This is a genomic window from Cuspidothrix issatschenkoi CHARLIE-1 (genome assembly GCF_002934005.1).
Classification (GTDB): Bacteria; Cyanobacteriota; Cyanobacteriia; order Cyanobacteriales; family Nostocaceae; genus Cuspidothrix; species Cuspidothrix issatschenkoi.
Genome location: NZ_PGEM01000025.1, coordinates 1 through 57,671 on the forward strand (window position 1 = coordinate 1; position 57,671 = coordinate 57,671).

General features: G+C 37.9%; 48 protein-coding genes. 28 read left to right on the forward strand and 20 right to left on the reverse strand.

The genetic code is table 11. From position 1 onward, the window contains the following. The first annotated feature begins 206 nt into the window (after positions 1-206). Complete coding sequence (hemJ, locus tag CUN59_RS03655) at positions 207-791, forward strand: protoporphyrinogen oxidase HemJ (protein WP_104386562.1); 585 nt, start codon at positions 207-209, stop codon at positions 789-791. A gap of 44 nt (positions 792-835) precedes the next feature. On the opposite strand, the gene CUN59_RS03660 is transcribed toward hemJ, so the two are convergent. The 3 genes from CUN59_RS03660 to CUN59_RS03670 all read right to left on the reverse strand — a co-directional run bounded on the left by CUN59_RS03660 (position 836) and on the right by CUN59_RS03670 (position 2,855). Continuing rightward, positions 836-1,438, reverse strand: a complete 603-nt coding sequence (locus tag CUN59_RS03660; protein ID WP_243406860.1) for a hypothetical protein — start codon at positions 1,436-1,438, stop codon at positions 836-838. After that, positions 1,438-2,148, reverse strand: coding sequence for an orotidine-5'-phosphate decarboxylase (pyrF, locus tag CUN59_RS03665; protein ID WP_104386563.1), 711 nt, complete (start codon positions 2,146-2,148; stop codon positions 1,438-1,440). The genes CUN59_RS03660 and pyrF overlap by 1 nt, the downstream gene beginning before the upstream one ends. Positions 2,149-2,480: 332 nt before the next feature. Continuing rightward, the gene (locus CUN59_RS03670) at positions 2,481-2,855 is read right to left on the reverse strand and encodes a c-type cytochrome (RefSeq protein WP_104386564.1); all 375 of its coding nucleotides are present in this window, start codon (positions 2,853-2,855) and stop codon (positions 2,481-2,483) included. Between the two features lie 203 nt (positions 2,856-3,058). Between CUN59_RS03670 and petG the strand changes: the two genes are divergently transcribed. Continuing rightward, positions 3,059-3,172, forward strand: coding sequence for a cytochrome b6-f complex subunit V (gene petG, locus CUN59_RS03675; protein ID WP_013191177.1), 114 nt, complete (start codon positions 3,059-3,061; stop codon positions 3,170-3,172). Between the two features lie 6 nt (positions 3,173-3,178). Here petG and rsmD read toward each other — a convergent pair whose 3' ends face one another. Both rsmD and hisH read right to left on the reverse strand, forming a co-directional pair. Then, positions 3,179-3,787 (reverse strand): 16S rRNA (guanine(966)-N(2))-methyltransferase RsmD, encoded by a 609-nt coding sequence (rsmD, locus tag CUN59_RS03680; RefSeq protein WP_104386565.1) that lies wholly within the window; start codon positions 3,785-3,787, stop codon positions 3,179-3,181. A 172-nt stretch (positions 3,788-3,959) separates the two neighbouring features. Further along, on the reverse strand, positions 3,960-4,595 hold the full coding sequence (gene hisH, locus CUN59_RS03685; RefSeq protein WP_104386566.1) for an imidazole glycerol phosphate synthase subunit HisH: 636 nt from the start codon (positions 4,593-4,595) through the stop codon (positions 3,960-3,962). An 81-nt stretch (positions 4,596-4,676) separates the two neighbouring features. Between hisH and CUN59_RS03690 the strand changes: the two genes are divergently transcribed. The 8 genes from CUN59_RS03690 (at position 4,677) to CUN59_RS03735 (ending at position 15,714) form a co-directional block, all read left to right on the forward strand. After that, complete coding sequence (locus CUN59_RS03690; RefSeq protein ID WP_104386567.1) at positions 4,677-5,219, forward strand: pyroglutamyl-peptidase I family protein; 543 nt, start codon at positions 4,677-4,679, stop codon at positions 5,217-5,219. 38 nt (positions 5,220-5,257) lie between these two features. After that, positions 5,258-6,616, forward strand: a complete 1,359-nt coding sequence (locus CUN59_RS03695; RefSeq protein ID WP_104386568.1) for a DUF3370 domain-containing protein — start codon at positions 5,258-5,260, stop codon at positions 6,614-6,616. Positions 6,617-7,250: 634 nt separating this feature from the next. Continuing rightward, the gene (locus tag CUN59_RS03700) at positions 7,251-7,679 is read left to right on the forward strand and encodes a hypothetical protein (protein WP_243406861.1); all 429 of its coding nucleotides are present in this window, start codon (positions 7,251-7,253) and stop codon (positions 7,677-7,679) included. A gap of 141 nt (positions 7,680-7,820) precedes the next feature. Next, positions 7,821-9,185 (forward strand): ArnT family glycosyltransferase, encoded by a 1,365-nt coding sequence (locus CUN59_RS03710; protein WP_133163995.1) that lies wholly within the window; start codon positions 7,821-7,823, stop codon positions 9,183-9,185. 157 nt (positions 9,186-9,342) lie between these two features. Then, complete coding sequence (locus CUN59_RS03715) at positions 9,343-10,920, forward strand: B12-binding domain-containing radical SAM protein (RefSeq protein ID WP_104386572.1); 1,578 nt, start codon at positions 9,343-9,345, stop codon at positions 10,918-10,920. Between the two features lie 537 nt (positions 10,921-11,457). Then, positions 11,458-12,414 carry an NAD-dependent epimerase/dehydratase family protein gene (locus CUN59_RS03725; RefSeq protein ID WP_104386574.1) on the forward strand — a complete coding sequence of 319 codons (957 nt, stop codon included), beginning with the start codon at positions 11,458-11,460 and terminating at the stop codon, positions 12,412-12,414. A 181-nt stretch (positions 12,415-12,595) separates the two neighbouring features. Next, positions 12,596-13,036, forward strand: a complete 441-nt coding sequence (locus CUN59_RS03730) for a HEPN domain-containing protein (protein WP_104386575.1) — start codon at positions 12,596-12,598, stop codon at positions 13,034-13,036. Then, positions 13,033-15,714: a P-loop ATPase, Sll1717 family gene (locus tag CUN59_RS03735; protein ID WP_104386576.1), complete on the forward strand. Its 2,682-nt coding sequence runs from the start codon at positions 13,033-13,035 to the stop codon at positions 15,712-15,714. The genes CUN59_RS03730 and CUN59_RS03735 overlap by 4 nt, the downstream gene beginning before the upstream one ends. A 36-nt stretch (positions 15,715-15,750) precedes the next feature. Here CUN59_RS03735 and obgE read toward each other — a convergent pair whose 3' ends face one another. Both obgE and CUN59_RS03745 read right to left on the reverse strand, forming a co-directional pair. Further along, positions 15,751-16,779 (reverse strand): GTPase ObgE, encoded by a 1,029-nt coding sequence (gene obgE, locus CUN59_RS03740; protein ID WP_104386577.1) that lies wholly within the window; start codon positions 16,777-16,779, stop codon positions 15,751-15,753. Positions 16,780-17,069: 290 nt separating this feature from the next. Continuing rightward, positions 17,070-17,750, reverse strand: a complete 681-nt coding sequence (locus CUN59_RS03745; RefSeq protein ID WP_104386578.1) for a Mo-dependent nitrogenase C-terminal domain-containing protein — start codon at positions 17,748-17,750, stop codon at positions 17,070-17,072. A 284-nt stretch (positions 17,751-18,034) separates the two neighbouring features. Between CUN59_RS03745 and CUN59_RS03750 the strand changes: the two genes are divergently transcribed. The 7 genes from CUN59_RS03750 (at position 18,035) to CUN59_RS03780 (ending at position 25,002) form a co-directional block, all read left to right on the forward strand. Continuing rightward, positions 18,035-19,135, forward strand: coding sequence for a glutamate--cysteine ligase family protein (locus tag CUN59_RS03750; protein WP_104386579.1), 1,101 nt, complete (start codon positions 18,035-18,037; stop codon positions 19,133-19,135). 307 nt (positions 19,136-19,442) lie between these two features. Beyond that, positions 19,443-20,924, forward strand: a complete 1,482-nt coding sequence (gatB, locus tag CUN59_RS03755; RefSeq protein ID WP_104386580.1) for an Asp-tRNA(Asn)/Glu-tRNA(Gln) amidotransferase subunit GatB — start codon at positions 19,443-19,445, stop codon at positions 20,922-20,924. A 525-nt stretch (positions 20,925-21,449) separates the two neighbouring features. Continuing rightward, the gene (gene argJ / locus CUN59_RS03760) at positions 21,450-22,691 is read left to right on the forward strand and encodes a bifunctional ornithine acetyltransferase/N-acetylglutamate synthase (protein ID WP_104386690.1); all 1,242 of its coding nucleotides are present in this window, start codon (positions 21,450-21,452) and stop codon (positions 22,689-22,691) included. 304 nt (positions 22,692-22,995) lie between these two features. After that, positions 22,996-23,463, forward strand: a complete 468-nt coding sequence (locus CUN59_RS21635; RefSeq protein WP_207765360.1) for a HesA/MoeB/ThiF family protein — start codon at positions 22,996-22,998, stop codon at positions 23,461-23,463. A 117-nt stretch (positions 23,464-23,580) separates the two neighbouring features. Next, positions 23,581-23,802 (forward strand): hypothetical protein, encoded by a 222-nt coding sequence (locus tag CUN59_RS03770; protein WP_104386581.1) that lies wholly within the window; start codon positions 23,581-23,583, stop codon positions 23,800-23,802. Continuing rightward, positions 23,799-23,972, forward strand: coding sequence for a PIN domain-containing protein (locus tag CUN59_RS21305; protein WP_165790150.1), 174 nt, complete (start codon positions 23,799-23,801; stop codon positions 23,970-23,972). Before CUN59_RS03770 ends, CUN59_RS21305 begins: the two co-directional genes overlap by 4 nt. A gap of 598 nt (positions 23,973-24,570) precedes the next feature. Continuing rightward, complete coding sequence (locus CUN59_RS03780) at positions 24,571-25,002, forward strand: hypothetical protein (RefSeq protein ID WP_104386582.1); 432 nt, start codon at positions 24,571-24,573, stop codon at positions 25,000-25,002. Between the two features lie 102 nt (positions 25,003-25,104). Here the strand turns inward: CUN59_RS03780 and CUN59_RS03785 are convergent, their stop codons facing one another. The 3 genes from CUN59_RS03785 to upp form a co-directional block, all read right to left on the reverse strand. Beyond that, positions 25,105-25,383: a YggT family protein gene (locus tag CUN59_RS03785; protein WP_104386583.1), complete on the reverse strand. Its 279-nt coding sequence runs from the start codon at positions 25,381-25,383 to the stop codon at positions 25,105-25,107. Between the two features lie 112 nt (positions 25,384-25,495). Continuing rightward, positions 25,496-25,825, reverse strand: a complete 330-nt coding sequence (locus CUN59_RS03790) for a ssl2009 family thylakoid membrane protein (protein WP_104386691.1) — start codon at positions 25,823-25,825, stop codon at positions 25,496-25,498. Between the two features lie 77 nt (positions 25,826-25,902). Beyond that, positions 25,903-26,556: a uracil phosphoribosyltransferase gene (gene upp / locus CUN59_RS03795; RefSeq protein ID WP_104386584.1), complete on the reverse strand. Its 654-nt coding sequence runs from the start codon at positions 26,554-26,556 to the stop codon at positions 25,903-25,905. A gap of 313 nt (positions 26,557-26,869) precedes the next feature. Here upp and crtH point away from each other — a divergent pair, with 313 nt between their 5' ends. Further along, positions 26,870-28,378, forward strand: a complete 1,509-nt coding sequence (crtH, locus tag CUN59_RS03800; RefSeq protein ID WP_207765361.1) for a carotenoid isomerase — start codon at positions 26,870-26,872, stop codon at positions 28,376-28,378. Between the two features lie 247 nt (positions 28,379-28,625). On the opposite strand, the gene CUN59_RS03805 is transcribed toward crtH, so the two are convergent. From CUN59_RS03805 to gnd, 4 genes are all read right to left on the reverse strand, one after another. After that, complete coding sequence (locus CUN59_RS03805) at positions 28,626-29,021, reverse strand: hypothetical protein (RefSeq protein WP_104386585.1); 396 nt, start codon at positions 29,019-29,021, stop codon at positions 28,626-28,628. Between the two features lie 543 nt (positions 29,022-29,564). Continuing rightward, complete coding sequence (locus tag CUN59_RS03810) at positions 29,565-32,525, reverse strand: UPF0182 family protein (RefSeq protein ID WP_104386586.1); 2,961 nt, start codon at positions 32,523-32,525, stop codon at positions 29,565-29,567. Positions 32,526-32,600: 75 nt separating this feature from the next. Continuing rightward, positions 32,601-33,986, reverse strand: coding sequence for a cobyrinic acid a,c-diamide synthase CobB (locus CUN59_RS03815; RefSeq protein WP_104386587.1), 1,386 nt, complete (start codon positions 33,984-33,986; stop codon positions 32,601-32,603). 789 nt (positions 33,987-34,775) lie between these two features. Continuing rightward, entirely contained in the window at positions 34,776-36,206 is a 1,431-nt protein-coding gene (gene gnd, locus CUN59_RS03820) for an NADP-dependent phosphogluconate dehydrogenase (RefSeq protein ID WP_104386588.1), read from the reverse strand. A 364-nt stretch (positions 36,207-36,570) separates the two neighbouring features. Here gnd and CUN59_RS03825 point away from each other — a divergent pair, with 364 nt between their 5' ends. Beyond that, positions 36,571-37,404, forward strand: coding sequence for a Ycf66 family protein (locus CUN59_RS03825; protein ID WP_104386589.1), 834 nt, complete (start codon positions 36,571-36,573; stop codon positions 37,402-37,404). Positions 37,405-37,696: 292 nt separating this feature from the next. Here the strand turns inward: CUN59_RS03825 and CUN59_RS03830 are convergent, their stop codons facing one another. Both CUN59_RS03830 and lipB read right to left on the reverse strand, forming a co-directional pair. Further along, positions 37,697-38,791: a phosphotransacetylase family protein gene (locus CUN59_RS03830; protein WP_104386590.1), complete on the reverse strand. Its 1,095-nt coding sequence runs from the start codon at positions 38,789-38,791 to the stop codon at positions 37,697-37,699. Between the two features lie 335 nt (positions 38,792-39,126). Further along, on the reverse strand, positions 39,127-39,804 hold the full coding sequence (gene lipB / locus CUN59_RS03835) for a lipoyl(octanoyl) transferase LipB (protein ID WP_104386591.1): 678 nt from the start codon (positions 39,802-39,804) through the stop codon (positions 39,127-39,129). A gap of 946 nt (positions 39,805-40,750) precedes the next feature. On the opposite strand from lipB, the gene hpf reads away from it, so the two are divergent. Next, positions 40,751-41,389 (forward strand): ribosome hibernation-promoting factor, HPF/YfiA family, encoded by a 639-nt coding sequence (gene hpf / locus CUN59_RS03840; protein WP_104386592.1) that lies wholly within the window; start codon positions 40,751-40,753, stop codon positions 41,387-41,389. A 93-nt stretch (positions 41,390-41,482) separates the two neighbouring features. On the opposite strand, the gene CUN59_RS03845 is transcribed toward hpf, so the two are convergent. Beyond that, on the reverse strand, positions 41,483-41,944 hold the full coding sequence (locus CUN59_RS03845) for a peroxiredoxin (protein ID WP_104386593.1): 462 nt from the start codon (positions 41,942-41,944) through the stop codon (positions 41,483-41,485). A 466-nt stretch (positions 41,945-42,410) separates the two neighbouring features. Here CUN59_RS03845 and CUN59_RS03850 point away from each other — a divergent pair, with 466 nt between their 5' ends. From CUN59_RS03850 to CUN59_RS03865, 4 genes are all read left to right on the forward strand, one after another. Beyond that, positions 42,411-43,577 carry a pyridoxal phosphate-dependent aminotransferase gene (locus CUN59_RS03850; protein WP_104386594.1) on the forward strand — a complete coding sequence of 389 codons (1,167 nt, stop codon included), beginning with the start codon at positions 42,411-42,413 and terminating at the stop codon, positions 43,575-43,577. Between the two features lie 34 nt (positions 43,578-43,611). Beyond that, positions 43,612-44,259, forward strand: coding sequence for a histidine phosphatase family protein (locus CUN59_RS03855; RefSeq protein ID WP_104386595.1), 648 nt, complete (start codon positions 43,612-43,614; stop codon positions 44,257-44,259). Positions 44,260-44,334: 75 nt separating this feature from the next. Next, complete coding sequence (locus CUN59_RS03860; protein WP_104386596.1) at positions 44,335-45,360, forward strand: glucokinase; 1,026 nt, start codon at positions 44,335-44,337, stop codon at positions 45,358-45,360. Positions 45,361-45,403: 43 nt separating this feature from the next. Continuing rightward, complete coding sequence (locus CUN59_RS03865; protein WP_104386597.1) at positions 45,404-46,006, forward strand: hypothetical protein; 603 nt, start codon at positions 45,404-45,406, stop codon at positions 46,004-46,006. Positions 46,007-46,258: 252 nt separating this feature from the next. Here the strand turns inward: CUN59_RS03865 and CUN59_RS03870 are convergent, their stop codons facing one another. Further along, entirely contained in the window at positions 46,259-47,671 is a 1,413-nt protein-coding gene (locus CUN59_RS03870; RefSeq protein WP_104386598.1) for a glycosyltransferase family 2 protein, read from the reverse strand. A 277-nt stretch (positions 47,672-47,948) separates the two neighbouring features. Between CUN59_RS03870 and CUN59_RS03875 the strand changes: the two genes are divergently transcribed. Then, entirely contained in the window at positions 47,949-50,633 is a 2,685-nt protein-coding gene (locus tag CUN59_RS03875; protein WP_104386599.1) for a DEAD/DEAH box helicase, read from the forward strand. Between the two features lie 151 nt (positions 50,634-50,784). On the opposite strand, the gene CUN59_RS03880 is transcribed toward CUN59_RS03875, so the two are convergent. Continuing rightward, positions 50,785-51,384, reverse strand: coding sequence for a hypothetical protein (locus CUN59_RS03880; RefSeq protein ID WP_104386600.1), 600 nt, complete (start codon positions 51,382-51,384; stop codon positions 50,785-50,787). A gap of 290 nt (positions 51,385-51,674) precedes the next feature. After that, a complete protein-coding gene (locus CUN59_RS03885) occupies positions 51,675-52,691 on the reverse strand; it encodes a ribose-phosphate pyrophosphokinase (RefSeq protein ID WP_104386601.1) in 1,017 nt (338 codons plus the stop codon). Positions 52,692-53,628: 937 nt separating this feature from the next. Between CUN59_RS03885 and CUN59_RS03890 the strand changes: the two genes are divergently transcribed. The 3 genes from CUN59_RS03890 (at position 53,629) to CUN59_RS03900 (ending at position 57,351) form a co-directional block, all read left to right on the forward strand. Beyond that, positions 53,629-55,326 carry a serine/threonine-protein kinase gene (locus CUN59_RS03890; RefSeq protein ID WP_104386602.1) on the forward strand — a complete coding sequence of 566 codons (1,698 nt, stop codon included), beginning with the start codon at positions 53,629-53,631 and terminating at the stop codon, positions 55,324-55,326. A gap of 51 nt (positions 55,327-55,377) precedes the next feature. Next, positions 55,378-56,061: a dethiobiotin synthase gene (bioD, locus tag CUN59_RS03895; RefSeq protein WP_243406862.1), complete on the forward strand. Its 684-nt coding sequence runs from the start codon at positions 55,378-55,380 to the stop codon at positions 56,059-56,061. 72 nt (positions 56,062-56,133) lie between these two features. Beyond that, positions 56,134-57,351, forward strand: a complete 1,218-nt coding sequence (locus CUN59_RS03900) for a M20 metallopeptidase family protein (RefSeq protein ID WP_104386604.1) — start codon at positions 56,134-56,136, stop codon at positions 57,349-57,351. The last annotated feature ends 320 nt before the right edge of the window (positions 57,352-57,671 follow it).

Consider the following 57,671-nt stretch of genomic DNA (forward strand, 5'->3'; position numbering starts at 1 on the left):
AAGTCCACACTGTACCGAAGGCCAGTGTGTGGTAGTTCACAAATTCCGTTCATCAATCAAATAGGATTGCTACATAAAAAAATTTGTCTATCCAGATATAAAGTTCACACTTCTTAATTTATCCCCATCCTTGCTAGAAATCACCCTAACCTGATAATGGAAATAGATGCAATCATCTGTACATTGATTAAGGTAGGTTAGGATTCATGGCTTATTCGTGGTTTAAAGCATTTCACATTATTGGATTTGTGGTTTGGTTTGCGGGTTTATTTTACCTTGTACGTCTGTTTATCTACCATGTTGAAGCTAACCAAGAACCAGAACCAGCAAAAACGATACTGAAAAACCAGTATCAAATCATGGAAAAGCGTCTTTACGATATTATTACCACTCCAGGGATGTGTGTAACAGTAGCAATGGCTATTGGTATCTTATCTACTAACACAGACCTTTTGCAAGAACCATGGTTACATTTTAAATTAGGATTTGTAGGGATTTTAATTGGCTATCATTATTACTGCGGTAGATTAATGAAGCAGTTAGCCGCAGATGAATGTAAATGGAGTGGGCAAAGTCTACGCGCTTTAAATGAAGCTCCCACACTGCTATTAGTTGTAATTGTCATGTTGGCTATCTTCAAGAATAATTTACCCACTGACCTCACTGCTTGGTTAATTTTTGGGTTAGTCGTTTTTATGGCTGTGAGTATTCAACTTTACGCCAAAATCCGCAGACGCAATAAGGAAAAGCTGACAGCAGCGTTAAACCAAGTTCCCCAAGCACAAAATTAAGACTAGGAAATGGGACAGGTAACTGAGTAAAAATTTTTGATTTTTTAATTGCTGTGACAATCCCGTAACCATAGTTTAACACCTTGAGCGATCGCTCCATCACTACTATCTCTCGGTGGTGCAATCGGTGGTTTAACTGGATATTCACCGGTTTGGGAAAACATCATGACGACATTCCACCCGATGTTAGTTTTCGTTAAAAATAGCCTGTGGAATTCTTGTAATTCTACAGCTTTTTTATTGGTGTATTTCCGTTCTAAGGTAGTAAAGAAAACTTGTTTTACTCCTTCTACTTTATTATTATCTCCATTATCAATACCAGGATTTAATGGTAAAGATACAAACTCTGGTTTACCCGCAGCCAGAATGTAGGAAAAAGTCTCATAATTTCGACTCAACCGACGGTAACGCTGAATCACTCGGTTAGTATAGCTAGGTAAATCTAACATTAACCGAGGTATTAAAGTTTCTAGGCTTTGCTCAGAACAGGAATTACTAATCCCTAAATTTATAGATTTAGGAGTAATATTTTTAGCAAGTACAGGGAAGTGAAAATAACTACAGGTTATCAACAACGAAAGCCCTAAAGCTGTGGAGAAATATACCTTTTTTTCAATGCCTATACCCCTACTGATTTTGTTGTTCATCACACTGTATTTAACTCCTCTACAATCCGATTCCATGCTAACTCAGGTTCAGCGGCCGCAGTAATGGGACGACCGATGACGAGATAATCTGCACCGGCGGTGATAGCTTGGGAGGGAGTGAGCGATCGCTTTTGATCTCCTTTGTCAGCCCATGTTGGCCGCACCCCTGGACAAACCAGTAAAAAGTCTTTTTCACAACTTGCTCTTAATTGTTGCACCTCTTCGGGAGAACAAACGACCCCATTTAAACCTGAATTTTGGGCTAAAAGTGCCATTTCTAAAGCAAATTCTGGCAATTCTAAAGGAATTTTCAAATCAAACGCTAATTGTCGTGCTGAAATACTGGTTAACAATGTAATAGCAATTAATTTCGGTGGTTTTGTCCCGGCTTTTTCCGCCCCAATTTGCACCGCTTCCGCCGCCGCTTTGAGAGCATCTTTACCACAAGTTGCGTGAATTGTTAATAAATCTACCCCATAACCAGCAGCAGCGCGACAAGCACCGCCGACCGTGTTGGGAATATCATGAAATTTCAAATCGAGAAAAATCCGTTTTTCTTGAGATTTCAGAACTTCTAAAATCTTGGGTCCAGTGCTAGTAAACAACTCCAAACCAACTTTCCAGAAAGTGACTTGGGGAAGTTTATCAACCAGAGCGATCGCACTGTCTAAATCTGGTACATCTAAAGGAACAATGATTTTTTCATTCATATAGGAATAATATTTGATTTATGAAAAGATACCTAGGGTGCGTCAGACTGCATAAATTCTATCAATAAACAGATTTGTAATATCTGACATGGTTGGTGAGCTTGCCGAACCACACCCTACCAATGTGCCAGTTGCGTAAATTCTGTGTAAGTTAAATGTCGAATAACTCAACAATAATCATAGTCACATCTAAATATAGTTGTAAAGACTTTTATTAAATTAAAACAAAGTGTAATATAAATTTATTACTCTGTGGTGAAGATTTTTGTAGCTTGTGCTTAACAAACCACTAATCGTACTGATATAATCATGTATAAGCGATTTAGAAATATTTACAGAGTTCCTAAATAGCTTAAAAGGTCTGCCATTTCTTCGATACTAGGCTGGAATTTGGGCATGGGTGGCGTGTCACCGCTAGTTACCTGATGAATCAGTCCATAGCGGGATTTATATTTGGAGATGTCATGTAAACTCGGACCGACTAGGCCATTTCCTTGTAAACCATGACAACCAGCACAGTTAATTTGGAAAATGGCTTTTCCCTGGGCTGGGTTGCCCTGATGGGATAAAACACTTTTAACATAGGGATCAGAAGCTTTTACCATTTCGATCCCAAACAGGACTAATGGGAGGGCTATCAGCATCGCTACGATAAAGATAAGGATCTGTTGAATGAGGGTTTCAGGTTTGATTAGCTGGTTATCCAAAACAAAAGGGTGGTGCTGACAATGTGCAAATTTTCATTTCCTACACATAGCTTAAAATTTCTTGATAGTGTTCGCAAGTACAAATCATGATTTTTATTTAGTATTTAGATTTAAAAGTCAGATAGGACGCGGCATTAATGCCAAATTTGGTAAAATCAAAAACAGGAAACGAATCTTTTGCAATTGTAACGAGGAGCTTTACAGTGGTTGAACCCCTATTATCAGGTATTGTGCTTGGTTTGATTTTTGTGACTTTAAGCGGACTATTCTACGCTGCTTACAAACAATATAAGCGTCCTACTGAATTGGGCGGCTGATATTAATTAGGGAGTCAGGAGTTCAGAAGGAAGAAGAAAATTTTCCTTGTTCTCTGCTCCCTGTTCCCTGCTCCCTGTTTCCTGATAAAACGTTAAGCCCGTGTTGCCATAGGTTTTTTGACGGCAAATTTCCCAGTTGGGGATAGTTGGTGGAGTCCAATCTTGGTGATGATGTTCGACTGCTATTTCTCCCTGGGGATCTAAAAGCTGATATTGAGCGATCGCTTGTAATACCGGTTCATATAATCCACTGGCATAGGGTGGATCAAAATATATTCTGTCAAATTTTTGACCTGATAATTTTTTTAACTGTTGGGTGATGTTTCCCCGCAATATCTGGAATTTTTGTTCTGGCTTGGCTACGTGTTGCCAATTTTGTTGAATAATAGCACAGGCTTGACTAGAGTGTTCAATGCCAATCACTAGGCTGGCTTCTCTACATAATGCCTCTGCACCCATTGAACCACTACCGGCGCACAAATCCAACCAGCGACAACCATTGATTGTCCCCTGCCAAATATTAAACAATGCTTGTCTAACTCGCGCACTGGTAGGCCTGGTACTTTCACCTGGTAAAGTTTTAAGCAGACGATTCCCGTAAATTCTCAGACTCATTACTTATTGATCATCCGATTTTGGATTTTGGATTTTGGATTTCGGATTGATTCCAGAGATAAATCTGGAGGCTTGTACCATCCAGGAATTATTTATCATTGATCTTGAACTTTTAGCTAGTAGCAGATGATGGTATCAAAGTTTCACAACTGCAAAATATTGAAAACTTTTGTTAAGCAAAAACTTTTTCGTGGACTTGAGCCACAAAATTAGATAGGATTTGCAACCCGACATTTGATGATTTTTCTGGATGGAATTGGACAGCCATGAGATTATCATGGGCGATCGCTGCGGTAACAGTTTGATCACCATGAGTAACAGTTGCCGCCCGAACTTGGGGATTTGTGGGTTCAACATAGAAAGAATGGACAAAATAAACCCAAGGATCAATAGGTAAATGTTCCCATAAAGGGCTTTTTGGTTGGGTAAGTTGCAGTTGATTCCAACCCATGTGGGGAATTGTTAACCCTGGTTGGGAACGAAAACGGCAAACTTTTCCGGGGACAATTCCTAGTCCTGGTAGCGTTCCTTCGGCGCTAGATTCAAACAAAATTTGTAATCCTAAACAAATACCTAAGAAGGGTTTACCAGAAGCGATCGCATCTTTAATCGGTTGTTCCAAACCACGCGATCGCAAATGTTGTACCGCCGGATCAAATGCTCCTACTCCTGGCAAAACTATAGCATCTGCTTTTGCCAACTCTTGAGAACAATGAGTCACGTGAGGAGTTGCACCAGCTTTTTCTAATCCTTTGCAGACAGAGTGCAAATTTCCCATATCATAATCAACAACTGCAATCACTGGCATTTAGCTGCTCCTTGTAATTTTATGAGGGAGGGCATTTAATTATTCTAATTCTAAATAACATTTTCGATAATATTTCATCAAATGAAGAAAATACTATTAACTTCTTTTGACGTTTGGCTGAGTGAACAAGAGTCAAATTCATCCGATGACTTATTACTCCAACTAGCCAAAATGGCTTCAGTTCCCCATGATTTATATTTTTTGCGTCGTCTTCCTGTAGATGTGCAACTAGCAAGTTCTCAAGTCATTGCCAAAATTAATCAACTTCAACCCGACTACATCATTTGTTGTGGTATGGCTGCCAGTCGTTCCCAATTAACTGTAGAAGTCCTTGCCTGTAGTACCGCCATCTTCCCTGGAGAGTCTATAAATTGTGCCGAAAATATTTTGCAAACCACCGTTGAAATCGAAAAATTATTAGTGGGAACAGCAGCAGTTGAGATTAGCTATGACTGTGGTAAGTTTGTTTGCGAGGGAGTTTATTATTCTGTCTTAGACTATTTACACCAGTCCCAACTGTCCATTAAGTGTATTTTTGTTCATGTCCCAATTTTAAATCAAGAAAATTTGATAGCGATTGTTACTGATTTCATTTTGATGATGAATAACTTGGCACTTCTCTAAAAAATATTACGTCTGTTTGCACAAATTTATTCAGTGTTATGTTGCCACTATTACTTGCTTTCACCCTTGCCCAAGCTGTACCTGTCACACCACCAGCCGAAGAAATATTACAAACACAATCAGTGCGTCCTTTGCCGGGAACATTGGATGCAATACCGGTATTTAATAGCAATAGTCCAGAACTGGTATTAAAGGAAGGAATTTTACTTTCGACATTTCCAGCAACGGGGAAAAAAGTTACATCAGCCCATTTAGATTTTCCCTTGCGAGGCCGATTTGATATTTTTGCCCATCATATAGCTAAAGCTGACCCAGCGGAAAATTTACGTTCTCTCTATTTGGGCATCATCTTACATAATCCTGGTTCTCAACCAGTGACAGTAAATATCTTGCAAGGTGCGAGTTATTTAAGTCAACCAGATGCACCATTTAAGGAATTACCGTCTGTAGTTGCAAATGATTTAGGAATGGTTTTTTCTGGGCCCGGTAGTCGGGTGATGTCTGATATTTTGAGGGGGATAAGACAAGATATTTTTCCTCCCCAAATTGTCATTCCTCCAGGGGAAAGCCAGATGTTATTAAATTTACCAATTCCCGTTAAAGAATTAACACCCCCCTTAAATGGTCGTTCTACATATCTGCGATTGCGAAGTAATGGTAATATTTACGCCGCTAGTTTAGCGATGTTTGCACGTATAAATACTGATGGTAGTGAGCGATCGCCCAATTTAACAGAATGGCAAGATTTATTAAATAATGGTGAATTATCCACACCTAGAGATAAAATCCCCACACCCATAGAAGGAAACAATAAACCGACAATTTACGGGCGTGTCGCCGGAATATCAAGGGGTTCTCAGTGGCGAGCTTATGTAGTAGATGAACCCAAAAGCAAGTATTTAACCATTCCTCAACCTGGGGCGGCGTTTTCCTACGGTTTGAGTACCTTACATGGGGGAACTTTCGGTACAAATCAAATTCAAACCGCACCCATGTTAGTCCGCTATCCTGATACCGCTTATTATGCTCATGGTAACTATGGTATTCAATATAGTCTCCAGTTACCTTTATACAATAATACGCAAGATGAACAAACTGTCAGCGTTACATTACAAACACCTCTCAAAGAAAATCAATTAAGTAAACCTGGACTACGCTTTTTAAATTCTCCAGCGCGTCAAGTTTTCTTTCGAGGGACGGTGCGCTTGCGTTATCAAAAACAGGGAAAATGGCAAAATAAATTTATCCATTTAGTGCAAAAACGTGGTCAAACGGGAGAATCTTTAGTATCATTGAATATAAAACCAGGAGATATGTCTTTAGTCCAAGTGGACTTTCTTTATCCACCGGACGCTTCACCACCGCAGGTTTTAACCGTGTCAACTCAAAACAAATAGGATAAATAGAGATTTTGCGGAATGCTCATGAGCGTTAACTTAACTAAACACTACGAAAATTTATTAGTCCGTTTTAACGGACTTGAGCTATGAGACAGGGAATTTATTCCCTGGCGGTTGTGGCTGCTTCGTTTTGTGCCTATTTCGCCCCCTAAGTCCCCCAAACTTGGGGGACTTTCAAATTCTTCCCCAGAATTGGGGGTGAGGGCTTGATTAAATTCGATCACTTCTGTGTACACCCTAGGGCGGTTGTGGAAGGCAACAGATAAGCCATTTTTAACTTCCGTTAACACCAATGAGCAGTGCTAAACCCCTACAGCAGTAAAATTCCCTGGATTTTTGATAGCAATTTTTTACTAGATTTATCTGCAATCTGCTTTATTTTTCTTTATTATCAATTTCTGAGTTTACTCATAGAGAAAACATTATCTACTTTGTTTCACATTCAATATAGAAAAAGCTGGATTTTCTTTTCCCTGACTTGAACTCAGGATTTATACTTTTCAAGCATTAGTAAGCTTGTTCTATCAAATAAGTGCAGATCCATATTTTTTTATCTTTGCCACCTAGCACCCATAAATAGGAAAATTGTCTAAGTGACTATTCCTCAGACTAGAATTTGACTTAAGCTGTTATGAACATCAAGATCAACATGATTAATAAATTAACACAACGGTTATTGACTTTGGCTCTTATTTTTGCTGTTACCTTTTTATCTTGGGAAGTTCCTGTCGCTTCAGCAAATCACGTTTTTAATAACTCTAGCGATATTGAAGATAGTATTAGTTTATCTGAAAATGATTTAACACCTCAAGAACATCAAGCCCTGCAAGGTATACGTCAGCGTCGTAATCGAGAAATTGCCGCCATTTTAGATTTATCTCAACGTAATCAGTTAATCAATAAATTACACAATGGTAATAATCTTGACCAATCTCTAGAAACCTTAGATTTAACTTCTCAACAACGAGAACTAATCAATTCTATTACTGCATTAACTAATTTGAAGTTGAAAGGAATTTTTTCTCGACATAGTTTAATGGATCAGCATAAATCAAGTTAATAATCAATAATGTTTAATTATGCCAGTTGTGGAAAATATGATTTTTCGGCAACTGGTAATAAATATACCAAAATGCCGTGTCTATAAAATAGATCAGAATTATAATATTTATAGTCAGTATTAATAATATAACTTATACAAGTGCTAGATTCAATCTCACCATTTTTAACGAGTTTATTTACTCGTAGAGATTTGTTTTTTTGTACAATCATTACCATACTAGGTGCTGCCATTAGAATCTATAACTATGATCAAATTCCTGAACATAATTGGACTCAGGATGAATATGCTTTTGCTTGGAGTGGGATGAGTTTAATTAAAGATCATATTCCTACTAGTTGGTCTTGGTTATTAGCCTATGGAGATATTCCTACAGTAAATTGGAAAGGAGGTATTTATCAGTTAGTAACTCCCTGGTTAGATCATCCCCCTTTGTTTAGTTTAATAGTTGGTAGTGCGGCAATTTTAGGAGGAGCAAATACTTTTTATGATTGCACCTTAACATCTATGAGAATTCCATCATTAATATTGGGGATTCTGGCTATTTCCCTACTATATATATTCAGTTTAAAATTATGTAATACTCATGTTGCCATTATCGCTACTTTGATTTTTGCAACCAATCCTAATACTGTTTTCCTGTCTAGGTTAGCAGTTAGCGAAAATCTCATTCTTTTTTTAAGTTTATCCACCTTACTTTTGTTTTTAAAATATCGTGAATCTAGTAATTTAATATATCTTTATATTTCTGCTTTTGTGGCTGGGATAGCATCTTTAGCTAAAATAACTGGGTTTTTCCTTATACCTATGCTTTGTCTACTGCTAATTTATCGCCATAAATGGCGCGAAAGCTTAGTAGTGTTTATGATTGGCTTATTGATATTTTCTCTTTATTTTATTTATGGTAGTATTTATGATTTTGAACTTTTTATCAAAATAATTCAATCCCATAGTGAACGTTTTGATAATTTTCTCTTGTTTAAACAAATAATCTTGTATCCGGTATTTTTTGAAGATAGTTGGTTAACTTTTAGTTGGTTAATTTTGATTGCAGTTTTTAGAGCATATCAGGCTAGAATAAAATATCTACTTATTTATATTCCTATTATTGCATATTCATTTATGCTCTTATTTACCGGTTCACAAAGTCATTTTTATGCTTGGTATCTAATTCCCTATTTTCCTTTTTTGTTTTTAGCATTAGCCATATTTTGGCATAATTTTATCAGCAAACCAGATTTTCTTAGTGCTTGTTTAATAAATATTTTTATAGTAGCATGGGGTTTTAATTACAGTGTACAGTATGGATTAGGTAAGTTTTGGCTAGAATTAGCGATAACCAAGTATTTATTTATAGTCTTTACTTGTTTACTAATTACACCTTTTTTAGTTCATAGTTTAATTCAATCTCGACGGACAAAGTTTTTGGCCAGGTTCACGGCGGTATTTACAATCATCATTTCAATTTTGTTAAATGTTAATATTATTTACTCGAAACCCGTGTAAAAACGTTCCGGTGGAACATCTTTACACCTAAATTTATCCTTGGTTTCAGCAACGCCAAAAAATCTGTACCTCTAGAGAGATAAAACCCAGATGACGCAGCTTTTATAGTTGTAATAAATGGGTTTTGAACAGAAAACAACTCCGGGGGATATGCTTGATGAAAGCCTTATTAATCTGGCCGATAATGCCTAATTCCTTCTGGTCTTATCAGGAAACTCTTGATTTAGCTGGGTTACGTGCTACTAATCCCCCATTGGGTTTAATCACCGTTGCAGCAATGTTACCGAGTGATTGGGAATTGAGATTAAGCGATCGCAATGTCCGTTTAGAAACAGATGCAGATTGGGAATGGTGCGATATAGTCATCATCTCTGCAATGATCATCCAAAAACAGGATTTTGGTGAATTAATTAAAAAAGGTAAAAAATTAGGTAAAAAAGTGGCAGTGGGAGGACCATTTGCCACATCTGTCCCAGAATTTGCGATCGAAGCAGGAGCAGATTATTTAATTTTAGATGAAGGGGAAATCACTATTCCCATGTTTTTAGAAGCTTTAGAAAAGGGAGAAGAAAAGGGAATTTTCCGCGCTACAGAAAAACCAGATGTCACCCAAACTCCCTTACCAAGATTTGATTTATTGGATTTAAATGCTTATATAGCAATGACTGTGCAATTTTCACGAGGTTGTCCATTCCAATGTGAATTTTGCGATATTATTACTCTGTTTGGTAGAAAGCCACGCACGAAAACACCAGAACAAATATTAGCAGAATTAGAAGTATTATATCAAATGGGTTGGTGGCGTTATGTCTTTATAGTTGATGATAACTTTATTGGTAACAAACGCAATGCTAAAGTCTTTTTAAGGGAATTAATTCCTTGGATGGAAAAACGTAATTATCCCTTTGCCTTATTAACAGAAGCATCTTTGAATTTAGCAGAAGATGATGAATTGCTAGAATTGATGGTAAAAGCTGGTTTTGTCATGGTATTCATGGGAATTGAAACCCCTGATGTAGATAGTTTAGCAGGAATTAATAAAGAACAAAATACGCGGACTTCCTTAGTTGAATCCTGCCATAAAATTACTAAAGCAGGTTTACAAATAATGTCTGGTTTTATCTTAGGATTTGATGGTGAAAAACCAGGTGCTGGTAAACGGATTCAAGAATTTGTAGAAGAAACCTGTATTCCCCAAGCCCATCTTAATTTATTGCAAGCACTACCTAATACAGCCATGTGGACTCGCTTGCAAAAAGAAGGACGGTTAATAGATGGTTTGGGTGAATTTTTGGGTTCTCAAAAAGCCTTAATGAATTTTGTTCCTACCCGGCCAATTTCGGAAATTGCCGATGAATTTATTGAAACTTTTTGGAATTTATATGAACCTATGCCATACCTAAAAAGGACTTTTAAACATTTTATGATGATAGAAGGTTGGCGGGCTAAATATCAAAGAACTTTAACTAAATCAGAGATCCAGTTTTTAATGTCTATTTGTTGGCGACAGGGAGTATTGCGTTCTACACGGTTTGTATTTTGGCAGCAATTAATTACAATGGTACGGCTTAAACCTCATCTATTATATGATTATTTAATTGCTTTAGGCGTAGGCGAGCATTTCTTTAAATTCCGTCATGAAGTCAAGGTGGAAATAGAATCAGAGTTGGCAGAATTACAACAACATGAACAGAACAAAAAAGCAACAATTTTACAGTTAGAAACTGTTAGTTAAGCCGTAAAGACGTTCCGGGACTTATACCCGGATTTCTCATAGATAAAAAGAAAATAGGGGTCAAAAACTGCCAAAATCTATATTGTACAAATATTCCAGCAGTTAAAGCATGACCCCAAATAATACAGATAGTAAGTAGGTAAACCGAAAAATTTAAAGGTATGTGAAGAAAAGTAAAATCGCCCAAAACTCTCTTCGGTGTTCCCTGTTCCCTTGCCCCAAGGACAATTTTTAACCCTAACCTACTTATACCAGAACAGTTCAAAGTTAAGCAAGCAAAGTCGCGTCCAATCGTAGTTAATTTTCAGATGATTGGAATTATACAGCACTTTTAAAGTAAATTAGGTACACCAATCTTATAAGATAATTTTCAAAATTGAATTTTAATCCGTCTAATCCGTGATTCTGACTATGCTTGAAGTTTAATCTGTGACTGTAGTTCCAAATTTTGCTTACGTCGGTGATTTTACTCCCTTGTGAGAAATCCTGGTTTAAGTGTAAAATATCGTGGTGCTACTAAAATTTAAGATATAAACAATGACCAGAAAACGTATTTTAGTTACAGGTGCAAGTGGCTGTATCGGTCACTATATCAGTGAAAGTTTAATTCAAAATACTAATCACGAATTGTATCTACTAGTTAGAAATCCCAATAAACTACAGGTTGATACTACAGTCCGTCCAGGTATCACTATTCTCCAGGGTGATATGCAAGAAATTAGTAAATTTGAGAATTTACTCAAAACAATTGATATTGCAGTATTAACAGCCACCTCCTGGGGTGGTGAGGGCATTTTTGATATTAATGTCTTCAAAACTATCGAATTAATGAATTTGCTAAATTCAGAAAAATGTGAACAGGTAATTTATTTTTCTACTGCGAGTGTGTTAAATCAAGATAATCAACCACTTAAAGAAGCTGGAGAAATCGGTACAGATTATATCCGTTCTAAATATAATTGTTTACATCAAATTGAAAAATTAGCTATTTTTCCCAAAATTACCACAGTTTTTCCGACTTTAGTTTTAGGTGGTGATGACACAAAACCATATTCTCATCTCACATCAGGTATTCCTGAAGTTACTAACTATATTAATATCATTCGGTTTTTACAAGCTGACGGCAGTTTTCACTTTATTCATGGTAAAGATATTGCTACAGTTGTGCGATACTTTATTGATTATCCACCACAATCAGGAGATCCGCGCCGATTTGTATTAGGACAATCTTGCTTAACTGCTAATCAAGCTATAGATGAAGTTTGCGCTTATTTAAATAAAAAGATTTACTTCCGCATTCCTCTATCTTTAGGTTTAGCTAATGTGATTATTGCCTTATTCCGTATTCAAATGGCAGCTTGGGATAGATTCTGCATGAATTATCGGCATTTTCGCTACGCTAATGCCATTAATCCTAGTAGTTTTAATTTACAAAATTACTGTGCAACAATGACTGATGTTTTAAAAATTAGTGGTGTAAAACGGAGAACTTAGATTTAGTACACTCATCTTAATTGTGAAAATCAAAGTAGAGAATTTTGATTATTTTGTAAGGTGGGTATTCCCCACCAAAACCCTTATAATAACGGTAATTCCTACATGAATTAATATTTTGGGGTTAAAATACTGACATAATTTAACCAGGTTACATTCTCAAATCAAGATACATCTTTTTATGGATACTTATCATAGAAAGTGTCAACTAGGTGCTTCTCGTCGTCGTCTAGAAGATGCTGAAACATTACATAAACAAAAACGTTGGACGGGTGCTATTTATCTAGGTGGTTATGCAGTTGAGTGTGCGCTAAAATCTCTAATATGTTATGAACAACGAAAAAACCACTTTAAAGAAACAACCGTTTTCCAGAAAATTCAAGGTGCTAGTTTGCATAATTTAACAAACTTACTCAATGAGCTAGAATCTATTAAACGCAGCATACAATTAGATAGAAGAGGTATTTATAAACCTGCCTGGAATTTAGTATCATCAGTTTGGCTTAATGATGAATTAAGGTATTCAAATAGAGACGGTGATGAAAAGGAGAGCGAAGAATTTATAGAAGCAGTAAAAATATTACACAGATTTTTTCTAGCAAAGCAAAACGAGGCATCATGATAGAAAATATAAACTTAACACCTAACATTATTTATCAACACCTATATGAAAATCTTAGCCGTGAAGATGAACAAGTAGAAGTGAGTGTTAAAAGGATTTCATTAGGTTGGATAAAAATTAGGATAGTTACTAAAAAATTTGAGGGTAAATTATTAATTGAAAGAGAACAAAAAATAGATGAATTATTAGCAAATATTGAACCTAATTTCAATCTTGGTCAATATCCCATATCCGGCTATGAATTACTAACACCGGAAGAAGCAATAAAACAACCTCCTCAGTATATTAAAGTACCACTTTGGTCAGATATTTTAATGGCTCCCGAACCGGATCAAGCGGTAGAAGTGGATGAAGATATTCCCACTAAAAAACCTTTAATTGCCACCTTTTATTCATTTAAAGGTGGTGTAGGTAGATCCACAGCATTAGGTTTAGTAGGAGGCATACTAGCAAAAAGAAATCGCCGTGTAGTCATGGTAGACTTTGACTTAGAAGCTCCGGGAATTTCAGTTATGTTTCAACAGGAAATTGAAAAAAACTCTGGAGAAAATTTAGGAGTCTTAGATTATCTACACCAAAGGTCTTTAACTCCTGAAGAAAATATTCCTAATATTCTTGATTGTATTCAACAAATAAATTTACAAACTCGTGGGGAACTTTATTTAGTACCTGTAGGAGAATATGATGAAAATTATATTCATCGGTTAGCTGATTTAGATATGCGTTCTTTTTATCGGACTGCCAAAAATCCAGTCAAGCAACTAATAGAAGATATTAAACAGCAACTAGAACCAGATGTAATTTTAATTGATGCTCGTCCTGGATTTAATGATGTAGCTGCAATTACACTTTTCGATTTAGCCGATACAGCAATAATTTGTTTTTCACCAACTGATCAAAGTTTTCAAGGATTACGTTGGGTGATCAAGGCAATTCTGAAACAAAAACAATATCAGGGTAAACCTGATGTCAGATTTCTATTAACTCCCATTCCATCAGTTACACCTAATCACTATAAAGATTTAGTCATAAAAGTTGAAAATTGGATTGATCAATATTGCTATGAAGATGATTTATCCATATCTCCAGGTGCAAAAATTGATGAACTACATCATACAATTTTCTATAATCCTATCATCACAACTCTATCTAGTTTGGTTAATGATGTACCCAAAAGTTTATTAGATGAATATATACCAATTGCCGATACTATTGATGCTAGTTTACCCGATATCAAACCCAGTATTGTTAATAAAACTATTGATGATCGGAAAAAGATCCTTAATGAATTAAAATTTCAAGCTGCTACAGCACAAGAACTAGAACCAGAAAACATTTCCGAAATATTCCAACGTACAGAAGATTTTCCTAGATTTTTAAGTAATAAAACTTGGTTAATTCGTGGTGCTAAAGGAACAGGTAAAAGCCTATTGTTTAGATTGTTTGTAGAACAACCAACAGCAGCAAAAAAACTAGCTCAATCTGATGTCAATTTAGATCATGTTCACTTTGTTTCTGGTCATGGTCAACTTAGAGTATCAAGTACAATTTTAGATAGGTTTGATCTTGAAAGCTATGAAAATCAAGCTGGTACAAATGACTGGCAATTTTTCTGGCTCAATTATGCTCTTTTACAACTTTGTTATCGTTTAACTGAATTACGTTCACTACCTGGTTTAGATGAAAAGTTAGTGACATTAAGTAATCAAGAAAACCCTGCTCATGCTGATATTATTTCATGGCTAGTAGAAAGATCAAACTCACCAAATAAGAAACCACAAGCTGCTGATGAACTGCGTTTAATTGACCGAGCATTACAAGCAAAAAATCAAATAGTATGGCTATTATATGATGAACTAGATGCAGGTTTTGGTTCTAGTCCAGAAGATTATGCTCGACGGAGAAGATCCCTAGAAGCTTTGCTGGCCTGGTGGTTAGAAAGTGGTACAAATCTCAAACAAATTGTCCCGAAAATATTTTTACGTGAAGATATTTGGAAGCAATTTAACTTTACTAATACAGGACATTATAGCGGACGTTCACTAGAATTACTTTGGGAGGAAGCTGATCTCTGGCGACTTGTACTCCGTCAAGCTCTTACCAGTTCTCCATCTCTACGCAAATCTTTGGGAGGAGTTACTGTTGAAAGATTGGATATAATTGTGCTGGAACAATTGCGCCAAAGTCTTTATCCCCTGTGGGGTGAACGCATGGGCAGTGGTAATAAAGCCTATACTTATAATTGGGTGAGAACTCGTATTGCAGATGGACAAAAAAATTGTTTTCCACGCAGTTTAATATTACTTTTAGAAGAAGCTGTCAAAATTGAAAAAGGATTTCCTACAGAATATCCCTTAGAAATAACATTGCGACCAAAAGCTTTAATTAATGCTTTTCCTAGTGTTTCTCATCAGCGTGTCGCTGAGGTTCGTAATGAATATCCTGAACTAGAAAAATTGCTAGAAAGACTTCAAGGAGAACGCTCTCCTATTAATGAAGATAGGTTATCTGAGATATGGAATTTGCAGGGTGGTGAATTATCACTGCGTATTCAGGATATGGTTGACGCTGGTATTTTGACGGAACGCTCTCGTCCCAAAGATCCTCCTCCTCGCGTCTATGCAGTTACTGAATTGTACCTGTATGGACTGGGGATGGTTCGTAAGGGACAACGATAGCGAAACTAAGTTAAAACAACAAAATCAACCCACCAATTAAACCGCAACCTCCTGGGCTTCTAAAGCATTAATTTCATCTAAAATCCGCCAAATTTCCTGCATCATGGGATCTAAACCAGTGCGAGTTACAGCCGAAATTATGAAAACTGGCGCTAAAGCTAGATGATTTAATTGAGTAGCTAAAACTTCTAAATCTACAGTTTCCCTATCAACCGCATCTATTTTATTTAATGCTAAAATTTGCGGACGTTTAGCTAAACCTCGTCCATAGGCTTTCAGTTCTTCCTGAATAGTATGGAAGTCAGCAATTACATCTTCACTTGTAGCATCAATTAGGTGTAATAAAACTCTCGTGCGTTCAATATGACGTAAGAAATCATGACCTAAACCTGCACCATGAGAAGCACCTTCAATTAAACCGGGAATATCAGCAAAAACAGTTCCATCACCAGTGGGTTTTTTAACTACACCCAAATTAGGCACTAAAGTAGTAAAAGGATAATCAGCAATTTTCGGACGTGCAGCCGATAAAGAAGAAATTAAAGTTGATTTACCAGCATTTGGTAAACCAATAATTCCCACTTCTGCTAACAATTTTAACTCTAAACGTAATACCTTTTTTTCACCTTCTAATCCCGGAAGTGCGTATTCTGGTGCGCGGTTGCGATTGCTTAAAAAATGTTGATTTCCTAGACCTCCTTTTCCACCTTCAGCCACTCGAAAACTTTGTCCTGGTTCAATTAAATCGCAGATTAAAGCACTGGTGACTGCATCATAAACAGCAGTACCACAGGGAACTTCAATAATTAAATCCTTTCCACCTGCGCCGGTACAATTGTTTGGACCACCACGTTCTCCATTTTCAGCTTTGAACAGATGTTTGTAGCGAAAATCTAATAAGGTTTGGAGGTTGGTATTAGCCACGAAAATGACTGAACCACCTTTGCCACCATTACCACCAGAAGGCCCGCCGGCGGGGACATATTTTTCTCTGCGGAAAGCGACAATACCATCGCCTCCGTTACCTGCTTCTACTTCAATTACTGATTGGTCTATAAATTGCATAATTTAGTTATTAGTCAGTTGTTAGTTATCAGTTGTTAGTAGTCAATTACGCTAACAATTGACTACTATAGCGGTATGCACTCGAATGAGATACAAAATTAACCTAAACGGCCTTACCCCAAAATCTTTTCAACTCTGTCATCTGTCACTTGCTATGACAACTAAATTTAAATAGGACCTACGCAAAATATCTCTTAAACCCTCATTTCTTCCTGTCCTCTGTACCTGGAGTGGTATGGCTAACGCCACGCTTCGCTATCGTTATTCCATGATTTTGTGCGTAAGTTCTATTAAATATAAGGCGTTACATCTTCATCACATTTGTCTGCAAGGTAAGACAGGGCGCGGAAACGTAAACCAACTAATTGTTCATAGAGGGGGTTAATTTTGCACATTGGGGGGATATGAACTATTTTCTTACCAAAAAGAGTAACATCTCTTTCAAAAGGACATTGGGAAGGAATCATTTTACACAAAAAGCGGGCAACTCTAGGATCATGAATATCTAACCCATCTAACCAATGACGTAGAGGAGTTAAAGCATCTGGGTGGTGGGGTTGCAGTCCACTAGAGAGGGAATGGGAATCTTGTGTTTGAACCTTATCTTCTAGAGTATGACGTAAGGCCGTGAGTAAATTATCTTGCAGTGCCAATTTTTGACAAAATTGGTGTAAAACTTCATCTTCACTGGTAGAGTATGTACCATCAGCGATCGCTACCATCACAGCAGTCCGCAAGAAATTTTCCGCCGCAGGTGTACCTTTCCCTAAAATAGCTGCTAACTCATCTGGTGTAATTATTTCTAGAGTTTCCCAGTCTATATGAGGATCTAATTCATCTTTGGTAAGATTAGTAATTAATTCCTGTTCTTGAGCATCAAAGTTACCATCAGCCCAAGCAATTGTCAAAAGTCCTCGTAACCAAGCGGCAATTTGTTCGCTAGTGTAGGGGGTTTCAGCAGCACTTGTCATAAAAACTTTCGCCTCAAATTTTTATTACTCAATATTTAAGTTACCTGAAAATAGCCTAAAATTCTGTACATTCAATTCGTAGAAATATAACTAATAATTAAGATTTGCCACAATTTTCCCCACGGTCGTCAATATATCAGTTGCTTAACTACTAGACATTACAGATATAATTGATTATACGTAATAATTCAGTAGTCAGGATTCAGAGTCTATAAAAAAGCTCAATTCTGAAGGCTGATAGCTGAATACTTAGGATTATATTTCTCACTAACTAGGAATAAACTATGTTCTGCTTTGGAATTGAACATGAAGTGGCTTTTCTGAATCATCAAGGAAAATTCGCAGATTTCCATAATACAAAATTTGCAGATTTTCAGCAAATTGTGGACAAATTACCTATCTATCCCCATGATTACCCACAATTAAGAGTTGGTGATGCGGGTATTAAAAAAAAGCGTTGGTATATTGAAGGATTTGAAAGGTTTAACAACTCTGAAGAAGTAGTTGACTGTGTAGCAAAGGGCATTGAAATTAGAACCACTATCCACTCCACTATACAGGGTGCAATTGATGAATTAACAGCTAGTTTTAATTTATTAACTGATGTTGCTGCTAGTTTTGGCTTCTTACCTGTTTTAGCTAGTTTTAATCCCTATACTTCTGTGTTTGAACCTCAACCACCATTAAATGATTTTGAAATTAGACAATTACAAGCCTATCCCGATGAACAAACTGCCCATATTTACATGGTTTCTTATGGACCAGACTTAAATATTTCTTTGAGAAATTTGCCAACAGAAAGATTAATTGATATTGGCAAAAAGTTAAATTATTATAGTCCTTACATTATCCCTTTTACTTATAGTTCTCCTTTTTATCATGGGGGTTTATGGGAAGGTTTATCGGTGAGAACATTTATCAGAACTGGGAAAAGATCCGCAACTTTAGTTTTTGTAGAAACAGCAGCAGAATTAATTAAAAGTGTACCTTCATTAACTAAGGTTGCTCGCATTCCCACAGAAATTGGCAGAATAGAATTTAAAGCTTGTGATAGTTGTGATAATTTCGCTATTTATGCAGGGTTATTAGCTTTATTAAAAGGTTTAATTTTAGATGAAACTTTACCCGGTAGAGCGATTATACCTGATGCCAGATCACATCAGATTTCTGCTAAATATGGCTTTGAAAATGAAGATATTTTAGTCAATACTACCAAAATTTTAGAGTTGGCTGAAATTGCCCTCAAAGATGATCCTGATATTGAATTTTTAGTGCCTCTCAAATTAATTTTATCAGAGCAAAAAACAAAATCTCATGAATTAATTAGCTACTTTCAAAAAGTAGGTTCAATTGAAACCACTCTCAAGCAAACTTACAAACCCTAATAGGGTTTTAATACCCCCTAACCCCCAATTCTGGGGGAATAGGAATTTCAAAGTCCCCCAAGTTTGGGGATTTAGGGGGCTAAATAAGCACAAAAGGAAGACAGATAAGACTTGTGTGTACACCGTAGCCGGGGGGTAAATTATATACAACTTTACAAAGAAATGGTACTAGATAAATTTATCATTTATGGACACAATCAATCAAAGAAGTCGGGGATCTGGGTATGACCTCACAAAATTACAACCCTGAATATCAGGACAAAACCGCTAAAATAGTAGTAAATCAGAAAAACCGAAAAATCTGGATATGACCACAGCTACACCCGTAAAAACTGAATACGAAGCGATTATTGGCTTAGAAACCCATTGTCAACTCAGTACCAACACCAAAATCTTCTCCAATAGTTCTACAGCTTTTGGTGCTGACCCCAATACTAACATTGACCCTGTGTGTATGGGTTTACCAGGAGTTTTACCCGTACTTAACGCTAAGGTTTTAGAATACGCTGTGAAAACTGGTTTGGCGTTAAATTGTCAAATCGCTCGGTATAGTAAATTTGACCGCAAACAATATTTTTATCCTGATTTACCGAAAAATTACCAAATTTCTCAATATGATTTACCCATAGCAGAAGATGGTGGGATAGAAATTGAATTGGTAGATGATGCAGGAAACCCCACCCGGAAACGTATTGGTATCACTCGCTTACACATGGAAGAGGATGCGGGAAAACTCGTACACGCAGGTAGTGAAAGGTTATCAGGTTCTAGCTATTCTCTTGTGGATTATAACCGCGCTGGTGTTCCTTTGGTAGAAATTGTTTCTGAGCCGGATTTGCGAACTGGCCAAGAAGCGGCTGAATATGCCCAAGAACTGCGGCGGATTGTGCGCTATCTTGGTGTCAGTGATGGCAATATGCAAGAAGGTTCTCTGCGTTGTGATGTGAATATTTCTGTCCGTCCCGTAGGACAAGAGAAATTTGGCACTAAGGTAGAAATTAAGAACATGAACTCCTTTAGTGCGATTCAAAAAGCGATTGATTATGAAATTGAACGCCAAATCGCCGCCATTGAAGCAGGAGAAAAGATTATTCAAGAAACTCGGCTTTGGGAAGAAGGTTCACAACGCACCAGTAGTATGCGGGTGAAAGAAGGTTCTAGTGATTATCGTTACTTTCCCGAACCGGATTTAGCTCCCATTGAAGTCACCCAAGCAGAATTAGACTTATGGTTAAGTGAATTACCCCAACTACCCGCCCAAAAACGTCATCATTATGAAAATGAATTGGGACTTTCTGCCTATGATACTAGGGTCTTAACTGAGGATAAACCAGTGGCAGACTATTTTGAAAGTGCGATTGCTTTAGGTGCAAATCCTAAATCCGCAGCTAACTGGATTACTCAAGATATCGCTGGGTACTTAAATAAACAAAAACTCACCATCTCCGAAATTAAACTGACTGCGGCTAACCTAGCAGATGTGATTACCCGGATTGAAAATGGTAAAATTAGCAACGCCCAAGCTAAGGAAAAACTCACAGATTTATTAAATGGTGTTTCTCCCGAAGAAGCTTTTGCCGGTCAAGAACTCATTTCAGATCGTACTATTCTTGAACCGATTATTGATGAAATCATTGCCGCTAACCCCCAACAAGTAGAAAAATACCGCAAGGGTAACACCAACCTCAAGGGCTTTTTTGTAGGACAAGTCCTGAAAAAAACCGACAAACGCGCAGAACCCAAACTTACCAATCAATTGGTAGAAGAAAAACTTAACGCGTCAGTGTAGGGTAACACCCCTCACCCTGAACATAGTACAATGTGGTAGAAAGACGCAACTTGATTACCGGGAGAGCTAGTTCACATTAGCTCTCTTTCTTTATATAGGAAACAGAGTCTATTTAGGGCTTGCTTAATAAAGCTATAACCGTTTATTAATAGGGGTTTTGCGGATTTTAAGAACTATTCCCTCTCCTCACAGACAACTTTTTCAGCAAACCCTATTTATTTACACAAACTTTAAATAAAGGGGTTATGCCCCTCAGTGCTATAATGCTATATTGTGCTAAGTAGATGCACCCTGATAATTCTAGAGAGCTATCCAAGTGGCTCTCTTTTATTTATTTTCTTGACTTGTGCGTAAGTCCTGAATGACGATTTTTAACGCCAACCTACTTAATTTTTTGCCAGTAAAAAAAAGATTGTCAACAACAGATAAACTCACATATAGACATAAATACTGAACCCTATCAGACAACCCCAAGGGGATAAGTCAGGGAAAGTACAAAGGATAAATATAATTGTGAGCAAAATTATGGCAGACTGGCAAATAATTTCTGGTGGTGTGACAGCAGCGCGAGGGTATAAAGCTGGAGGAATTACGGCGGGGTTAAAGGCTTCGGGATTGCCGGATTTAGCTTTAATAGTATCAGATGTGGAGGCGATCGCTGCTGGTGTATTCACCACTAGCCATGTCAAAGCAGCCTGTGTAGATTACTGCCGTCAAATGTTGCAAGGAAAACACAGTGCTAGGGCTATTCTCTGTAATGCGGGACAAGCTAACGCCGCTACAGGTGAACAAGGTGTGAAAGATGCCCAGGAATGTGCAGACTTATTAGCCCAGGAATTAGGTATTAACCCGGAATCCATTTTATTAGCTTCTACGGGCGTAATTGGTCAACGGATTAAAATGGATATTTTGCGGGGTGGTATTCCCAAGGTTGTGGCCGCACTATCAGAAACGGGTTCAGATGCAGCCGCCGGGGCAATTATTACTACAGATTTAGTTACAAAATCTATTGCTTTAGAAACAACTATACATGATCGCCCGGTGAGAATTGGCGGTATTGCCAAAGGTTCGGGAATGATTCACCCCAATATGGCGACAATGTTGGCCTTTGTTACCTGTGATGCGGCGGTATCTTCGACTCTATGGCAACAAATGTTAACCAGGGCGGCAGATAGAAGTTTTAATTCTATCACTGTGGATGGTGATACTAGTACCAATGATTGTTTAATTGCTTTAGCTAATGGTGAATCTCGCACCCCGGCAATTACGGAAATGGGTGCAGAAGCCCAGAAACTAGAAGCTATGTTAACAGAAGTATGTCAGCATTTAGCAAAAGCGATCGCTCGTGATGGAGAAGGGGCAACCTGTTTAATCGAAGTTCAAGTCAGTGGCGCACATGATGAATTAGCAGCGCGACAAATTGCCAAAACCATTGCGGGGTCTTCTTTAGTGAAGGCGGCCATTTTTGGTCATGACCCCAACTGGGGACGGATTGCGGCGGCTGCTGGACGGGCTGGAGTTCCTTTTGAACAGGAAAATCTCTCTATTAAATTAGGTGATATTTTACTGTTTGAAAATGGTCAACCTTTGTCTTTTGATAAGGCTGCGGCCAGTGCATATTTGCAAGCAGCAGCTAGTGGTGAATATCTGCAATCGGATACGGTGTTAATTTCCGTCGGTGTAGGTCATGGTCATGGTGTTGGTAAGGCTTGGGGCTGTGATCTCAGCTATGATTATGTGAGGATTAATGCTGAGTATACGACGTAAATAGATTAATTAGCCTTGGAGATTACAGAGGAAAGCACTCGGACATAAAATCAATCGTTTCAGAGATATGTTATTGCCCAAATGCCTCGCCCTTAAATCTCCTCAATTATTCGGTAGGGGCGGGGTTTCCCGCCCTCTATTGTATTGCATCCCACCGATAACAGTTGATCAAAAAATATTTGACATTGCTAAACACAGTTAAATCTGCGTGTTATATTTATGATCATATCTATTTTTTCTTGTCATACCTGTTGCTTTTTACTAAGTATTGGGTAAAATATAAATATACCTATAAAACATACAGATGGAGTCTTTTGTTATCACAGATCACCAAGAGAGTCGTTATGATCGTCATCATCTCATTGATTGGTGGGATCAGCAACGACTAAAAGCAGCTAAAATCCTAGTTGCTGGTGCAGGTGCTTTAGGGAACGAAGTCTTAAAAAATCTGGCTTTGGTGGGTGTGGGAAATATCACAGTTATTGACTTTGATACAGTTTCCATCACTAACCTCACTCGTTCGGTTTTATTTCGAGAGTCTGATGTCGGTTTACCAAAAGTAGAAATTGCCCGTCAAAGGGTATTAGAACCTCATGGTGAATCTTGGTTAAAACCAGAAATGTTAGTTAATCTCCCAACAACTAACTATGATATAATTCCTGAATCTGATATTTTGAATACTTTAGAAATAGAAGCAAATGTAAAAATTGAATGGCAAGATATGAGAATATCACAAGGGACAAATAATATTGAATGGATAGACATGAGATAAACTCATATCCTGAAAATCCTGAAATCCTGGACATCCTGATATGACTACACCACACTTCGCTATCAGACAAAATGCAAATATGTTACAATATCAATAGACCTGATCAGCAAAATAACTATGAACAACTTAACCTTGGAAAACTTCTTCAAACAAGTAGATACTTTAACAACAGAAGAAAAAATAGAATTAATCAATTATTTAACTAGACAAATAGAAAATCAGCCAATTCCAACGACATCTAAAAACCTAGTAGAAGTATTACAAAATTCTCCTTTAGTTGGAGTAGATTTAGATTTAGAACGTGACCAGGATTTTGATAACCGCAACATAGAATTATGAACTATATTTTAGATACAAATATCGTTTCTGAATTAATTGCCAAACAACCAAATCAAACAGTAATAGAGTGGATTAAAACTTTAAATCCAGAAAATCTACTTCTGAGTGTCATCACCATTGGAGAAGGGATAGATATTCTGGTAATTAATCCTTTTGAAAACCTAAGATAATCTGAGTAAATGAGAAAAAGTACAAATCAACATCTCTAAAAAGTCGGGTATCTATTCACTTAACCTAGATACCGGACTCCTTGAAGAATTGGAGATGCTCCTGAAATTATAGCCCAAAACTTTCCTTTACTGTCATTAGAACAAGTTTATGGCGCGATCGCCTTCTATCTTGCTAACCGTGAAGCAATTGATACTTATTTAAAGCAAGGTGAAGCAGAGTTTAAAAAATTACAACAATTAACTAGAGAAAAAAGTCATTTATTATACCAGAAATTAAAAAACCAGTCAAATCCAAAAATGGGAAACAATATAAAGACTAATTCATAAGTATCAGGATTTTAGTGAATTGGTATACAAAGTTTTAGACTGTTGGGTTTCGTACCTCAACCCAACCTACATCAATCCAAAATCCAAAATCTAAAATCCAAAATGGGATAAGTAGATCAACACAATTAAGCGTAAAATATCAAGTTAATAGATACCCGACTTCTCAAAGAAGTCGGGTATCTGGGTTTTAGGTGTTTTAACCTTCGCGTACTTATATACTAAATATAAATTGCTTGAATATTTAAGAAACTTTTACCTGGCGGTGTATCTTATGAGATTACGTTCACTTCAATTGATTTTTATAGCTGGTTTAGTGGGTTTACTTTCCTGGATATGGACTCCCACAGCCTCGGCGTTAACACAACTGAAATTATTTGATATTTCCTACCACAATTGTCCACCAGAATTAGCCACCGGAACAGTCACCAGCAACGGTTCAAATTTCGCTAGTTGCTTTCTAGTTACTGGTAAGGTAGAAAACAAGACCTATAAAACTGTCTATGATGCGGATATTTTTGGCCGCATTTATGATAAAAATAATGATCCTATATTACAAAATCGTACTCGTCTCGGTTCTATAGCCGAAGTTCCCCCAGGAGTTAGCGATTTTGAATTTCGTATTTCTGTACCTAGTAATCAACCTTTACCATTGCAGCTTAAACAGTTTAAGGCTGCGGGTTTTAGCAGTCAGGTTAGAAGATAAGCTGTTACGCACCTACATTTTGCGGAAAAACTTAACCTCAAAGGTTTTCCGTCTAGTCTCTTATAACGGGGATTTATACCCCGTTTTTTGTACCAACCCTAATTATAATCCCTGGGTCAAACCGCTACCAGCTAAACCGCGGAGAATATCACCAACAATGTTCAATGCTACAAATGCTAGGATAGGGGAGAAATCCATGCCTCCCAAAGGGGGAATAATGGAGCGAAACAGATTTAGGTAGGGGTCGCTAATTTGGCTCAAAGCCGCAAAGGGCTGATTATACCAGTTAACAGAGGGAAACCAAGTCAATAGGACTCGAATAATTAGCAAACAACTGTAAATGAATACAAACTTGTCCAGGGTGGTAATGAGTAAATTCATGGATGGGTAACTTTCCTGTTAAATGTCAAACATAGATTCATGATTGATTTTAATTTAGCGCACGTCACAATTGTGTGGCTATCAATATAACTAAGGAAATCCTGAAGACGGTTTATTCATTGCCAACAGATGAATTGTTGTTGACATTTCCCAACTGCTTCCGCACATCATCTATTGTGGCATTGAGTTGGGCAATTTTATCTTCAAGCGATCGCCTGGTTGCTTCTATTTCGACATTTTCACGGGATGAGGCTTTAATTTGCCGTCTTTTGGCTGTTCCTGACTGGGAATCAGTTTCACTACCAGTTAAACCTTCTTCCTCTTCATTTGCCAGTCTAGCATCTAAGCGTGAACTAATCACCGCACCTAAAACACCGCCAACCACACCTCCTATCAATGTTCCCAGCATTAACCCACTAGCAAAACCATCTTGTTGACTCATATTTTTACCGCCTTCCTTGAAAATAAGCAACTTTGACAATACTTTAGCTATTTTCACAGACTTAGCCGCATCCTGTGTTAAGTCCCAAAAATGCGATCGCCCGCATCCCCCAATCCTGGTACAATGTATCCTTGATCATTCAGTATTTCATCAATAGTAGCGGTGTAAATAATCAAGCCAGGATAAGCAGCAGCCAACTTTTGCAAAGCCGGAGGACAAGCAACCACAGATACAATTCTAATCAAAGCCGGGTCAACACCTCTTTGAGTCAATTCCTCCATTGCTACCATTATAGAACCTCCTGTAGCCAACATTGGCTCAGTGATTAACACCCGTGTTTCCGGAGCAAATTTTTCCGGCAGTTTATTCAAATAACAAACCGCTTCTAGAGTTTCTTCATTTCGCGCCAAGCCAAGATGATAAACTGACGCTAAGGGCAGTAAACCCTGCGCTCCCTCTAACAAGCCTAACCCAGCCCGCAAAATCGGCACAACCGCCACAGGCATGTGGGGATCAATAAAAGTTGCTGGACAGGTGGCCAAAGGCGTTTGCACAGTCGTTTCTTGAGTTGGTAGCCACTCTCTCACCGCTTCATAAGTGAGCCATCTGCCTAATTCAGTAATAGCAGAACGAAATAATACCGATGGTGTAGCTACATCACGGGCAACGCCTAACCAGTGCTGAATTAGGGGATGGGGTGGGACATAGATACGCAGTTGTTGTTGCGTCATAACCAAAAATGGGCGGCTTGATAATTGTCTTTTTACTGAAAAATCATCATACAGCAGAATTCATAGAGTCAGGCGTAAAATCCGCACCATACTTCCCTTCCTGACAAGCTGGCAAAATTTATTGATAATTATTATCATTAATAGTTGACAAGAATTCTCAATCATGGTTATATTAATATTCGAGTGTTCTCCTCTCTTTAAAGGATCGGTAGACGGGATAAGTCTGCTGCTGCTGACTTTTCCCACTTTTTTATAGTTATGACACAAGCTAAAACTAAAGATAAATATTTTTCCCAATTACCAATTACCTACTATGATAAATTCCCCATTATTTGATGTCATTATTATTGGTTCTGGTATTGGTGGCCTAGTTACAGCCAGCCAATTAGCGGCAAAAGGGGCAAAAGTTCTAGTTCTAGAAAGTTATGTCATACCAGGTGGTAGTGCCGGGTATTTTCAAAGACAAGGATATACATTTGATGTCGGTGCATCCATGATTTTTGGTATGGGAAGTCAAGGTACAACCAACTTACTCACCCGTGCCTTAGATGCGGTCAATATTACTCTAAAAACCATTCCAGATGATGTCCAAATTCACTACCATCTCCCAGATAATTTAGATATTAAAGTTGATAGAGATTATGAAAAATTTTTACAAAATCTGATTGCTTATTTTCCCCATGAAGCCAAAGGAATAAGGCGTTTTTATGATGAATGTCAAAAAGTATTTAACTGCCTAAATAATATTGAATTATTATCCTTAGAAGAACCTAGATATTTATTGCGGGTATTTCTCAAAAATCCCTTAGCTTGTCTAGGTTTAGCTAAATATTTACCATTAAATGTAGGAGACGTTGCACAACGTTATATTAAAGATCCGCTATTATTAAAATTTATTGATATAGAATGTTATTGTTGGTCAGTAGTTCCAGCGGCCATGACACCGATGATTAATGCTGGTATGGTGTTTTCTGATAGACACTATGGCGGAGTAAATTATCCTCAAGGTGGAGTGGGCAAAATTGCTGAAAAATTGGTGACAGGTTTAGAAAGAGCTGGTGGTAAAATTCAATATCAAGCCAGAGTCACCAAAATCATTATAGAACAGGGAAAAGCTATTGGTGTAGAATTAGCCAATGGTCAGACCTATCACGCAAAAACAGTAGTATCTAATGCTACCCGATGGGATACCTTTACAAAATTACTGCCACCAGAAAATATCCCAGCTAATGAGAAACTATGGCAACAAAGGTATGAAAAATCTCCCAGTTTTTTAAGTTTGCATATAGGTGTAAAAGCATCTGTATTACCTTTAGGGACCCAGTGCCATCATATTCTTTTAACAGACTGGCAAGAAATGACGGCCGCACAAGGGACAATTTTTGTCTCCATTCCTACGTTGCTTGATCCCAACTTAGCACCTCCAGGATATCATATTATCCATGCCTTTACCCCTGATTGGATAACTAATTGGCAAGGACTTTCACCAAAGGAATATGAAGAGAAAAAAGAAATAGCGGCGGGGCAAATTATTGACAGACTGGAAGCCATTTTTCCTGGTTTAGATGCTGGTTTAGATTATTTAGAAATTGGCACTCCTCGCACCCACCGCCGCTTTTTAAACCGGATAGATGGAACCTATGGACCTATACCTAAACGTAAATTATGGGGGTTATTAGCAATGCCTTTTAATCGCACTGCTATTCCTGGTTTATATTGTGTAGGAGATAGCACCTTTCCCGGGCAAGGTTTAAATGCGGTAGCTTTTTCTGGGTTTGCTTGCGCTCACCGGATTGGTGTAGATTTGGGAGTGAAGAAATAGATAAGCTGTTAAGCACAAAGTTTGTAGTGAGGAATAAATTCCTCATTTGAGGTATTTAATGAAACGTGAGTTCGACGAAAATAATTTGACTCCTCTGGTAAACCTCTCCCTAACCCTCTCCTAATAGGCTTAAAATTCCGATTTTATACTGCTAAAAACAAACTAATATGCCCCTCTCTGCATCGGAGATGGGTTGGGGTGAGGTTCAATGACTCCTACGTTGTCACCCTACCCTATCGAATTCACGTTAATGAAAGAAATTTTTAGGAGAAAAGCCTTTTTTCTTAGGTATATATTCAGAACAATCTACGGCTTTTTCAGTGAGGACAGAATCAGGTTTAACGGCACATTTTAAATAATGATTATTGGCATAAAATTGGCATTTTTTACAAGGTACTTTTGTTAGAAAATCGCTTTTTAAATATACTTTATCGTCTCCATAAGTACGTATTTTATGAAAAACTAGTAGAAAAATAACCCAAACTAAAATGAATCCTAGAGGTGCTAAAGATAGTGCTAAATCTGGTATTTGGATGTTTTGATATTCTACTTGAGATTTTTCCTGTTTAACAGTATTTTTAGCAATAGGAAATTTGGTATTGTCAGCTATAAATGTATTTTTTAAGACTTGATCTCTATACATATTATTTCCCTTATTTATGTCTAATGGTTCTTAATTGACAAATAGGACAGAACCAGATTCTCAAGCCCTCAAGGTTTTTATCGGGTTGTGCTATTGCTTCGCCCAACCTCCTTTTTGTGAATGTAATCCTATGGCAATATAGTTTCTAATTATAGGTTTAGCAAAAGAAAAGCTTAATTATCTCTGTCCATAGTTTTGATTTTGATGATTTTTTAAAGTCTGAATATATACCTAAAGTGATAGTTGTATTTAAAAAAAAAGAGTGGTAAATACTCACTCTAGGTATAATTATTAATAGTGTTTTATTAATTATGAATTATCGCCTATTCCTGTTTCTTTAATCTAGCTTTGACATCGGCAGCAAAGTCTTCATATCTGCGTAACAGCACTAGTTTACCGCAAGCGAGGAGGGGGCTATAATAGAATCGCTAATTATCATTAGACATAAGAGTGAAAATTATCTATAAGGGTTTCGTGGTTATGCACATTTAATTACCACCAAATGTCTATTAATTAAACGTAGATGAAATACTTGATGATTTTTTAACTAGGGGGTATTTCTTCGACGGGACGGATAATAGTTGGTGATGGGGTGAGTTCTGGTTGAAAGATGCCTTGTAATGCTTGTTCTAAGGTTTTGGCCATAATGATGCGGTTTTCATAGGCGACAATGACTCGCACTAAGGTGGGTAAACTATTTTGGGTTGCTTCTAAATAAATTGGTTCAACGTAGAGTAAGGATTGTTCCATGGGAATGATGAGAAGATTACCTTGAATTACTCTCGAACCTTGACGATTCCAAAGGGAAATTTGTTGAGAAATAACTGGATCTTGATTAATTCTAGCTTCTATTTGTTCTTGTCCATAAATCAATCGTTCTTTGGGGAAGTTATATAATAGTAATTTGCCATAATTTTCGCCGTCGGAACGTGCGGCTAACCAAGCAATTAAATTTGTTCGTTGTTTGGGTGTATAGGGTAATAAGAGAATAAATTCTTCAAAGGAGACGTTAGGAAGACTGGTAATTAAATAGTAAGGTTCAACGGGTCGGGTTTTATCACCGTAGATTTCGTTGGGAATTTGCCACTGATCTTCCCGATTATAAAAGACTTGGGGATCGGTCATGTGGTAAATCATTAAACGTTCTGATTGAATTTTGAAAAGGTCTACTGGATAACGAATATGACTATGAAGATTGGAGGGTAAATTAGTTAAAGGTTGAAACATTTGGGGAAATATTTTTGTCCAAGCTGTAATGATGGGATCTGAAGGATCGGCAATGTAAAATCTGACTGTACCGTTATAAGCATCAATGACAACTTTGATGGAGTTGCGAATATAGTTGATATTGTTTGTACCTGGATCGGAATAGGGATAGCGATCGCTTGTGGTATAAGCATCAACTATCCAATAAAGATAATTTTCTTTGCCAGGGAATTGTTGATTTTCATTGTCTGTATTAGCATCCGCAGCAACTAAATAAGGATCACTATCGAATTTTAAGAAAGGTGCAATTTCTCGAATTCTTTGGTTAATATTACGACGAAATAAAACTTTAGTTTCTGGAAGAAAATCCCCTGTAAATATCATTCTCCAGTCTTTTAAATATATGGAAAATAGCAATCTTCGCCATAGAGAGTTAATTGTAATTCCACCGGATCCATCATAAGTATTATAAACATTATCAGAGCCACTAGGATAATCTAATTCTCTGACTTTTGTTCCGGTCATGACGTGAGTATTAGTAATTTCTCCGTAGTAAATACGGGGTTGGCCAATGGGAATACTTTCCCGAATATCTGGACTAGAAGTATTTAAAGCTTTGCCATTTTGACTAATATCTTTAACGAAATATTCTGGTAAACCACCAGCAGCTACAGTATTTACAGGACTAATTGTAAAGCCATAACCATGGGTATAAATCATATTTCGGTTAACCCATGTTTGTGCTTGGGGTGGGACATTTTGATAATTTAATTCCCGTGCAGAAATTAGTACCTGTTGTTTATCTTGATTATATCTTTGCAACTTATTCTTAATAGAATATCTATCAATATCAGCATCCGCAAATTGATAATAAGGGCGAATTTGTTGTAATTCTCGATTAGTTTTTAATAATGGTTCTTGATCCCAAAGTCGAATATTCCGAATTGTTAAGGCGTTAGCTTGAATATCAGCTTCTGTTAATTTTCCTATCGGGTTAAATATTTGGGAGTCAATGAGATCTAAATTAAATGCTTGCCGGGTAAGATCAATATTACGCTGGATGTAAGGTGATTCTTTTTGTAATTCATTGGGTTCAACAATAAAGTTTTGTACTACCATTGGTAAAATAAAATTACCGACAATAATAAAAGTAAGATAGATAAATAAGCTATAAACTATCCAGCGTAGATGAGAGAATTTTGTTTGCCAAAATATAGTTATCCATAATAGATAAAATCCTAAAAATAATGATAAAATAGATAAAAATGTATTAGCAGGTAATTGGGCTTGAACATCAGTATAACTAGCCCCATAACTAACTCCATTATTAGAATATAGGATTTGGTAGCGACTGAGAAAATAATTTAACCCAATGACTAAAAGCAAACAACCCATTAACCCATATAAATGGCGTATTTGGGGAGAAGAAAATCCGGGAAAAATCCCTTGACTGATACTATTAGCTGATAATAAATAATTAATAGTAACACTAATAAATCCATACAAACACAATCCTATTAACCAAAATTCTAAAAGTTCCCAGATAGGTAGAGAGAAAATGTAAAAACTAATATCTTTACCAAATAGAGGTTCCGAATAATTAAAAGGAATACTATGGAAGGATAAAAGCAGTTTTGACCAATATTGAGATAGTATGCAAGCAAAAAGAACACTAAAAATAATAGCGATTATTCTGAGTAAAAGTTGATGATAAATTAACAACGCAATAGATAATACTACTATTAATGCTAAATACGACTTGCGGTTAACAATTTGGTTTCCCAAATTTAAAATTATTTTTGGTAAGGAAATTAAATGTAAAGATAAACTGGAATCATTAATACTTTTCCCCCAATAGTAAAAAGCAATTTCTCCATAATAAGCTAACATTAAACATACTAATAAACTCAGTCCTAATATTAGGGGTAATAGTAGTATCAGTTTAATTTTACTATTATAAATATCTGCTGGATAATTTTGATCATTCTGATGATGTTGGGGACTGAGAAAAGTAGTTAGTTCTCGACTTAGTTTGGTTGTCCTCCCTCCCATAGGATGATCAAATTGGCTATGTTTTAGTTTTTGTGTTAAAGTAAAATTTCCTAAAAAATAAGCTAAACTGAGACTAAATACACATAGCCAGATACTACCCTGAGTTAATAATCTTACTAAAAATACTTGAATATAACCAAGTTCTTGAAACCATAATATTTCTGCACTCAGATGGGCGGTTATATCGAGAAATAACCACACAGCTAAAAATACTATTAAAACTTGAACATACCATTTTCTAAACATTTTTTGCAACTGATAAATTTGATTTTAATTTGATACTTGTACTAATGTTATATTTATGACCGAAAATTATGCTTACTAGTGTTGATCGGTGATTATTTGTACGTCATTAGTCAGTTTGTTTTTCAAACATTCTTGGAGAAATCTTTGGGGGATTTCTCTACTTTCTCCCCAATGTTGATGAATATAGGAAGCATGAACATTAGGTAAAAACCAACCTTCAAAACCTGTATGTTCATCACAATCATAACGATAGGTATTAAATAGTGGTTGTGGAGAATTGGAGATTACATGAGAACGATGAAATTCATGACCAAAAATGTTTTTATTGATATCCATTAAAAAAGTATTTTCTAAAACTACTGCGCGACGATATCCTAAAGTTAATCTTTTATCCATTTGTGCATGAGTGGGTAATATTCCCACCATTGGCCAAGATTTACCATCAAAATCAATAATTTGCTCACATAAATACATCAATCCTCCACATTCACCAATGGTGGGTATCCCCGCTAAAATTGCATTTTTAACTGCTTGAATGACGTTAATATTTGCAGATAATTGGGGTGCAAATACTTCAGGAAAACCACCACCAAAATACATTCCTTGGATATCTTTTGGTAGTTGAGTATCATTTAAAGGACTCCAAAATACTAATTCTGCTCCTAATTGTTGGAGTAAATCTAAGTTATCTTGATAGTAAAAATTAAAAGCTTGATCTCGCGCTACAGCAATTTTAACTGAGGAATTGGGAATTGGGAATTGGGAATTAGTAATTGGTAGAGATGATGATTTTAAAAGTGGTAGGAGTTGATCCCAATCAAAATAAGCATCTCCTAAATCTGCCATATTATGAATAATTTGCTCTAATTCTGGTATTTCTCCGGTGGGAATTAACCCTAAATGACGATCAGGAATAGTAATATTATCTTGTCGTCTTAAAACACCGATAATTGGTATTTGTAGAGGTGCTAGAGAATTTCTTAATAATGATAAATGTCGTTCACTACCCACGCGATTTAAGATTAATCCACCAATTTTAATTCTACTATCAAAAGAACAATAACCGTGAGCAATTGCTGCAACTGAACCGGATAAACGGCTACAATCAATTACTAATATAATTGGTATATCTAATAATCTGGCAATATGTGCTGTGCTGCCAAAATTTGATAATTGGGCAACACCATCAAATAAACCCATGACACCTTCAACTAAGCTATATTCGCACTGGGAAGCATGAAGGTGAAAACATTTCTGAATATAAGTTTCTGAAGTCAATACAGGGTCTAAATTGCGCGAAGGAAGACCAGCCACATATTGATGAAACATGGGATCAATATAATCCGGTCCAACTTTAAAAGGTTGAACTTTAAAACCGCGACGACGTAAAGATGCTAATAGGGTAAGTGTAACTGTGGTTTTCCCTACTCCGCTGCGTTCTCCGGCAATAATTATAGACATAGATCAACAATTAAAAATTCAAAATTAATACCAATTTTATGTGAAACTGCATATATTTACCCTTCGGCTTTGCCGTCCCCCTTGGTAAGGCTACGGTGTTACACGCAAGTCCTATCTGTCTTTGTTTTGTGCTTATTTAGCCCCCTAAATCCCTGAAGTTTGGGGACTTTGAAATTCTTATTCCGCCAGAATTGGGGGTTAGGAGGCATTAAAACCCTATTAAGCAACTTGATTAGACTGTACACCCTAACTTGGTAAGGGGGACTGGGGGTATTTTTGTGTGCATCAAACAACTAACAATTATACTTCCCGTTGTCTTTCTTCAATGTCCATGGGAGATATCATACTCTTGATTTTCTCAATATCTGTCATCATTATAATGATACACTCTATGGCAATATAACATTGAATTTGTTTACCACGACGATTAGTAGCATTAACAAGTATTTCCTGAAATCTTTTTCATGGGAAACGCCTTTAGATTAATATAATTTAGATGCTTCTTCTATGGTTATATTTGCTAGTTTATACTCTAGCACAAAGAGAAATTAGATCCGCTTTAAAATTATTTAACCCTAATTATACTTTAAAAAATTAATTGGGAAAAGCTATAAACAATTCAATTATGCGGTGGATAGAAGTAGATTTCGTAATAACCGATTGTGACAGTTGAGGGTGCGGAATGTGGGATCTAAATTCAATAGCATCTGAACCTTACAGTTAAGGGCGGGAAAACCCCGCCCCTACATAAATAGCAATAATTAACTTGAAAGCCTAACCAGAAGTATCTTACTTCTGAGCTTCAGCAATGGGAACCCACTCAGTGTGGAAAGATCCTTCTTTGTCAATACGTTTGTAGGTGTGTGCGCCGAAATAGTCGCGTTGTGCTTGAGTTAAGTTTTGTGGCAAGCGATCGCGGCGGTAGCTATCAAAGTAATCTAAAGAAGCGCCAAAAGCAGGAACAGGAATACCCAACTTAGCAGCAGTCACTATTACTTCCCGCCAAGCAGCTTGTCTATCAAGAATTGTTTGCTTAAATTCAGGTGCTAACAACAAGTTAGGTAAAGCTGGATTTTCGTCAAATGCCTTCTTAATCTTATTCAAGAAACCAGCGCGAATAATACAACCACCCTTCCAAATTCGAGCCATTTCGCCCAAATTCAATTCCCAATTGTAAGTTTTGGAAGCTGTAGATAACAGCGCCATACCTTGAGCATAAGAGCAGATTTTGGAACAATAAAGAGCATCACGCACCATGTTCACAAAAGCTGCAATATCGCCACCATACTTAGCATTAGGTCCGCTGATTTGTTTAGAGGCAGCAATCCGTTCATCTCTAATAGAAGACATAATCCGGGCATTTACCGCCGCAGTAATTGTCGGAATTGCCACACCTATATCTAAAGCAGTTTTTACAGTCCAAAGACCAGTTCCCTTTTGACCGGCTGCGTCAACAATCAAATCAACCAGAGGAATCTTACTTTCTGGATCAACGTAGGGGAAAATATTGGCTGTAATCTCAATCAAAAATGAATCGAGTTCGTCAGTTGTATTCCATTGGGTAAAAACTTCATGGAGTTGTGCTGCACTTAAACCACCTACATTTTTTAGCAAATCGTAGGCTTCTGCAATTAACTGCATATCACCATACTCAATACCGTTGTGAACCATTTTCACATAGTGACCAGAACCACCGGGTCCAATGTAAGTTACACAAGGGCCATCATCAACTTGAGCTGCGATTTTATTGAAAATAGGGGATAGGTACTCATAAGAGCTTTTTGTGCCACCAGGCATGAGAGAAGGACCATTTAACGCCCCTTCTTCACCACCACTTACGCCCATACCGATATAGCGTAAACCGGTGGGTTCTAATTCTTGAGTACGTCTTTCAGTATCTTCAAACCAGGAGTTGCCACCGTCAATAATGATATCACCCTCTTGCAGTAAAGGTTTAAGCTGTTCAATTACCGCATCAACAGGCTTACCAGCTTGCACCATTACCAAGATTTTCCGGGGGCGTTCCAATGAAGCGACAAATTGTTCCAGGCTAAAAGCCGCTCTCACGTTTCGTCCTTGAGCACGGAGTGCCATGAAGGCATCGGTTTTTTCACGAGAGCGGTTGTAAACTGCAATTGGGAAGCCATTGCGCTCAACGTTGAGAGCGATATTTTCGCCCATGACGGCTAATCCAATCACACCAAAGCTTTGTAGGGTCATAGTTTGTGTTCAAATCTTTTTTTTGGGTTGGCTCTTTGTCTTGCAGATCCTTTCTCTATTAAGGGTAGTCCGAGATTTTGGCTTCACTCCTAAAGAAGATATTAAGAGTTTTTGTAGAATTTAAGAAATCATCACCCACATCAATAATTGATTTTAATTTGTATCGAAGTCAACAATTTAGTGACAAAATTTGGAAAATTAAAATACATAGCAGAAGGCAGGGGAGCAGGGGAGCAGGGGAAAAATATAAGTGATGAAACAAAATTAATTACACAATTGATTTTTCTGTTCCCTGTTCCCTGTTCCCTGTTCCCTGTTCCCTGTTCCCTGTTCCCTTTGTTTCAATAGTAAGGAGGATGAAAAAATGTTGGCTTATCTCTTAGCGTTAGTAGTTAGTTTTGGCAGTCTATCCATTTATCTATCAGCTTTCTTTTTTCCAGAAATTCATCGCAAGCAAGATTTTATCTGGAGTGGAGTCGGGCTATTCTACGCTTTGATCCTCTGGATTTTTGCACCCCGAATTACCGGCGGTTTATTGTTGGGTCATATAGCTAGTGTGTCCATGCTGGTGTGGTTTATCGCCCAAACTCTCTTACTACGGCGACAGTTGACTCCAGAAATACAACAAACCTCCGTCCCTAGTCCTGAATTAGTCAAAGCTAGTCTACAAACTCAAATATCCAATTTTTCTATTTCTGAGAAACTAGGACAAATATCAGGATTTTTTAGTGGTTTGTTGACCGGTACAAAAGCAAAGGTACAGCAAACTGTGAGTAAAAAGCCAGTTACCACAACACCCACACCGGAACCAGTGGACAAAACTGAACCAACTCCAACTGTTTCTAAAGTCACCATTGTGGAAACCACAGACACACCACCTACCTCAGAACTGATTAATCAACCAGAAGAAACTCCAACGGTCTTAGAAGTTAGCGTTCCTGAATCATCACCCCGGGAAACCACAGAACCAGCCATACCTGACAAGATGGAAAATGTAGTGGAAATTACTGAAACTATTGTTGAGGTGACAGAAACGGAAGTATTTGTTGCCGTCGAACAAACTATCGAAACCGCCAGCGCTACCCCAGAAACAGCCCCAAATCCACCTACATCCGACTTATTACCAACTGGGGAAGCAAAATCAGAAGGGGAAGCACCATCAGCACAAATACCATTAGATAAACCTGCTGAGAATTAAGTTACTGATAAAAACATCCCATCAAGTTGAGGACAGGATGTAGGGATTAGGGAGAAAAAGCGGTTATAAGTAGGTGGAAGTGAAATTACCAAAATGTGTAAAATCGCCTAACACTTCTTGACTCTTGCCTTTGGTTACTGAGCTAGTCGAAGGATCGAAGTAAGTCGAAGTATTGCCTCTTACCTGTTACCTTCCCACAAAGACAATTGTTAATACTAACTAACGATTTTTTCGGGTTTGCCAAGAGGATTTACGCAACTAATTTCCCCAATAGAAAGCACATCTGGGCAATTTATAATCGTGATTTAGCAGGATTAAATCCTAATTGTGATAACAAACGCTCAAGATCGAAATGTTTAGACATAAGAGAGCGAATGCACTCTATTTTAATTGGTTCATGGACACGGACCTGGCCAAAGGTGCGTTCAATAATTTCCACCGTGGTGAGGGTATCGAGATCCACAGACAAAATTGGAATTTCTAACTCTTCGGCACGACTGAGAATAAACGCTGGCGGGGGCAGTTGTCCGGTTAAAATTAGACATTGAGTAGAGGTTTCCAAGGCTGCTTGCTGAATTTCTACGCGATCGCCTCCTGTCACCACCGCCATATTTCGCCGTTTACGGAAGTATTTCACAGCAGAGTTGACATTCATCGCCCCAATAGCCAGACTTTCCACCAATAAATCTAAGCGATCCAGGCGACACAGCACATCCGCTTTTAACTGCTTCACCAATTCCTCAACACTGACACTGCGAAGTATATCGCTTTTCGGCAATATTCCTAGTACAGAAATATTATGGTTTTCCAAATATGGCAGCAAGAGTTTAGTCACTAACTCTAATTTGTCATCAGGCACTTCATTAATTACTACACCCATTAGTCCTGAACCTAATTTTTGTTTAGCAGATAACAATCCTTCTACAGATGTTAGTGATTGATAACGACAAATTAGGAGTACGGGAGCATCTAATTTTTCTGCTAATTCCAGCAAGGATAGTCCAAATAAATTTCCTTCTGATAAATTAGCTGGGCCTTCTAACAGTACCAAATTACCTCTAGGTATTTGTGAATACTGCTGTACTAATAACTGCTGATAGTTAGTTATATCTTCTCCCTCTAAGCGTTTTTGAACACTTACTTCATCCAAAGATAATAAAGTGGGAGCAATACGGTTGTCTGGAAGGTTCAGACTATGAGTAATAAACTGGACATCTTCTTCTACAACAGTTCCCGCAGATGTCTTCACAAAACTACCCACAGGTTTGCCATATCCAATATCCAAACCATGAAGTTTTAGCTGATGAGACAAACCTAAAACTGTTGCAGATTTGCCACTGTAAGCTTCAACTGATCCAACCAGCAAATATTTAGCAGGTGTTGGCACTTATGCACTCCTAATTTCAAAAGTTTGTAAAACTCAGCTAGGTGTCTACTAATTTTAGTTCTTTCTGGTGGCAGGTAAACAGCTATAGCAATCCTAAACAAATAAAAATTCAAAATTAAGGATCGATTAATTTAGCTCAAGGCATGATAATAGAAACGAAATTATGCCCTTAAATATAAAAATACGCTTATTATTCCACAACAGCGTATTCATAAAATATTGTTTACAAAAACTCACGCAAGAACTCAAATGGATTATCTTCCCAACAGGGTTCAGGTACTAGCAGCACCAATTTGCTATTTATTTCCTTTTCAATCTCATCACCATCATCTCTATCAAATTTTATATTCTGCTTCCACTAATTTCACACCAAACACCTCTATAAAAGATGCTGCAACTACGGAATATACCTGCTCACAAGTAATATCAGGAATCCAGGCAGCTAAACTACTCACAGGCTTATCAACAATACCACAGGGAATAATTTCCTCAAATCCAGTCATATCTGGACAAACATTTAAGGCAAATCCGTGCATAGTAATCCATTTGCTAACTTTTATTCCTATAGCAGCAACTTTATATCCTTCTATCCATACACCTGTAAACCCAGGCAGACGTTCTCCCCGCAAATCATAGTTTGATAAAGTACGAATTAATACTTCCTCAAGTTGACGTAAATACCAGTGTAAATCCTGACGGTAGTGCCGTAGGTTTAAAATCGGATAACCCACTAACTGACCAGGACAATGATATGTAACTTCCCCGCCTCTTTCAATCTGATGTACATTAAAGTTACTTTTGTCAAGGTCGAATTTGATAAACTTTGGATCTGCTCCCGTTCCCAAAGTGTAAACAGGTGGATGTTCCAACAAAATTAGTACATCATCTAAATTAGGGTTATGAATACGTTCCCTCACTAGCGATCGCTGCCATTCATGGGCAATTGGGTATGCCATTAATCCAGGATTATATAGTAAACAAGGATACTGATTAAATTGGGTGCTAGAAATCATCAGTAATTAGTGATTGGTAATTGGTGGTTGGTGATTGGAAATATCAAAGATAAATATTTTCGATCCCAAACCTCTGATGTTCCAAAAATATAGCTAACAAATGTCAAGCTATGCAAAGGATCTTGAAGGAACGTCAAGGGAATATACTTTATAACCCATAAAGTGCTAGTTTAAATATATAACCTCAATGGTGTTCGGAGGACTTATCTGCAATCAGCGTCAACCACCCATCACCTACCCTTCGGGTAAGTGAGGGCTTGTAAAAGCCTAGTTGATCAGACTCAGTTCTTAACCGAACTACGTTAGAGGTAAGAGTGGGAGGCTCTTTGGAGCAAAATATTATGCCCAAAGTATTTGTTTTAGACACTGAAAAAATTTCAATATCTCAACAATATCTGGACTGATTCAAGGTATCTCTTGCAAATACTGTAAATCAATTCACAAAAAGGACGGTTACGAATATGGAAAATCAAAGATTTGTTAATTGCTCAACTGTCCCTTTCGTTGTTTGTGCTGGCGCACAAAATTACTCATCACATTTGAAAAAATTTCTTTGCATCAATTAAAATCAGATTACCCAAAAAGGTCATCTTCTCTATACAATGGGGAATAAGACTTAGGACAAAAGAAGACCAACCACTTCTACTTTTGTAAATTTCTAAAAGAAGTAGGCGTTGACAACAAACATATTGCAACTTGCCTAGTTCGGTAGTTTTGCTTAAATCACCAATTGCTTGGAAACAATTGGCAAGTCATCGGTAAGGATCAAAACTAATATCAAGACGATGAATAGCACAAACTTTAAAATGCAAAAAATCCCGAAAATGCTACAAGGTAGCGTCTTAGGAAGTCAGTCCCCATTTTTGTTAGTGGCAGTGATAGACCTTACCGCAATCTCTATTCCTACCCAAAAACATCATATATAATATTGAGCGGGAGAGTTTACATGAAACTTGTCATCCACGGTAAAAATATTGAAATCACTGATGCCATCCGTGAATATGTGCATCAAAAGATTGAAAAAGCAGTTAATCATTTTCAGAACATCACAAATGAAGTGGATGTCCATTTGAGCGTGGCTCGCAATCCCCGAATAAATACTAAACAAGCGGCGGAAGTAACTATTTATGCTAATGGTAGCGTCATCCGTGCAGAGGAAAGCAGCGAAAGCTTGTATGCAAGCATTGATCTAGTTGCAGATAAAATTGCTCGGCAATTACGAAAATATAAAGAAAGAAGGCAGGATCACAAAACCCAACCCATATCAACTAATGAAGTTGTAGCACCAGAACCAGTTGCAGCAGATTTAATTGGCGATCGCACTCCAGAATTACCCCAAGAAGTTGTGCGAACCAAATACTTCTCCATGCCACCCATGACAGTAGCAGAAGCCCAGGAACAACTACAACTGGTTGGCCATGACTTTTATATGTTTCACAACGCCGAAACCGGAGAGATTAACGTCATTTATGAACGCAATCACGGTGGTTATGGAGTCATTCAACCCCGCAATAACGGTAACGGCAACACCAAAAACGGTAAATCAGCTAATGCTGCTGTAGCCGAAAAAGCCCATAAAGCCTAACTTTAGGTGACAGGCAAGAGGCAAGAGGGAATCGGGAAATTCTTTCCCCTGCCCCCTGCTTTGTCTCAACAATAATTGTTTACACCAAGTTAATTACTTTGCCGCCAGAGTTTGCAGTGTTTTTAATGCTTCTTCAACATGACCCTTGAAGTTCAGCATAGAATCAAATACATATTGCACAATGCCGTTTTGGTCAACTACATAAGTCACCCGGCCGGGGATAAAACCAAAACCAGTAGTTGCACCATATTGTTTTCGTACTTTGTCACCTTGATCACTCAATAAAATAAAAGGTAGATTGTGTTTGCTGGCGAACCTTTGATGAGACTCACGAGAATCACCACTGACACCAATCACCTCAGCACCAGCAGCTTTAAACACTTCATATTCATCTCTAAAAGCGCAAGATTCTAGAGTACATCCTGGTGTATCATCCTTGGGATAAAAATAGAGGACAACAGATTTTTGACCGCGAAAATCACCAAGACTAACATTTTTACCATTTTGGTCCGGTAAATTAAAATTAGGTGCGGTATCTCCAACTTTGATAGCCATATTAAAAAAATCTAAATTACTTAATAAAAGTTTACCTTGAATCCTGAATTGAAGAGGAATATAGAATTGCTATTTGATTTTTAATTAGGAAAAAAGCCTTTTTCTTTCAACCATTTGGGCTTAAATCCTCCACCACAATCTTATTTAGACACTTCCAATAAAAAAAATACCCAGAAAGTTCTGATTCCCCTCCTCGGTTGCGGTGAATCCGAAGGGGAAGGGGTTAGGGGTCTTATTTTCAACTCAGGTGAACCCAAACTCTTTTCCTCCACACTCTTTACCCTGATCCCCTACCTTATCCCAAGGTAAATTATTTACGTTCACTTACTTAGTACAGATGGATATGGATATTTTTAGAATAGTTTGTAAAGAATCAAATCTCTACGCATGAAGCACCGGACACGTTAAAAATTAGACAAGAGATGATATTCTTAAATAAGATATTCTACATACATTTTTACGAGTTATGACTTATAAATTATCACGAATGGAAGTGATTCAGTCGCCAATTATTCCCGTTGTGGGAGAATTAATTAAAAACTCTCCAGGGACAATTTCTCTGGGGCAAGGTGTAGTTCATTATCAACCTCCAGAAACAGCTATTGAATTATTACCAAAATTTCTTTCTGAACCCAAAAATCATCTTTATCAAGCGGTGGTGGGTATTCCTGAATTATTAACAGTATTGGCACAAAAGTTATCAAAATTTAATGGGATTGATATTAATGAAGACAATGCTATTGTCGTGACAGCAGGTAGTAATATGGGATTTATGAATGCTATCTTAGCAATTACTTCTCCTGGTGATGAAATTATTTTAAATACGCCGTACTATTTTAATCATGAAATGGCGATTAAGATGGCAGGTTGTCAGCCTGTGTTAGTAACTACAGATGCAGATTATCAATTAATTCCTGAAGCCATAGCTAAAGCAATTACATCAAAAACCCGTGCTATTGTGACAATTTCTCCCAATAATCCCACAGGTGTAGTTTATTCAGAATCAGCGTTAAAACAAGTTAATCAAATTTGTCAAGATAGGGAAATTTATCATATTAGTGATGAGGCTTATGAATATTTTACTTATAATGAAGTAAAGCATATTTCTCCTGGGGCATTTCCAGGAAGTAATGAATATACAATTTCTCTTTTTAGTTTATCAAAAGCTTATGGTTTTGCTAGTTGGCGAATTGGTTATATGGTAATTCCTAAACATTTGTTAACTGCTGTAAAAAAGGTTCAAGATACTATTTTAATTTGTCCACCCGTGGTTTCTCAATATGCAGCATTGGGGGCGTTACAGGTAAAAGATAATTATTTAAAAGATCATATTTCTACAATTGCCCAAGTTCGAGAAATAGTAATTCATGCACTAGCATCTTTAGAAGATTTATGTACTATTACCAGTGCAAATGGGGCTTTTTACTTTTTCATAAAAGTGCATACGAAAATCAATGATTTGGAATTAGTAAGAAAACTGATTCAAGAATATAAAGTAGCGGTAATTCCGGGAACAACCTTTGGAATGGAAGATGGTTGTTATTTGCGGGTTGCCTATGGTGCATTACAAGCAGATACGGCCAAAGCAGGTATAGAAAGATTAGTCAAAGGTCTGCAAAGTATCGTATTATAACCGCATAACAAAAATTAACACTCGTATTTTATCCATGAGTCAAATAGTTTGGATAGCAAGACACGCTAACCGTCTCGACTTTGTAAATCCTGATTGGTTTCTTACCGCTGAAAGACGGTATGATCCACCTTTATCAGATGATGGTATGGTTCAGGCGCAGCAGTTAGCAAAACGACTCAAAGAGCAAAAAATCAGTCATATTTTTACTTCTCCGTTTTTGCGAACTATTCAAACTGCGAATGCGATCGCTGAAGTTTTGGATTTAGAGATTAAACTAGAAATAGGCTTGAGTGAATGGTTAAATCCCGAATGGATGACTGAAGAACCAGAAAAACTACCAATTTCCGCCTTAGTAGAATTATTCCCCAGAATTGATACTAGCTACACATCACGCATAGCTGCACAATATCCTGAAACCCATGAAAAAGTGCGGGAACGTTCAGCACAAACTGCCAGGTGTCTATCTACGGAATTTTCCCCCCATGATATCCTATTGGTGGCACATGGGGCTTCTGTTTTGGGTGCAGCAATGGGATTAGTGGGGGATATTGCCAAAACAGAAGTTAAAGCTTCTTTATGTTCTTTGGTAAAAGTTGTCCGTCAAGATTCGGAATGGTTGCTAGAACTAACAGGAGATACTTCCCATTTAACAAAAATTGAGGAAGTAGTGCGATTTGTGTAAATCTAGAATCGGGATTTTTTGCAAATCCCAACTCAAAATAACTTAGCAAAAGTAACGTATTAACTGATAAATTTTATGACCTTACTACTAGCAGGAGATATCGGTGGCACAAAAACTATTTTGCGTTTGGTGGAATTCTCAGAAACAGTAGGCTTAAAAACTCTGTATGAGGAGAGTTTTCCCAGTGGAGATTTTCCCGATTTAGTGCCAATCGTACAAAAGTTTTTGCACACAGCTAATTTTACCACACCTGAAAAAGCTTGTTTTGCGATCGCCGGTCCAGTCAGGGGAAATACTGCCAAACTAACTAACTTATCATGGTTTCTCGATACAGATCGGTTAATTCAAGAACTGGGTATTGTTTCGATTTCTTTAATTAACGATTTTGCGGCGGTTGGTTATGGTATTTTTGGCTTAACAAAACAGGATTTATTCACTTTACAAGTTGGTAAATATCAACCAGCAGCACCTATGGCTGTAATTGGTGCAGGAACAGGTTTAGGCCAGGGATTTTTAATTAAACATGGAAATCAATATCAAGTCTTTCCTTCCGAGGGTGGACACGCAGATTTTGCGCCCCGCAATGAGTTAGAATTTCAATTATTAAAATATCTTTTAGATAAACATAATATTGACAGAGTTTCTGTAGAAAGAGTAGTTTCCGGGTTAGGAATTATCTCTATTTACCAATTTTTGCGAGATCAACAAATAGCTACCGAATCTCCAGAAATTGGCCAAGCGGTGAGAACTTGGGAACAAGAAGCACAGAAAACCGAAAAAACAGTTGATCCTGGTGCATTTATTGGTAGTGCGGCATTGCAAAAAAGCGATCGCCTTTCTGAAAAAACCATAGAATTATTTGTTGCCGCCTACGGTGCAGAAGCGGGCAATCTTGCCCTCAAACTATTACCTTATGGAGGATTATACATTGCTGGTGGTATCGCCCCTAAAATCCTACCTTTAATCCAAAATGGTAGTTTTATGTTAAATTTTATCCAAAAAGGCAGAATGGGTTCTTTACTCAAAGAAATCCCCGTTCACATAATTCTTAACCAACAAGTGGGATTAATTGGTGCGGGTTTGTGTGCATCTAGGTTATAACTAGCAACGACACTAAAAACAGCATCTGCCAATTTTATAACTTATGAATAGCAAAATTGTACTATCTTTGATCGCCGTTACTCTTTTCTCTAGCGGTAATGCTGCATTGGCTGTACATTTATCCGAACCGAAAACCTCAGAGAAAAAGCCCATTGTTCCCCAAATAGTTCAACCAAAATGGAGAACATTTACGTCCCCAGATGGACGTTTTACAGTCCTAATGCCAGGAAAACACAAACAGAAAACCCAAATTCAAAAAACCTACATGGGGAAAATAAAATTAGAAATATTTTTAGCCCAACCCCCACAGCAAGAGGCAGCATATATAGTCACATACAATGAATTTCCTGATAGCTATGTGCAAATGAATAGTCCTCAAAAAATCATGGATGAAGCCCAATATATGGAATTAACAACTACCCAAAGTAGATTACTAAATCAGCGTAATATTCGCAGTTCTAACTTTCATCCTGGTAGAGAAATTGAATATGTCAACACCATCGGCAAAGTTACAAAAACGAGGATGTTTGTCGCTCATGATAGATTATATAAAGTCATGGCTATTGTTTCTAAAAAACAGCATGATAGTTTAAATAAAACAGTCACAGGCTTTTTAAATTCTTTTCAATTAGTGGTCAAACCTTAGCTAATTTTGTAAAAAAAACTAGGCGAACATAATTCACTACTACACAATAGACCTGTCTAAAATACAAAAAAATAGTAGGACGGTAAATTGAAGATATACCGTGGCTCTACCTCATATAAAAAATATTATCCTATCAATAAAAGGAATGCCTCACTCACCAGGCCGCCATGTATTAAATAGGTTAAAAAAAAAAGAAAAAATGAAGGATAAAAAACAGATCCTTCATTTTCCTGGGTTGATGTCGTTGATGTCTTATTGATGTGCGCCAGTATGGACAGTTTTTACCCATTTGAGACGTTTTGGTCGGAAAGACATTCTTGCGGTGGTGCTACTTATAACTACTAACCAATGCAACATATATAAATTGCCGCGTAGGGTTTGTAAAAGTAACATTAAATATGTAGATGGTTTAAATTGTTGCTCTGAGCGAATATACTGCAAACCAGCAAACATTCCTACTAGGGACATTCCAATGGATAAGCTGGTGACAGGAGTGAAGACGGGAGGACGATGACGAGCGATCGCCATTAAGATATCTGGTATTGCGGCTGTGGGCAAGATATACATCGTAAACATAAAGATCAGCAAGTCCCAGGTTTTCTTTGACCCCATGCGGTTTTTGAGAATGAGATCCCAATAGTCCAAATAACGTTGATAGCCACCTTCCGCCCAACGGTTGCGTTGATGCCAAAGGGCGATCGCATTGGTGACACCTTCTTCTTCTACTGGGGGGAAAAATACACATTCAATATCCCATCGATCTAGATGTAAACGAATAGTTAAATCTAAATCATCGGTAATGGTTTCCTCATTCCAGCCACCGCAACTGGTTAAAGCTTGACGACGGACAAATTGACCATTTCCCCGGAGTTCGCCAATACCACCAATGGTTGTCCTCTGTTGTTGAAACCACATATCTAAAACCATTTCCGCCATTTGTCCCTTAGTCCAAAAATTTTCTTTGGCATTGGCGATCGCTTTTCGCATTTGTACCGCCCCTACCTGTTGCTTTTCAAACAAAGGAACTACCTGTAATAACAAATCTGATGTAACTTGGGCATCGGCATCAAATACCGCAATAATATCTCCTTTAGTTCGAGGTAGAACTTGATTTAATGCCCCTGACTTACCACCACTAGCTCCAGAAGAACGGCTAAATATATTTAGTTGTTGATATTCCTGTTTTAATTCTGCTAGTAATTGTGGTGTACTGTCTGTACTGTTATCATCAATAATCCAGACTTCATATTGCCCATTAGGGTATTCCAAGCTACACAGGTTCTTGACCAATCTGCCAATCACCGCTTCTTCATTTTTAGCAGCCACTAATATAGAAACAAAAGGCAAATCTCCTCCTGTTTCCGGTTTATGGTGGGGGCGTTTCGTAAAAATAATTCTCAAGGCGTGAATGCCTAGCATTGTGGTCAGTGCTAGGATAAATATTGAAGCCCAAGAAACTAAATGTAGGGCGATAGTCCCAGTCCAAACTATAGTTAAAACTAAAGCCGCTTTACCTCTACGTCGTTGAAATCGGGATGGTTGTACAAGCACGGAATCTGTATTTACTTCTGATAGCTCATCTACTGATGGGTCAGTTAAGATAGAGTCCAGGGGATCAGAATTTTCGTCGTAAGTATTGTTTTCAGGCCAGGAATTCGCTGGCATAGGTTACATAATTCAAAAACAGCTATACCATGTAGCTTTATTTACAAAATAATACTGTAATATATTACTAGCTACCTCATTAATATAGTTCCAAAGAGTTCTAAAGGGAATAGAAAAAGAGGAATTTACCCGATGCAGAATTAGGAGTTAGAGAACATGGGCAGGAAAAATTAGACTTGCAGTAGGAGCAAAGTTAGGCTTCAACCGTCAATTCTCAACCTAGTAAACCACTAATCGAGTTATCATAGTGAATAGTCTGCTTGTAAATTATGATTGAGTGAACTACTCTGACTCTGCTAATGCTATTGACCTGGGGTCAATTTTCCCCTTTGAACTAGATCAATTCCAAACAGAAGCGATCGCCTCTCTGAATGCTAACCGTTCGGTAGTTGTTTGTGCGCCCACAGGTTCAGGAAAGACCCTCATCGGCGAATATGCTATATATCGCGCCTTATCCCGTAGAAAACGGGTATTTTACACCACTCCCTTAAAAGCCTTATCTAACCAAAAACTGCGAGACTTTCGCCAAAAATTTGGCTTTGATCAAGTTGGACTGCTCACTGGAGACGCTTCCATTCATAGGGATGCGCCAATTTTGGTCATGACCACAGAAATTTTCCGCAATATGCTCTATGGTACACCCATAGGACAAATCGGCATTTCCCTTACAGACGTAGAAGCCGTCGTTCTCGATGAATGCCACTACATGAACGATCGCCAACGGGGTACAGTGTGGGAAGAATCAATCATCTACTGTCCCCGCAGCATCCAGCTTGTAGCCCTCTCCGCCACAGTCGCCAATAGTGACCAACTCACCAACTGGCTAAACTACGTTCATGGTCCCACAGACCTGATTTACTCAGATTTTCGCCCCGTTCCCTTAGCATTTAATTTTTGTAATCCCAAAGGGTTATTTCCCCTATTAAATGAAACCAACACCAAAATTAACCCTCGTCTAGTCAAACAAAAGAGTAAAAAAGGATATTGGGAAAAAGGCAAAACTGGCAGACCGGAAGCTCCCGGTATTATTTATACACTCAGCCAACTTCAGCAACGGGATATGCTCCCAGCAATTTACTTTATCTTCAGTCGGCGCGGTTGTGATAAAGCTGTAGAAGAAGTTGGTGACTTATGGTTAGTCAATAATGATGAATCCCAAATCCTGCGGCAACAGATTGATGAATTTTTAAACCGTAATCCGGAAGCAGGTAGGACTGGACAAATAGCCCCACTATACCGAGGTATAGCTGCTCATCATGCTGGCATTTTACCCGCATGGAAAGGACTAGTAGAAGAACTGTTTCAACAAGGATTAATTAAAGTCGTCTTTGCTACCGAAACCCTAGCGGCAGGAATAAATATGCCCGCCCGCACCACAGTAATTTCTACCCTTTCCAAACGCACTGACAACGGCCACCGACTGCTTAATGCTTCGGAATTTCTGCAAATGGCAGGCCGCGCCGGTCGTCGAGGCATGGATAAACAAGGTTATGTAGTTACATTACAAACCCCCTTTGAAGGAGCGAAAGAAGCCTCATATTTAGCCACATCCAAACCAGATCCCCTAGTTAGTCAATTTACCCCTAGCTATGGCATGGTTTTAAACCTGCTGCAAACCCATAATATTGAACAAGCCAGAGAACTCATAGAACGCAGTTTTGGACAATATATGTCCAACTTACACCTGCAACCAGACTATGAAGAAATGGCACAATTTCAAGGGGAATTGGCGCAAATTCAGGCACAATTGGCGGCGATTGATGAAAATGAACTGATAGTATATGAAAAATTACGCCAGCGCTTGAAAGTAGAACGGCAGATTTTTAAAACCTTACAAGAACAAGCCCAGCAGGATCGCCAAGAACAAGTGGCAATGATGTTAGATTTTGCCATATCTGGAACTATGCTCAGTCTCCATGATAAAAACGCAATTTCCCCCTTACCCATCACCGCCGTATTAATTGATAAAGCTGTCAGCAGTCATGAGATCTCCTACTTTGTATGCTTAGGAGAAAATAATCGTTGGTATGTAGTCACACCAACGGATATATTAGATTTATATGCAGAATTACCACGGGTAGAAGTTCCTGCAGATCTCCTTCCTCCTGCTGAATTGGGTTGGAAACGAGGACAATCAATTCGTGGTGATCAACATAGTCTTGCTGTGGTGCAAAATATCCCCCATCCCCATGAATTAATCCATCTATCTCCTGAAGTTCAAGAACAACTGAGTCGCCTCACCGCCGTTCAAGAACAATTAGAAAACCATCCCATTTACAAATCAGGAGACATTGCCAAAATCTTTAAAAATAGGGCGCGTTGTGTAGAATTAGAAGCGGAAATTGAACACCTACAAGAACAGATAGACCTCCAGTCCCAAAGATATTGGGAGGAATTTCTCTGTTTAATTGAAATTTTACAGTCCTTTGAATGTTTAGACAACTTAATTCCTACACCATTAGGACAAATTGCCGCCGCCATTCGCGGTGAAAATGAGTTATGGTTAGGCTTAGTCCTAGCTAGTGGAGAATTAGATGCTATTGGACCCCATCATCTAGCAGCAGTTGTAGCCGCTTTGGTGACAGAAGCACCCCGTCCAGATACTAAAATTGACTTTAACCTGTCCCTAGAAGCAGATACAGCTTGGTTAAAATTGCAACCTATTCGCCGCGCTGTGTTAAAGGTGCAGTATCGTCATGGTGTGGCCTTACCTGTAGGTTTAGAACATCGTTTTATCAATTTGATTTCCTTGGTAGAACAGTGGGCGCTGGGAGCAGAGTGGACAGTATTATGCGCAAAAACCACTTTGGATGAAGGGGATGTGGTGCGGATTTTACGCCGTACCTTGGATTTATTATCCCAGATTCCTCATGTTCCTAATTTACCTGATGTCCTGCGGCGTAATGCTCAACGAGCGATGCAATTAATTGATAGATTCCCTGTCAATGAGGCCATGGATTAAATATCTCAATTTCTGCCTTACTTTTGGGCGGGGAAACCCCGCCCCTAGGATGAGGAAAGAGAATTAACAGATAGAGAAACGATAGAAGATCCATTATTAGGTATTCTTTCAGGAGAACCAATATCAACAGATAATACTGATTAAGTTCAATTTAACCCAAAACTCCTTGACACAAAATACCTAAAATCTTGTTTAACTCCTTAATATAATAATTATTCAAATCAATAAATATATCAGTCCCTTCCAACTTCAAGAACTTCCATATATCTCCTGTTGTCACAGCCCCATAAATAGTTTTAATTTCATTACCTTCCTGTTCATTAAATAATTGTGCTGCTAACATTGCTGCTGCACATTGACCCAAACCACTTTTAATATTTTCATTTTTAGCTTCCACAATAATTAGTACAGGAGCATTAATTGTTAACTGTTCCCTAGAACGACTGACAACAAAATCACAATAACCATTTAAACCTCTCTCAACATCAACATTAAAATCCGTACCAGAAAATAAACTAATTTTATAATTAGCTTTACGTCTAACTTCTAATAAAATTGGCGTAATAATCATTTCTGAACGTGCTTTTTCCGTATTTATTGCTAACGCGAGTTCCGTAGTTTCTTCTAAAGTGTTAGTTAACTTTTCACTGATTTCTATAGGTTCTACAGTCGCAAATAAATCAGCTTCTTCATCAATTGTAATGTTAAAATTTTTCTTAAACTTAGTTAAGCTAAAATCACTATAAGCCATTGCTCTTACCTAATTATTTTCAACAGGTTATCTAAAATTTAAAATCTCTTTAATTATAGTGCTACAAGAGTTGAAGGCTCTACTCTACTTGGTGAGCCAGCGCGGTCTTGGGGGTTTCCCCCATGAGTAACTGGCGAACCCGTAAGGGTGCAAACCTGGTTGAGCAAGTTTTGACGATGAATGTAGAATCTCCTCGGCTTTAGCCAGGGGAGTATCAAAATAAAAGGTAGACTAAATGCCTACCCTACAAAACCAGATAATTTATTTGCTGTTCTAGCTGAATTTGTTAATTAACGAAATAAACTACTCAGTGAACTATCTTCATGAATCCGCCAAATTGCTTCTCCCAATAAATTAGCAACAGAAAGAGTTACTAATTGCGGAAACTGATTACTTTCTGGAATAGGAATAGTATTAGTAACTATCACTTCCTCAAATACCCCACTGGATAATCTCTCAATTGCTGGTGGAGAAAATACAGCATGAGTAGCACAGGCATATACCTGACTTGCACCTTCTTGACGCAGTAACTTAGCACCTTCTGCGATTGTACCACCAGTATCAATCATGTCATCTACTAATACAGCAGTTTTGCCCCTGACATCACCAATCACATTTAACACTTCGGCGACGTTATGGGCTTGACGGCGTTTATCAATAATGGCCAAAGGAGCATCATTGAGCTTTTTCGCAAATGCTCTTGCTCTTGCCACCCCACCCACATCAGGAGAAACAACAACAATATCCTGTAATTCCTTACTAATTAAATAATCCAGGATCACTGGTGAACCATATACATGATCAAAGGGGATATCAAAATAGCCCTGAATTTGGGCTGCATGTAAATCCATGGCCAGAACTCGGTTAGCACCTGCTTGGGTGATTAAGTTAGCAACTAGCTTTGCTGTAATGGACTCCCTACCTGCGGTTTTTCTATCAGCACGAGCATACCCATAATAAGGAACTACTGCCGTGATCTGTCGTGCTGAAGCCCGACGACAGGCATCAATCATAATTAGTAATTCCATTAAATGATCGTTGACAGGTTGGCAGCAAGGCTGAATTAAATAGACATCACAACCGCGAATAGATTCTTGAATTTGAACATATAGTTCTCCATCCGCAAATCTTTTGCGAATCATGGGGCCTAAGTCCATGCCCAGATAACGGGAGACTTCTTGAGACAATATTGGATTGGCAGAACCAGAAAACAACCGGAGACGATTATTATCTGATATTCCCGTTGTTACTGATTGAAGTGGTAAAGTTGCAGAACTCAGCACAGCAGATCCTCGAAGTGCATTCATAGATATATAATCAGAAATTGAGCAAATTTAGTTGAAATGGAGTCAACAAAACATCTGTGAGTTTTGTTGAAGTTTTCATACAAACTTGAAATATTTCTCCATAAAATTAACATTTCCTAATTTTTTAGTCTTTGTATTGGAAGAAACTACTAGCAATTTAACTGACATCTAGACAACTGTGAAACAGTTTCAGAATTACAACTTTACTAGATTGGGGTAAGCTGCCAAAATCTGGAGATCAATTAATTGAGTAGGTAGATTCGTAGGTTACTAATTCTACCTTGTTTTTTTGACCTAGAGCAAATTACTCATGGTAAACATCCTCTCCCGCCCACGTGATGTTCTAGTGGCGCACCTAGCATAATATTACCGAATGAATTGTTTTATAATACTAGGACTTACGCATTGACAGGAAATACCAAATAGGGCTATGACTTTCAGGGATTTAAACCCGATTTTTCGATGATTTTTGAAGGAACTGCTTGCAGCAGCGCTTCCCTGTCGCTATTTATCTAGACTTCATCCGCAAAACCTGAAAAGACCAAATATCGTTCATACAGATGATGATTAATTTGTACAGTGCGTAAGTCCTAAAATAATATTTCTAGCTTGATTATGCCGCCATGAGATATAGCTCTATATTCCCTGTTCCCCACCCTCTGCTCCCTGGAATATCAAGTATTCTATGCCTGAATCCTGAGCTATATTTGGTGATATTTTTAGCATTTAAACTATATGCTATCTTGAACACATCCTGAGTCAAGGCAGAAGTTGAGAATAATAATGCAAGATGGGATTCTAGTATACACTTCCTATGAGCCTGAAAAACACAGGAAGATTACGGAAGCCGCAATTAAGACAATTAGAGTCATCTTGTGAATAGATCATGCTTTTGCTAAGTTCTACCTCAGTTGCTATTATATTCAATCTATAGATCATGCAATCACCAATTACAGTTGGTACTATCCTACAAAGTCGTTACCATATCATTCACATTATTGGCCAAGGGGGATTTGGTAGAACCTATCTAGCCGAAGACCAAAGACGCTTTAATGAGCTTTGTGTAATTAAGGAATTAGTTGCCCCGATGACGGGAACATCCTTTGGTGAGAAAGCACAGGAGTTATTTGAACGTGAAGCTGCTATTCTGTATCAAATGCAACACCTGCAAATCCCTAAATTTCGAGAAAAATTTGCCCAAAACGAAAAATTATTTTTGGTGCAAGATTTTGTATCTGGAAAGAATTACCGCCATTTGCTCAAGGATAGGCAAAACGTCGGTACAGTTTTTAATGAAGCGGAAGTTTTGCATTTATGCAAAAATTTATTACCTGTCCTTAGTTATATTCACGGATTAGGAATTATTCATCGGGATATATCGCCAGACAATATCATTTTACGGGAAGATGATTCTCTACCTGTGTTAATTGATTTTGGGGTAGTGAAGGAATTGGCGACAAAATTGCAATCAGCCGCACCTACATCTGTCACCACTGTGGGTAAATTAGGTTATGCTCCTAGTGAGCAAATGCAAACGGGAAGAGTTAATCCTAGTAGTGATTTGTATGCTTTGGCGGTGACAGCGATAGTATTGTTAACCGGGAAAGAACCAGCAGATTTATTTGATGAACAGCAGTTAACCTGGAATTGGCAAAAGTGGGCTAAAGTTAATCCCCAATTGGCGACTGTTTTGCAACGAATGTTAAGTTATATACCAGGAGAACGTTATCAAACGGCGGCTGATGTATCTCAAGCTTTATCAGAGATCAAGGTTGGGAATGGATCAAAGCGTAATTTATCTTACTTACAAACCCTTGCTGTTGGTAATCGTGTTCAACCTGCATCAAACACTGCTGAACCTAAATCTTCAAGTTCTTCTCCCCAAAGTCGTTCTATTTTAGATAATCCTTTGGCCTTGGGTTTAATTGGTGGTGCTGTCGTGATTTTAGCTGGATTTGGTTCTTGGTCATTGGTAAGTACACTTAAAGATCAGTTGCAGGGTAAACCAGAAGCAACGACAACACCACAATCTTTTCCTTCCCCAGTTATTCCCAGTGGAAGTACATCTACGCCGACACTTACTGCTACACCTACGCCTACTAATGGCGAACCTGTTATTAGTCGTAAACGCCTAGAATTAGATCCATCTAATAAAGCAATAGCAGATGGGATATTAAAAGAAAATAGTTTAGTGCAATATAGTTTCCGGGCTAAAGGCGGGGAGGATTTAATTGTATCTGTTAATTCAGATAGTGGCATTGTGATGAGCATTCTCAACCCTGATGGTGCAATCATGAATCTTAATGATCAAGAATCTACATCTTATGAGGAAAAATTATCTGATAGTGGTAGGTATACTATTCAATTAGGTTTGGCGGGCGGCATATCAGAGAGTAATTATAGTTTAAATGTAACTTTAATAGAACCTAAGCCAACAGCAACTCCTACACCCACAGAAACCCCTACACCCACAGAAACCCCTACACCCACAGAAAAGCCTACACCTACAGAAAAGCCTACACCTACAGAAAAGCCTACACCTACAGAAAAGCCTACACCTACAGAAAAGCCTACACCCACAGAAAAGCCTACACCCACGGAAACACCAACGCCGGAGTTTAATGGGAATAATTAGGCTAAACTAGTAACAGAAGCCTATTTAAGTTGTCATTCTTAGCAGAAAACTTTGTTGAATACTTTACTGATTACGGGAACTGATACGGAAGCTGGTAAAACCGTCGTGACTACCGCTTTAGCTGCTTATTGGCAAAAATATTATCCTCAGCGTAGTTTGGGGATAATGAAGCCCATTCAATCGGGTGTGGGGGATAAGGAGTTGTACCAAACTCTGTTTAATCTGGAACAGTCACCAGAAGAAATTACACCTTTATATTTTCAAGCGCCTTTAGCACCTCCCATTGCAGCGGCAAAGGAAAATCGCTTGATAGATTTGGCTATTGTCTGGCAAACTTTATTAAAGTTGCAAAAACAACGGGATTTTGTGTTGGTAGAATCTTTGGGAGGTTTAGGTTCACCAATTACTAATGAGTTGACGGTGGCAGATTTAGCGGGTGAATGGCGATTACCAACATTTTTAGTTGTACCTGTGAGATTAGGATCGATCGCTCAAGCTGTGGCTAATGTAGCATTGGCTAGGCAAACTAAAATCAATCTGCGGGGGATTATTGTCAATTGCACCCAACCCCGCACAGAAGCCGAAATTGCTGATTTAACTCCCCCAGAGTTAATTCAATCTTTTACAAATATCCCAGTTTTAGGTTGTGTACCCTATGTAGAAAATCCCCAGGATGTGGAAAAACTTGCTGAAGTTGCAGCAACTTTAGATTGGGAAATATATTATCACAGTTGACAGAAAAGCATTCTGACTCCTAACTCCTGAATTCTTAAAGCATCAGAGTTTTTTAATTTTTAATTGATAAATATGGTTTCTACATTTCCTTTGGGTTCAACGGTAAATCTCAAAAATGTGCGGCTGGAAATTCGTGCTTTACAACCGCAATTAGTGGAATGGAGACGACAAATACACCAAAAACCAGAATTAGGTTTTCAGGAAAAAATTACTGCTGAGTTTATTTCCCAAAAGTTGCAAACTTGGGGCATTGCACATCAAACAGGCATAGCAGAAACGGGAGTTGTTGCTATTATTCAAGGTGAAAAATCTGGAGATGGTAAAGTATTAGCAATTCGGGCTGATATGGATGCTTTACCAGTTAAAGAAGAGAATGAAGTTTCTTACTGTTCCCAATATGATGGGGTAATGCACGCTTGCGGACATGATGGACATATAGCGATCGCCCTCGGTACAGCCTATTACCTCCATCAACATCGTCAAGACTTTAGCGGCACTGTAAAAATTATCTTCCAACCTGCCGAAGAAAGTCCCGGTGGGGCAAAACCTATGATTGCAGCAGGTGTACTTAATGACCCTGATGTTGATGCCATTATCGGTTTACATTTATGGAATAACCTCCCCTTGGGAACAGTGGGAGTACGACCAGGGGCATTAATGGCCGCGGTAGAATTGTTCCGTTGTACCATTTTTGGTAAAGGTGGCCATGGGGCAATGCCTCATCAAACCATAGATTCTATAGTCGTAGCAGCACAAATAGTTAATGCTTTGCAAACCATTGTAGCTCGCAACGTCAACCCCATTGATTCTGGTGTAGTGACAGTGGGAGAACTCCACGCAGGTACAGCAGTTAATGTGATTGCTGATACCGCCAGAATGGGTGGGACGGTGAGATATTTTAATCCTGAATTAGCAGACTTTTTTAAACAGCGAATTGAACAAATTATTGCCGGAATTTGTCAAAGTCATGGCGCAAAGTATGAATTAGATTATATTCATCTTTATCCACCTGTGATTAATGATAGAGAAATTACCACATTAGTGCGCTCAGTAGCAGAAGATGTAATCGAAACTCCTATTGGTATCGTTCCTGAATGTCAAACTATGGGGGGAGAAGATATGTCATTTTTCCTGGAAAAAGTTCCCGGTTGTTATTTTTTCCTCGGTTCTGCCAATGCCGAAAAAAATCTCAACTATCCCCATCATCATCCGCGATTTGATTTTGATGAAACCGCTTTACCCGTGGGTGTGGAGATATTTGTGCGTTGTGTGGAAAAGTTTTTAGCTTAGATTAGGGAAAAGCAGTTTGCAATTAGTGATGGCTGACCTCACCGAAGCTTTAAAAAAAGTGCCAATTGCCACCCTCAGTTAAGCCAAATTTTACTGGGTAGTTGTGGCCTCTGAAAAAATTTCCAAAAAAGTTTTGTAGAATACTTGCCAAATAAATAGAATAGTGATAAGTTATATTTGTGTGTGAGGAGTAAGTTTAAAAAACGTCTGGGGTGGAAACACGGCAACACTCCCAGGCGTTTTTTGATGGGAAAATTTTTCTGATAGCAAATAAGCATTGTATGTTGGGTTAAGCGGTAGTACAACCCAACCTATTCAGG

Bases quoted from the DNA above. Each gene is read 5' to 3' on its own strand.
- CUN59_RS21305 (WP_165790150.1), top strand. From the start codon at position 23,799: ATGAACTATATTTTAGATACAAATATCGTTTCTGAATTAATTGCCAAA.
- CUN59_RS03880 (WP_104386600.1), bottom strand. From the start codon at position 51,384: ATGGCTTATAGTGATTTTAGCTTAACTAAGTTTAAGAAAAATTTTAAC.
- hisH (WP_104386566.1), bottom strand. From the start codon at position 4,595: ATGCCAGTGATTGCAGTTGTTGATTATGATATGGGAAATTTGCACTCT.
- crtH (WP_207765361.1), top strand. From the start codon at position 26,870: ATGATAAATTCCCCATTATTTGATGTCATTATTATTGGTTCTGGTATT.
- CUN59_RS03860 (WP_104386596.1), top strand. From the start codon at position 44,335: ATGACCTTACTACTAGCAGGAGATATCGGTGGCACAAAAACTATTTTG.
- CUN59_RS03900 (WP_104386604.1), top strand. From the start codon at position 56,134: ATGGTTTCTACATTTCCTTTGGGTTCAACGGTAAATCTCAAAAATGTG.
- gnd (WP_104386588.1), bottom strand. From the start codon at position 36,206: ATGACCCTACAAAGCTTTGGTGTGATTGGATTAGCCGTCATGGGCGAA.
- hpf (WP_104386592.1), top strand. From the start codon at position 40,751: ATGAAACTTGTCATCCACGGTAAAAATATTGAAATCACTGATGCCATC.
- CUN59_RS03810 (WP_104386586.1), bottom strand. From the start codon at position 32,525: ATGTTTAGAAAATGGTATGTTCAAGTTTTAATAGTATTTTTAGCTGTG.
- CUN59_RS03825 (WP_104386589.1), top strand. From the start codon at position 36,571: ATGTTGGCTTATCTCTTAGCGTTAGTAGTTAGTTTTGGCAGTCTATCC.
- CUN59_RS03730 (WP_104386575.1), top strand. From the start codon at position 12,596: ATGGATACTTATCATAGAAAGTGTCAACTAGGTGCTTCTCGTCGTCGT.
- gatB (WP_104386580.1), top strand. From the start codon at position 19,443: ATGACCACAGCTACACCCGTAAAAACTGAATACGAAGCGATTATTGGC.
- CUN59_RS21635 (WP_207765360.1), top strand. From the start codon at position 22,996: ATGGAGTCTTTTGTTATCACAGATCACCAAGAGAGTCGTTATGATCGT.
- CUN59_RS03855 (WP_104386595.1), top strand. From the start codon at position 43,612: ATGAGTCAAATAGTTTGGATAGCAAGACACGCTAACCGTCTCGACTTT.
- CUN59_RS03745 (WP_104386578.1), bottom strand. From the start codon at position 17,750: ATGACAAGTGCTGCTGAAACCCCCTACACTAGCGAACAAATTGCCGCT.
- CUN59_RS03770 (WP_104386581.1), top strand. From the start codon at position 23,581: ATGAACAACTTAACCTTGGAAAACTTCTTCAAACAAGTAGATACTTTA.
- CUN59_RS03725 (WP_104386574.1), top strand. From the start codon at position 11,458: ATGACCAGAAAACGTATTTTAGTTACAGGTGCAAGTGGCTGTATCGGT.
- hemJ (WP_104386562.1), top strand. From the start codon at position 207: ATGGCTTATTCGTGGTTTAAAGCATTTCACATTATTGGATTTGTGGTT.
- CUN59_RS03805 (WP_104386585.1), bottom strand. From the start codon at position 29,021: ATGTATAGAGATCAAGTCTTAAAAAATACATTTATAGCTGACAATACC.
- CUN59_RS03870 (WP_104386598.1), bottom strand. From the start codon at position 47,671: ATGCCAGCGAATTCCTGGCCTGAAAACAATACTTACGACGAAAATTCT.
- argJ (WP_104386690.1), top strand. From the start codon at position 21,450: ATGGCAGACTGGCAAATAATTTCTGGTGGTGTGACAGCAGCGCGAGGG.
- lipB (WP_104386591.1), bottom strand. From the start codon at position 39,804: ATGATTTCTAGCACCCAATTTAATCAGTATCCTTGTTTACTATATAAT.
- CUN59_RS03715 (WP_104386572.1), top strand. From the start codon at position 9,343: ATGAAAGCCTTATTAATCTGGCCGATAATGCCTAATTCCTTCTGGTCT.
- obgE (WP_104386577.1), bottom strand. From the start codon at position 16,779: ATGCAATTTATAGACCAATCAGTAATTGAAGTAGAAGCAGGTAACGGA.
- CUN59_RS03695 (WP_104386568.1), top strand. From the start codon at position 5,258: ATGTTGCCACTATTACTTGCTTTCACCCTTGCCCAAGCTGTACCTGTC.
- rsmD (WP_104386565.1), bottom strand. From the start codon at position 3,787: ATGAGTCTGAGAATTTACGGGAATCGTCTGCTTAAAACTTTACCAGGT.
- upp (WP_104386584.1), bottom strand. From the start codon at position 26,556: ATGACGCAACAACAACTGCGTATCTATGTCCCACCCCATCCCCTAATT.
- CUN59_RS03865 (WP_104386597.1), top strand. From the start codon at position 45,404: ATGAATAGCAAAATTGTACTATCTTTGATCGCCGTTACTCTTTTCTCT.
- CUN59_RS03885 (WP_104386601.1), bottom strand. From the start codon at position 52,691: ATGAATGCACTTCGAGGATCTGCTGTGCTGAGTTCTGCAACTTTACCA.
- CUN59_RS03750 (WP_104386579.1), top strand. From the start codon at position 18,035: ATGTTCTGCTTTGGAATTGAACATGAAGTGGCTTTTCTGAATCATCAA.
- CUN59_RS03700 (WP_243406861.1), top strand. From the start codon at position 7,251: ATGAACATCAAGATCAACATGATTAATAAATTAACACAACGGTTATTG.
- CUN59_RS03690 (WP_104386567.1), top strand. From the start codon at position 4,677: ATGAAGAAAATACTATTAACTTCTTTTGACGTTTGGCTGAGTGAACAA.
- CUN59_RS03815 (WP_104386587.1), bottom strand. From the start codon at position 33,986: ATGTCTATAATTATTGCCGGAGAACGCAGCGGAGTAGGGAAAACCACA.
- CUN59_RS03850 (WP_104386594.1), top strand. From the start codon at position 42,411: ATGACTTATAAATTATCACGAATGGAAGTGATTCAGTCGCCAATTATT.
- CUN59_RS03660 (WP_243406860.1), bottom strand. From the start codon at position 1,438: ATGAACAACAAAATCAGTAGGGGTATAGGCATTGAAAAAAAGGTATAT.
- CUN59_RS03790 (WP_104386691.1), bottom strand. From the start codon at position 25,825: ATGAGTCAACAAGATGGTTTTGCTAGTGGGTTAATGCTGGGAACATTG.
- CUN59_RS03845 (WP_104386593.1), bottom strand. From the start codon at position 41,944: ATGGCTATCAAAGTTGGAGATACCGCACCTAATTTTAATTTACCGGAC.
- pyrF (WP_104386563.1), bottom strand. From the start codon at position 2,148: ATGAATGAAAAAATCATTGTTCCTTTAGATGTACCAGATTTAGACAGT.
- CUN59_RS03735 (WP_104386576.1), top strand. From the start codon at position 13,033: ATGATAGAAAATATAAACTTAACACCTAACATTATTTATCAACACCTA.
- CUN59_RS03780 (WP_104386582.1), top strand. From the start codon at position 24,571: ATGAGATTACGTTCACTTCAATTGATTTTTATAGCTGGTTTAGTGGGT.
- CUN59_RS03785 (WP_104386583.1), bottom strand. From the start codon at position 25,383: ATGAATTTACTCATTACCACCCTGGACAAGTTTGTATTCATTTACAGT.
- CUN59_RS03890 (WP_104386602.1), top strand. From the start codon at position 53,629: ATGCAATCACCAATTACAGTTGGTACTATCCTACAAAGTCGTTACCAT.